This window comes from Methylobacterium jeotgali, assembly GCF_022179345.1.
GTDB lineage: Bacteria > Pseudomonadota > Alphaproteobacteria > Rhizobiales > Beijerinckiaceae > Methylobacterium > Methylobacterium jeotgali.
On the sequence record NZ_BPQR01000008.1, the window covers coordinates 1 to 51,115 of the forward strand.

Annotated in this window: 48 protein-coding genes; 20 read left to right on the forward strand and 28 right to left on the reverse strand. The window is 72.9% G+C overall.

What is annotated here, in order from left to right:
* Positions 1–21: 21 nt before the first annotated feature.
* The 10 genes from MFF04_RS02330 to ileS form a co-directional block, all read right to left on the reverse strand.
* Positions 22–1,275 (reverse strand): DNA topoisomerase IB, encoded by a 1,254-nt coding sequence (locus MFF04_RS02330; protein WP_238273883.1) that lies wholly within the window; start codon positions 1,273–1,275, stop codon positions 22–24.
* Between the two features lie 150 nt (positions 1,276–1,425).
* Positions 1,426–3,300, reverse strand: a complete 1,875-nt coding sequence (locus tag MFF04_RS02335) for a potassium transporter Kup (protein ID WP_238273922.1) — start codon at positions 3,298–3,300, stop codon at positions 1,426–1,428.
* 195 nt (positions 3,301–3,495) lie between these two features.
* Positions 3,496–4,197: a dethiobiotin synthase gene (gene bioD, locus MFF04_RS02340; protein WP_238273884.1), complete on the reverse strand. Its 702-nt coding sequence runs from the start codon at positions 4,195–4,197 to the stop codon at positions 3,496–3,498.
* A gap of 9 nt (positions 4,198–4,206) precedes the next feature.
* Positions 4,207–4,980 (reverse strand): ferredoxin--NADP reductase, encoded by a 774-nt coding sequence (locus MFF04_RS02345; protein WP_238273885.1) that lies wholly within the window; start codon positions 4,978–4,980, stop codon positions 4,207–4,209.
* A gap of 135 nt (positions 4,981–5,115) precedes the next feature.
* Positions 5,116–6,084, reverse strand: coding sequence for a ring-cleaving dioxygenase (locus MFF04_RS02350; protein ID WP_238273886.1), 969 nt, complete (start codon positions 6,082–6,084; stop codon positions 5,116–5,118).
* Positions 6,085–6,091: 7 nt separating this feature from the next.
* Positions 6,092–7,375 (reverse strand): M16 family metallopeptidase, encoded by a 1,284-nt coding sequence (locus MFF04_RS02355; protein ID WP_238273887.1) that lies wholly within the window; start codon positions 7,373–7,375, stop codon positions 6,092–6,094.
* A gap of 47 nt (positions 7,376–7,422) precedes the next feature.
* The gene (locus MFF04_RS02360; RefSeq protein ID WP_238273888.1) at positions 7,423–8,805 is read right to left on the reverse strand and encodes a M16 family metallopeptidase; all 1,383 of its coding nucleotides are present in this window, start codon (positions 8,803–8,805) and stop codon (positions 7,423–7,425) included.
* A gap of 148 nt (positions 8,806–8,953) precedes the next feature.
* On the reverse strand, positions 8,954–9,604 hold the full coding sequence (locus tag MFF04_RS02365) for a hypothetical protein (protein ID WP_238273889.1): 651 nt from the start codon (positions 9,602–9,604) through the stop codon (positions 8,954–8,956).
* A gap of 193 nt (positions 9,605–9,797) precedes the next feature.
* Entirely contained in the window at positions 9,798–10,295 is a 498-nt protein-coding gene (gene lspA / locus MFF04_RS02370; RefSeq protein WP_238273890.1) for a signal peptidase II, read from the reverse strand.
* Positions 10,292–13,270: an isoleucine--tRNA ligase gene (ileS, locus tag MFF04_RS02375; protein ID WP_238273891.1), complete on the reverse strand. Its 2,979-nt coding sequence runs from the start codon at positions 13,268–13,270 to the stop codon at positions 10,292–10,294. Before ileS ends, lspA begins: the two co-directional genes overlap by 4 nt.
* Positions 13,271–13,582: 312 nt before the next feature.
* On the opposite strand from ileS, the gene MFF04_RS02380 reads away from it, so the two are divergent.
* A complete protein-coding gene (locus MFF04_RS02380) occupies positions 13,583–14,605 on the forward strand; it encodes a right-handed parallel beta-helix repeat-containing protein (RefSeq protein ID WP_238273892.1) in 1,023 nt (340 codons plus the stop codon).
* A gap of 207 nt (positions 14,606–14,812) precedes the next feature.
* Positions 14,813–15,100, forward strand: coding sequence for a hypothetical protein (locus tag MFF04_RS02385; protein ID WP_238273893.1), 288 nt, complete (start codon positions 14,813–14,815; stop codon positions 15,098–15,100).
* Positions 15,101–15,165: 65 nt separating this feature from the next.
* Here MFF04_RS02385 and MFF04_RS02390 read toward each other — a convergent pair whose 3' ends face one another.
* The 5 genes from MFF04_RS02390 to MFF04_RS02410 all read right to left on the reverse strand — a co-directional run bounded on the left by MFF04_RS02390 (position 15,166) and on the right by MFF04_RS02410 (position 19,035).
* A complete protein-coding gene (locus MFF04_RS02390; RefSeq protein ID WP_373319940.1) occupies positions 15,166–15,798 on the reverse strand; it encodes a MarR family winged helix-turn-helix transcriptional regulator in 633 nt (210 codons plus the stop codon).
* 181 nt (positions 15,799–15,979) lie between these two features.
* Positions 15,980–16,342, reverse strand: coding sequence for a response regulator (locus MFF04_RS02395; RefSeq protein ID WP_238273924.1), 363 nt, complete (start codon positions 16,340–16,342; stop codon positions 15,980–15,982).
* A gap of 152 nt (positions 16,343–16,494) precedes the next feature.
* Positions 16,495–17,751 carry an adenosylmethionine--8-amino-7-oxononanoate transaminase gene (locus MFF04_RS02400; RefSeq protein ID WP_238273894.1) on the reverse strand — a complete coding sequence of 419 codons (1,257 nt, stop codon included), beginning with the start codon at positions 17,749–17,751 and terminating at the stop codon, positions 16,495–16,497.
* A gap of 43 nt (positions 17,752–17,794) precedes the next feature.
* Positions 17,795–18,019 (reverse strand): hypothetical protein, encoded by a 225-nt coding sequence (locus MFF04_RS02405; protein WP_238273895.1) that lies wholly within the window; start codon positions 18,017–18,019, stop codon positions 17,795–17,797.
* Between the two features lie 83 nt (positions 18,020–18,102).
* Positions 18,103–19,035, reverse strand: coding sequence for an SLAC1 family transporter (locus tag MFF04_RS02410; RefSeq protein WP_283206339.1), 933 nt, complete (start codon positions 19,033–19,035; stop codon positions 18,103–18,105).
* Between the two features lie 230 nt (positions 19,036–19,265).
* Between MFF04_RS02410 and MFF04_RS02415 the strand changes: the two genes are divergently transcribed.
* The gene (locus MFF04_RS02415) at positions 19,266–20,384 is read left to right on the forward strand and encodes an aminotransferase class I/II-fold pyridoxal phosphate-dependent enzyme (protein ID WP_238273926.1); all 1,119 of its coding nucleotides are present in this window, start codon (positions 19,266–19,268) and stop codon (positions 20,382–20,384) included.
* Between the two features lie 96 nt (positions 20,385–20,480).
* Positions 20,481–21,608, forward strand: a complete 1,128-nt coding sequence (locus MFF04_RS02420; RefSeq protein WP_373319939.1) for an asparaginase — start codon at positions 20,481–20,483, stop codon at positions 21,606–21,608.
* A gap of 279 nt (positions 21,609–21,887) precedes the next feature.
* Here the strand turns inward: MFF04_RS02420 and MFF04_RS02425 are convergent, their stop codons facing one another.
* Entirely contained in the window at positions 21,888–22,985 is a 1,098-nt protein-coding gene (locus MFF04_RS02425; protein WP_238273896.1) for an OmpA family protein, read from the reverse strand.
* Positions 22,986–23,104: 119 nt separating this feature from the next.
* The gene (locus MFF04_RS02430) at positions 23,105–26,524 is read right to left on the reverse strand and encodes an acyl-[ACP]--phospholipid O-acyltransferase (RefSeq protein ID WP_238273897.1); all 3,420 of its coding nucleotides are present in this window, start codon (positions 26,522–26,524) and stop codon (positions 23,105–23,107) included.
* Positions 26,525–26,745: 221 nt separating this feature from the next.
* Here MFF04_RS02430 and MFF04_RS02435 point away from each other — a divergent pair, with 221 nt between their 5' ends.
* Together MFF04_RS02435 and MFF04_RS02440 are read left to right on the forward strand one after the other, a co-directional pair.
* Entirely contained in the window at positions 26,746–27,390 is a 645-nt protein-coding gene (locus MFF04_RS02435) for a TetR/AcrR family transcriptional regulator (protein WP_238273898.1), read from the forward strand.
* Positions 27,391–27,410: 20 nt separating this feature from the next.
* Complete coding sequence (locus MFF04_RS02440) at positions 27,411–27,980, forward strand: pyridoxamine 5'-phosphate oxidase family protein (RefSeq protein ID WP_238273899.1); 570 nt, start codon at positions 27,411–27,413, stop codon at positions 27,978–27,980.
* Positions 27,981–27,987: 7 nt separating this feature from the next.
* On the opposite strand, the gene MFF04_RS02445 is transcribed toward MFF04_RS02440, so the two are convergent.
* Positions 27,988–29,118, reverse strand: coding sequence for a DUF2125 domain-containing protein (locus MFF04_RS02445; protein ID WP_238273900.1), 1,131 nt, complete (start codon positions 29,116–29,118; stop codon positions 27,988–27,990).
* 219 nt (positions 29,119–29,337) lie between these two features.
* Between MFF04_RS02445 and MFF04_RS02450 the strand changes: the two genes are divergently transcribed.
* Positions 29,338–29,526: a hypothetical protein gene (locus MFF04_RS02450; protein WP_238273901.1), complete on the forward strand. Its 189-nt coding sequence runs from the start codon at positions 29,338–29,340 to the stop codon at positions 29,524–29,526.
* 3 nt (positions 29,527–29,529) lie between these two features.
* Here MFF04_RS02450 and MFF04_RS02455 read toward each other — a convergent pair whose 3' ends face one another.
* Positions 29,530–31,026: an OpgD/OpgG family glucan biosynthesis protein gene (locus MFF04_RS02455; RefSeq protein WP_238273928.1), complete on the reverse strand. Its 1,497-nt coding sequence runs from the start codon at positions 31,024–31,026 to the stop codon at positions 29,530–29,532.
* A gap of 388 nt (positions 31,027–31,414) precedes the next feature.
* Here MFF04_RS02455 and mdoH point away from each other — a divergent pair, with 388 nt between their 5' ends.
* Complete coding sequence (mdoH, locus tag MFF04_RS02460) at positions 31,415–33,298, forward strand: glucans biosynthesis glucosyltransferase MdoH (RefSeq protein WP_238273902.1); 1,884 nt, start codon at positions 31,415–31,417, stop codon at positions 33,296–33,298.
* A gap of 11 nt (positions 33,299–33,309) precedes the next feature.
* On the opposite strand, the gene MFF04_RS02465 is transcribed toward mdoH, so the two are convergent.
* Together MFF04_RS02465 and MFF04_RS02470 are read right to left on the reverse strand one after the other, a co-directional pair.
* The gene (locus tag MFF04_RS02465) at positions 33,310–33,780 is read right to left on the reverse strand and encodes a hypothetical protein (RefSeq protein WP_238273903.1); all 471 of its coding nucleotides are present in this window, start codon (positions 33,778–33,780) and stop codon (positions 33,310–33,312) included.
* Positions 33,781–33,888: 108 nt separating this feature from the next.
* Positions 33,889–35,091: a trans-sulfuration enzyme family protein gene (locus MFF04_RS02470; protein WP_238273904.1), complete on the reverse strand. Its 1,203-nt coding sequence runs from the start codon at positions 35,089–35,091 to the stop codon at positions 33,889–33,891.
* A 73-nt stretch (positions 35,092–35,164) separates the two neighbouring features.
* On the opposite strand from MFF04_RS02470, the gene MFF04_RS02475 reads away from it, so the two are divergent.
* Positions 35,165–35,686, forward strand: coding sequence for a TspO/MBR family protein (locus tag MFF04_RS02475; RefSeq protein WP_238273905.1), 522 nt, complete (start codon positions 35,165–35,167; stop codon positions 35,684–35,686).
* A gap of 56 nt (positions 35,687–35,742) precedes the next feature.
* Here the strand turns inward: MFF04_RS02475 and MFF04_RS02480 are convergent, their stop codons facing one another.
* The gene (locus MFF04_RS02480; protein ID WP_238273906.1) at positions 35,743–36,300 is read right to left on the reverse strand and encodes a DUF4337 domain-containing protein; all 558 of its coding nucleotides are present in this window, start codon (positions 36,298–36,300) and stop codon (positions 35,743–35,745) included.
* 68 nt (positions 36,301–36,368) lie between these two features.
* Entirely contained in the window at positions 36,369–37,655 is a 1,287-nt protein-coding gene (gene hemA / locus MFF04_RS02485) for a 5-aminolevulinate synthase (RefSeq protein ID WP_283206340.1), read from the reverse strand.
* Between the two features lie 361 nt (positions 37,656–38,016).
* Here hemA and MFF04_RS02490 point away from each other — a divergent pair, with 361 nt between their 5' ends.
* Together MFF04_RS02490 and murA are read left to right on the forward strand one after the other, a co-directional pair.
* Positions 38,017–38,163 (forward strand): hypothetical protein, encoded by a 147-nt coding sequence (locus MFF04_RS02490; protein ID WP_238273907.1) that lies wholly within the window; start codon positions 38,017–38,019, stop codon positions 38,161–38,163.
* Positions 38,164–38,285: 122 nt separating this feature from the next.
* Positions 38,286–39,575, forward strand: a complete 1,290-nt coding sequence (gene murA, locus MFF04_RS02495) for a UDP-N-acetylglucosamine 1-carboxyvinyltransferase (protein ID WP_238273908.1) — start codon at positions 38,286–38,288, stop codon at positions 39,573–39,575.
* Between the two features lie 21 nt (positions 39,576–39,596).
* On the opposite strand, the gene MFF04_RS02500 is transcribed toward murA, so the two are convergent.
* Both MFF04_RS02500 and MFF04_RS02505 read right to left on the reverse strand, forming a co-directional pair.
* Positions 39,597–39,845 carry a hypothetical protein gene (locus MFF04_RS02500; protein ID WP_238273930.1) on the reverse strand — a complete coding sequence of 83 codons (249 nt, stop codon included), beginning with the start codon at positions 39,843–39,845 and terminating at the stop codon, positions 39,597–39,599.
* 161 nt (positions 39,846–40,006) lie between these two features.
* A complete protein-coding gene (locus MFF04_RS02505; protein ID WP_238273909.1) occupies positions 40,007–41,482 on the reverse strand; it encodes a methyl-accepting chemotaxis protein in 1,476 nt (491 codons plus the stop codon).
* Positions 41,483–41,809: 327 nt separating this feature from the next.
* Between MFF04_RS02505 and MFF04_RS02510 the strand changes: the two genes are divergently transcribed.
* From MFF04_RS02510 to MFF04_RS02525, 4 genes are read left to right on the forward strand one after another with little or no spacing between them, the layout of a single operon-like run.
* Positions 41,810–42,253 (forward strand): DUF2948 family protein, encoded by a 444-nt coding sequence (locus MFF04_RS02510; protein WP_238273910.1) that lies wholly within the window; start codon positions 41,810–41,812, stop codon positions 42,251–42,253.
* A 39-nt stretch (positions 42,254–42,292) separates the two neighbouring features.
* A complete protein-coding gene (hisD, locus tag MFF04_RS02515; protein ID WP_238273911.1) occupies positions 42,293–43,588 on the forward strand; it encodes a histidinol dehydrogenase in 1,296 nt (431 codons plus the stop codon).
* Between the two features lie 16 nt (positions 43,589–43,604).
* A complete protein-coding gene (locus tag MFF04_RS02520; RefSeq protein WP_238273912.1) occupies positions 43,605–44,120 on the forward strand; it encodes a UPF0262 family protein in 516 nt (171 codons plus the stop codon).
* A gap of 51 nt (positions 44,121–44,171) precedes the next feature.
* The gene (locus MFF04_RS02525; protein ID WP_238273913.1) at positions 44,172–44,645 is read left to right on the forward strand and encodes an arsenate-mycothiol transferase ArsC; all 474 of its coding nucleotides are present in this window, start codon (positions 44,172–44,174) and stop codon (positions 44,643–44,645) included.
* Here the strand turns inward: MFF04_RS02525 and MFF04_RS02530 are convergent.
* Entirely contained in the window at positions 44,623–45,489 is an 867-nt protein-coding gene (locus MFF04_RS02530) for a C40 family peptidase (RefSeq protein WP_238273914.1), read from the reverse strand. The genes MFF04_RS02525 and MFF04_RS02530 overlap by 23 nt on opposite strands.
* 181 nt (positions 45,490–45,670) lie before the next feature.
* On the opposite strand from MFF04_RS02530, the gene MFF04_RS02535 reads away from it, so the two are divergent.
* Entirely contained in the window at positions 45,671–46,009 is a 339-nt protein-coding gene (locus MFF04_RS02535; protein WP_238273915.1) for a hypothetical protein, read from the forward strand.
* A gap of 7 nt (positions 46,010–46,016) precedes the next feature.
* Here MFF04_RS02535 and MFF04_RS02540 read toward each other — a convergent pair whose 3' ends face one another.
* Both MFF04_RS02540 and MFF04_RS02545 read right to left on the reverse strand, forming a co-directional pair.
* Positions 46,017–46,706, reverse strand: a complete 690-nt coding sequence (locus MFF04_RS02540) for an SDR family oxidoreductase (protein WP_238273916.1) — start codon at positions 46,704–46,706, stop codon at positions 46,017–46,019.
* Positions 46,707–46,773: 67 nt separating this feature from the next.
* Positions 46,774–47,490, reverse strand: coding sequence for an MgtC/SapB family protein (locus MFF04_RS02545; protein WP_238273917.1), 717 nt, complete (start codon positions 47,488–47,490; stop codon positions 46,774–46,776).
* Between the two features lie 293 nt (positions 47,491–47,783).
* Between MFF04_RS02545 and MFF04_RS02550 the strand changes: the two genes are divergently transcribed.
* The 4 genes from MFF04_RS02550 to MFF04_RS02565 all read left to right on the forward strand — a co-directional run.
* A complete protein-coding gene (locus tag MFF04_RS02550; RefSeq protein ID WP_238273918.1) occupies positions 47,784–48,797 on the forward strand; it encodes an AAA family ATPase in 1,014 nt (337 codons plus the stop codon).
* 1 nt (position 48,798) lies between these two features.
* Complete coding sequence (locus MFF04_RS02555) at positions 48,799–49,728, forward strand: DUF58 domain-containing protein (protein ID WP_238273919.1); 930 nt, start codon at positions 48,799–48,801, stop codon at positions 49,726–49,728.
* A gap of 9 nt (positions 49,729–49,737) precedes the next feature.
* On the forward strand, positions 49,738–50,202 hold the full coding sequence (locus tag MFF04_RS02560) for a DUF4381 domain-containing protein (protein WP_238273920.1): 465 nt from the start codon (positions 49,738–49,740) through the stop codon (positions 50,200–50,202).
* The coding region (locus tag MFF04_RS02565) for a VWA domain-containing protein (protein WP_238273921.1) at positions 50,199–51,115 on the forward strand (917 nt) is incomplete at its 3' end. The genes MFF04_RS02560 and MFF04_RS02565, both read left to right, overlap by 4 nt.

Consider the following 51,115-nt stretch of genomic DNA (forward strand, 5'->3'; position numbering starts at 1 on the left):
CGCCCGCTCGGCGGCGGCCCCTCAGACGGCCGCCGCCTCCGCGTCCCGACGACGCGACGCCGCCGCGATCCCGCGCGCCGGGGCGGCCTTGCTCGTGCCTCGACCGCCCTTCTTCGCCTTGCCGGCCGTCTTCCGGCGCGGGGCGGCCTTGCGGGGCGCCGTCTCGTCGCTCGTCGCCTCGGCCCCGTCGAGGCGCTCGCGCAGCAGCGCCAGCACCGCCGCCTCCTCCGGGCGCAGCGTGCCGAGATCGGAGCGCAGCTCCGTCTCCACCGCCTCCTTCACCTGGAGGATCAGGCCGCCCTTCAGGTACAGGTCGAGCACCTGCGGGTGGACGTAGCACTTGCGGCAGATGGTCGGCGTGTTGCCGAGCCGCGAGGCGACGCTCTCGATCGCCGCGCGGACGTTCTTCTTGGCGACGGTCTGGGTGTCGAACGCCTCGAAGGCCTTCAGCGCCATGGCGGCAAGCACCGTGCCGGCCCAGGTCCGGAAATCCTTGGCAGTGAAGTCCTTGCCGGTGATCTCGCGCAGGTAGGCGTTGACGTCGCTCGAGGTCACGTCGCGGCGCGTCCCCTCCTCGTCGAGGTACTGGAACAGCTCCTGGCCCGGCAGGTCCTGGCAGGCCTTGACGATGCGCGCCACCCGCCGGTCCTTGACCGAGAGGTTCCACTCCTTGCCGCTCTTGCCCTTGAAGCGGAAGCGCATCTGCGCACCCTCGACCGTCACGTGCGGGTCGCGCAGCGTGGTAAGTCCGTAGCTGCGGTTGGTACGGGCGTAGTCGTCGTTGCCCACGCGGATCAGGGTCGTCTCGAGAAGGTGCACGACGGTGGCGAGCACCTTCTCCCGGGGCAGGCCGCGCCGGCCCATGTCGGCGTCGACCCGTGCGCGGATGCCGGGCAGCGCCTCGGCGAAGGCCATGACGTGTCCGAACTTCGCCGAGTCCCGTGCCTCGCGGAAATCCGGGTGGTAGCGGTACTGCTTGCGCCCCCGCGCGTCCCGGCCCGTCGCCTGGATGTGGCCGTTCCGGCGCGGGCAGATCCACACGTCCGTGTAGGCCGGCGGGATGGCGAGCGAGCGGATGCGGGCTAGGACCTCGCGGTCGCGCACCGGAGCGCCCTTGGCGTCGAGGTAGCGGAAGCCGGTGCCGCTCTTGCGCCGGGTGAGGCCGGGCATGCGGTCGTCCACGTAGCGCAGGCCCGCGTCCGCTGCGGCCTCGCGGGGATCGACGGCGAGGCCGTCGGAGGATTCATCGACCGGACACGCAACCTGCGGGGCCATCGCCGCCACTCCCGTCCTGAAAGCGTCGACCAACGGCATGGAAGCGCCGGCGTTCCTGCGCCGGCTCATCCGCCGCAGCGGGAGAGGTGCCGAAACCTGTCCGGGAAAGGGAAGTCCGCTTCTCCTTCGGGACCGGCGATCCGACGAACCCTAGATCTCGATCTCGGTGCCGACCTCGATCACCTGCCGGGTCGGCACGCAGAAGAAGGCCCCGGTGCGCTCGCCGTTGCGCTGCATGAAGGCGAAGAGGCCCTCGCGCCAGCTCGACATGCCGCGGCCGTCGGCCTTCGGCAGCACGGTCTCGTGGCCGACGAAGACGGTGAGGTCCCGCGTGAACGCCTCCGGCAGCAGCCCGGCGCCGACGGCGCAGGAGAGACCCTCGGGGATCGAGGCGTCCTGCATGAAGCCGTAGCGCAGGGTCACCCGGTAGAAGTCCGGGGCGATGCGCGTGACCTCGGCGCGCTTGTCCACCGGCACCGTCGGCGTCTCCTCGTAGAGGGCGGTGACGATCAGGACCCGCTCGCAGAGTGCGTGGCTGCGCTCGACGAAGCGCGAGAGGTGGATCGGGATGCCCTGCGTCGCCGCCGAGAGGAAGGCGCCGGCGCCGGGCAGGCGCACGATGTCGCCGCGATGGAGGCGGGCGAGGAAGGCCTCCTCCGGCTCGCGCAAGGCCACCCGGGCCTCCTCGATGAGCAGGTTGCCCTTGCGCCAGGTCAGCATCATCGTGGCGACGAGCCCGGCGAGCACCAGCGGAAACCAGCCGCCCTCGACGAGCTTCACGCTGTTGGCCGCCAGGAAGACGAGGTCGATGACGAGGAAGAAGCCGTTGACGAGGAGCACGGGCACGAGCCCGTAGCCCCATTTGCGGGCGATGAGCGCGGCGAGCAGAGTGGTGATCGCCATCAGGAGCGACACGGCGATGCCGTAGGCGCCGGCCAGCGCGTCCGAGGAGCCGAAGATCAGGACGGCGGAGAGCGTCGCCGCGGCGAGCAGCCAGTTCACCGCCGGCACGTAGATCTGCCCGCGCTGGTCGCTCGCCGTCTGCACGATGCGCATGATCGGCAGGAAGCCGAGCTGGATCGCCTGTTGCGTCAGGGAGAAGACGCCGGAGATGATCGCCTGCGAGGCGATGACGGTGGCGAGCGTGGCGAGCCCGATCAACGGGTAGTGCGCCCAGTCCGGCGCGAGGCGGTAGAACGGGTTCTCGATGGCGTCGGGCTCGGCGAGCAGCAGCGCGCCCTGCCCGAAATAGTTCAGCACCAGGGCCGGCAGCACCAGGGCGAACCAGGCGACGCGGATGGCGCGGGCGCCGAAATGGCCGAGATCGGCGTACATCGCCTCGCCGCCCGTCACAGCGAGGAAGGCGGCGCCCAGCATCGCGAAGCTGACGTGCCAGCCGGCATGGGTCAGGAAATCCACTGCCCGCAGGGGATTGAGGGCGGCGAGGATCTTCGGCTCGTGAAGGATGCCGCCGATGCCGAGCAAGGCGAGCACGCCGAACCACAGCAGCATCACGGGGCCGAAGATGCGGCCGATGAAGGCCACACCCCGGCTCTGCACCATGAACAGGCCCATCAGGATGACGACGGTGATCGGCACCACGAAGGGCGAAAGCGCGGGCGCGTCGACCTTCAGCCCCTCCACGGCCGAGAGCACCGAGATCGCCGGGGTGATGGCGCCGTCCCCGTAGAGGAGCGCGGCGCCGAGGAGGCCGACGACGAGGAGCAGCGCCTGGGGGCTGCGCGGCCGCGCGTGGCGGGCGCCGAGGAGCGCCAGCATCGCGACGATGCCGCCCTCGCCGCGGTTGTCGGCCCGCAGGATCAGCACCGCGTACTTGAGCGAGACGATCAGGATCAGCGCCCAGAGGATCAGCGAGACGGCGCCCGTCACGGCGAGGGGGTCGGCGGTGGCGGCCCCGCCGCTCGCCGCCTTCACAGCCTCCTTGAAGGCGTAGAGCGGGCTCGTGCCGATGTCGCCGTAGACGACGCCGAGCGCCCCGAGGAGAAGCGCCGGCTTGAGGGCCATGGGTCCGTGCGCGGTGCCCCCGGCGTCCGCCGCCCCGGCTTCGGGCGCCCTCGCGACGTTTACGGCCTGACTCACGATGGCGCTCCCCCGCGCGGGGCGCGAACGCTCCGGCAGGGAAAAGCTAGGCGGGCCGACGCGTCGGGAAAGCCGCCCTTCCCCGCCGCGACGCCCTCGAAGGCGGGCGCCGCCACGGTCTCACGGGAACGTGTTCGGGAAGGCGGCGGCCAGCAGCGTTTCGGGGCACTCCCCTTGCCGGCGAACGACCGCGACGGGAGCGGCAACCCTCCGCGCCAGCGCCTCGGCGACGGTCTCCGGCGGCACCGGCGCCGCCTCGCTCTCGCTCACCGCGATGGCGGCGAACGGCAGGCCGCGCAGGCGCAAGACCTCCGCAGCGGTGAGCGCGTGGCTGATGGCGCCGAGATAGGTGCCGGTGACGAGGAGGATCGGCAGGCCGAGGGCCTCGGCCCAGTCGAGGCCGGTCGCTTCCCGCGTCAGCGGGCTCATCAGGCCGCCGACGCCCTCGACGAGGACATGGCAGTCGGGCGGCGCGGCTTCGAGCTTGTCGCGGCACCAGCCGACGAGCTCGGCGAGGTCGAGGCTGCGGCCCTCGCGCGCCGCGGCGAGGTCGGGGCCGAGGGGGGCGAGGAAGCGCCAGGGCGAGCAGGCCTCGACGCTCTCTTGCGTGAGGGGCGTCCCGGCGGCGGCGAGCAGCCGGGACGTGTCGCTCTGCGCGAAATCCGGATCGGAGAGGAGCGGCACGCCGCTCGCCACGGGCTTGAGCGGCCGCACCAGGCGCTCCCTCGCCCGCAGAGCGCGGACCAGGCCGGCGGTGACGTAGGTCTTGCCGATCTCGGTGCCCGCACCCGCGACGAACAGGCCGGGCACGGCAAGTCCCATCGCCTGGCCCTACTTCTCGACGAAGGCCTTCTCGATGACGTAGTGGCCGGCCTCGCCGTGGTTGCCCTCGACGTAGCCGCCGTCCGTGAGGAGCTGACGGGTGTCCTTGATCATCTCAGGCGAGCCGCAGAGCATGAAGCGGTCGGCCTCGATCGACATCGGCGGCAGGCCGATATCCTCGAAGAGCTTGCCCGAGGTCATCAGGTCGGTGATCCGCCCGCGGTTGCGGAAGGGCTCGCGGGTCACGGTCGGGTAGTAGACGAGCTGCTGCGAGATCATCTCGCCGAGGAGCTCGTGCTTGGGCAGGGTCTCGGTGATGGTCTCGCCGTAGGCCAATTCCTGCACCTGACGGCAGCCGTGGACGAGCACGACCTTCTCGAAGCGGTCGTAGGTCTCCGGATCCTTGATGATCGACAGGAAGGGAGCGAGCCCGGTGCCGGTGCCGAGCAGGTAGAGGTGCCGGCCGGGCAGCAGGTTGTCGAGTACCAGCGTGCCGGTGGGCTTCTTGCCGACGATGATCGGGTCGCCGACCTTGAGGTGCTGGAGCTTGCTCGTCAGCGGGCCGTTCTGGACCTTGATCGAGAAGAACTCCAGCTCCTCCTCGTAGTTGGCCGAGACCACGGAGTAGGCCCGCAGCAGCGGACGCCCCTCGACCTCGAGGCCGATCATGGTGAACTCGCCGTTGCGGAAGCGGAACGAGGGATCCCGCGTCGTGCGGAAGGAGAACAGCGTGTCCGTCCAGTGGTGGACGGCGACCACACGCTCCTCGTTGAACTTGCTCATCGACGGCTGAATCCTCGAATCCGGTCTCAAGTCGCGCCGCGTCTTCTCGCATCTGCGGCAGGCCCGTCAAGTCACGGGCCCGTCATGGCAGATTCGCTTCGCGGTGATGGGTCGTAGTCTGGAAGTATTCTCGATCTAAGGATGCTTCTCGCGCCGCACCATCGCGATGGGGGCCAGCCCCGCCTCGATCTCCGCCCGGCGCGGCTCCAGGAAGGGCGGCAGGGCGAGGCGGTTGCCCAGTTCCGCCAGGGGCTCGTCGGCGGTGAAGCCCGGCCCCTCGGTGGCGATCTCGAACAGGATGCCGTTCGGCTCGCGGAAGTAGAGGCTGCGGAAGTAGAAGCGGTCGATGGGGCCGCTCGACGGCATCCGCAGGGCGCGCAGGCGCTCGGCCCAGGCTCCGTAGTCGGCGTCCGGCACGGAGAAGGCGACGTGATGGACGGCGCCCGCCCCCTGCCGGGAGGGGGCCGAGCGGTCGGCGAGAAGCTGAAGCTCGGCGCCCGCCCCGCCCTCGCCCATGGAAAAGACCTCGACCGGGCCGGCCTCGGTCTCGAAGCGCCGGACCGGCGCCATGCCGAGCACCTCGACGAGCACGGCCGCCGTGCGCTCGGGCTCGGCCACGGCGAGGCGGACGGGACCGAGGCCGCGGATCTGGCGCTCGGCCGGCACCGGGCTTCCCGTCCAGGGATGGGCCGGGCCGGCGCCGCCATCGTCCACGAGGCTGAGGCGCTGGCCCTCGCCATCCTCGAAGTCGAGGGTCGGGCGGCCGTCGCGCATCTCCGGCTCGGCGTGCGCGACACCGAGCGAGGCGAGGCGCTCGCGCCACCAGTCGAGCGTGCCCTCCCCCGCGACGCGAAGGCTGGTCCGCACGATGCTGTTGGTACCCCGGCGCTCCGGCGGCGCCCGCCAGTCGAAGAAGGTGACGTCGGTGCCGGGCGAGGCGATCCCGTCGGCGTAGAACAGGTGGTAGGCGGAGACGTCGTCCTGGTTGACGGTCTTCTTGACGAGGCGCAGCCCCAGCGTGCCCGTGTAGAAGGCCACGTTCTCGGCGGCCCGGGCCGTCACCGCGGTGAGATGGTGCAGGCCGCTCGGGCTGGTGATCGCCATGCCGCCCTCAGAAGCCGGTCGGACGGCCGGCCGCGACCGCGAGCATCCGCCCGTCGCCCAGGGTGCGCTCCGCGGCGCGCCGGATATCGGCCTGCGTCACCGCGCTCACCATGGCGTTGCGGCGGGTGATGTAGTCCATGCCGAGCCCCTCGAAGGCGATCTGCACGAGCTGGTGGGCGATCTTGGTCGAGGTGTCGAAGCCGAGCGCGTAGGAGCCGGTCAGGTAGTCCTTGGCCTTCTGGAGCTCCTCGTCGGAGGGGCCGTCGGCGACGAGGCGGTTCACTTCCTCGGCGATCACCGCCATGGCCTCGCCGACGCGCTCGTTCTTGGTGGCCGTGTAGCCCCAGATCATCGCCGCCGAGCGGTGGCTGACAAGCGAGGTGCCGACCGAGTAGGCGAGGCCGCGCTTCTCGCGCACCTCCTGGAACAGGCGCGAGGTGAAGGAGCCGCCGCCGAGGACGTGGTTGAGGACGTAGGCCGGGATAAAGTCCGGGTCCCGCCAGGGGATGCCAGCCATGCCGAAGCGGATCACCGATTGCGGCACGTCGAGATCGACGACCTCCCGCCGGCCGATGGCGCCAACCTCGACGCGGGGCACCGGCGTCAGCGTCCCGGCCTCGGGCAGCGCTCCGAAGGCGCGGTCGAGGGCGGCGGCCAGCGCCTCGGCCTCGATGGCGCCGACCGCGGCCACCTTCACCGCGCCGCGCCCGACGATGCGGGCGTGCATGGCCACGAGATCGTCGCGGGTGATCGCCGAGACGCTCTCGACGGTGCCGGACGAGGGCCGGCCGTAGGGGTGGCCGGAGAAGGCCTCCCGGAAGAAGCGCCGCGAGGCCATCACGCCGGGATCGTTCTGCTGGTAGCGCAGGCCCGCGACCACCTGGGCGCGCACCCGCTCGATGGCGGAGGCGTCGAAGCGGGGCTTGGCGAGCGCCAGCGCCAGCAGCTCGACGGCCTCGTCGGCGTGCTTGACGAGGGTCTTGAGCGAGCCGCCGACGGCGTCGGGGCCGGCGTGGAAGGACAGCTCGATGGCGCGCGCCGCGAGCCGCTCCTGGAAGGCGTCGGAATCGAGGTCGCCGGCGCCCTCGTCGAGGAGGCGGGCGAGCATCTGGGCGCAGCCGGCCTTGCCCTCCGGGTCCTGGGCGGCGCCGCCCTCGAAGGTGAAGGCCAGCGCCACCATCGGCACCACCGGGGAGGCGACGTGCCAGGCCTCGATGCCAGCGGCGGCGGCGACCGGCAGGGCCTGCGCGGGGGAGGCTTCGGTGCGGGTGGCGGTCTCGGCGAGGTCCATGATGCTGATCCGTGTCTGTTGCGCGCGAGGCGGCGGGAGGGGGCCGCTCAGGCGGCGGCCGTGCCCTCGGACTCGCGCGACTTGATGAGGTAGCCGGTCACCGAGCGGGCCGGCGTCAGGTAGCGCTCGGCGGCCGCCGCGAGATGCTCGCGGGTGACGGCCTCGATGTCGGAGGGCCAGCGGCGGACCTCCTCGATGCTCTCGCCGATCGAGAGCGCCGAGCCGAAGATGCGGGCGAGCGAGGTCTGGCTGTCGGAGGCGTAGACGGTCTCGGCCACGAGCCGGGTCTTGGCCCGCTCGATCGCCTCCGCGCCCAGCGCCTCGGCGGCGGCCCGGCGCAGCACCGCGTCGAGGGCCTCCTCCAGCGCCTCCAGGGAGACGCCCTCGGCCGGCACCGCGTAGACCGAGAAGCGGGTATCGTCGATCGCCGAGCCCATGTACCAGGCGCCCGCGTTCACGGCGATGCCCTGCTCCAGCACCAGCTTGCGGTAGAGGTAGGAGGTGGCGCCCCCGCCGAGCAGCTCCGCCAGCACCTCGAGGGCGTGGCAGCCGCCGTCGCGGGCGGTGATGCAGGAGGGCGTCAGGTAGAGGCGCTGGAGCGTCGGCTGCTCGACCTTCGGATCGGCCACCGCGACGCGGCGCATGGCCCGGGGATCGGGCTCGCGGGGGCGCACCCGCACCGGCCGGGCGCCCTGGGGCGTGACGCGGCCGTAGGTCTCTTCGGCCAGGCGCCGCACGCCGTCGGGCGTCACGTCGCCGGCGACGACGAGGGTCGCGTTCTCGGGCGTGTAGAAGCGCTTGTAGTAGTCGAGGGCGTGGCCCCGGTTCAGCCCCTCGATCTCGTGCATCCAGCCGATGATCGGGATGCCGTAGGGGTGATGGACGAAGAGCGAGGCGGCCATGGCCTCGGAGAGCTGCGCGGAGGGGTCGGTCTCGACCCGCATCCGGCGCTCCTCCAGCACCACGTCGCGCTCGGGCGCCACCACGGCGTCGTCGAGGACGAGGCCGGTCATGCGGTCGGCCTCGAACGCCATCATCGTGCCGAGATGGTCGCGGGCGACCCGCTGGAAGTAGGCGGTGTAATCGTAGCTCGTGAAGGCGTTCTCCTGGCCGCCGAGACCGGAGACCGCCTTCGAGAACTCGCCGACCGGGTGCGCCTCGGTGCCCTTGAACATCAGGTGCTCGAGGAAATGCGCGATGCCCGACTGGCCGAGCGGATCATCGGCAGAGCCGTTGCGGTACCAGATCATGTGGGTGACGACGGGCGCGCGCAGGTCCGGCACCACCACCACGTCGAGGCCGTTGTCGAGTGTGAAGGCAGAGACCTCGGGCCCGCCGGCCTCGGAGCGGCCGAAGGCGGCGGCGTCGCCGCGCCCGGCACCGGGATGGGCATGGAACAGGGCGGGCTCGGCCTTCCTGAAGAGGTGCATTCCTGTGTCCTTCCGCGCCGCCGCGGGGGCGGGGGCGCCGTTATGGCCAGTCCGGATCGAGACGCACGGCCCGCGGCCTCGATCGCGACAGGCAAGTTCCGGGCTCGGCGTCGCCCGGATGCCGGCCGGTGCCGGCGGGATCGTCGTCTCAGCGCGAGCGGATGTAGCGGCCGGGATCGGCCTCGTCGCGCTCGCGGCTCGGGTTGTTGATCGGGTCGCTGGTGTTGCGGGCCACGGGCTTCGGCGCCTTGCGGTAGCCGGTGGGCGGCTCGGTGAGCATCTCGCGGGAAGGCTCGGCGAGCACCGGCTCGGTCTTGGTCTCGCCGACGCCCTTCAGCAGCTCCAGAGGGTTCACCCAGAAGGAGTCGCGGTGATTGTCGCCGGGCTTGCGCTCGACCTCGGTGGTGAGGTTGGCGCCCTCGCGGCGGCCGGAGCGCATCTCGTCGATGCTGAGCGTGACGTTGTTGTCGTTGTAGCGGCCCTGGGGCTGGTTGCCCTTGGGGACGCGGGCCTCCTGCTCCGCCTTCTGGCGGGCGACGATCTCGGGCTCGCGGGGCCACTCGGGGGAGGCGTTGGCGGAGCGGGGCGGCGGCAGGGCCTTGCCGTCGAGCTTGGGCGGCATCACCAGGGGCGCGCGCTCGCGGTAGTTGATGGCCGGGCGGTCGCGCTCGATCAGGCCGAGCGTGCTGAGGGTGTCGCGCATCAGCTCGCCCTCCTTCTGCTGGGCCTGCGCGGCCCCCGTGCCGAGGAGGGCCCCGGCGAGGACGGCGGTGGCGAGGATGCGGCTTTGCCCGGTCATGCGACCCCACTGGACGGTGTTGCGGCCCGGATGCCGGACGCCGCCTCAGGCGTCCGCCGGCCGCTCTGGCGCCGGACCCGTCCGATGGGCCCGGCCTGAGCCCGGTTTCGGGCGATCGTAAGGCGCCTTGGCCGCGTTGCATTCGGGATAGGCAGCCGTAGCCCGGTGGAAAAGGCCGTCTGTGGCCGAAACATCACGCCCGCGGCGCTTCGGTTCCGGTCCGCGCCCGCGGCCACAGCGCGTCGAGGATCAGCCCGACGACGCCGGCCACGATCGCCGCGTCGGCGACGTTGAAGACGTACCAGGAGAAGGCGCCGGCATGCAGGTGCACGAAGTCGAACACCGCCCCGTAGGCGATGCGGTCGACGACGTTGCCGAGCGCCCCTCCGGCGATCAGCCCGAGGGAGACCGCGAGCAGCGGCGCGGTGGCGCGCATCAGCCAGTAGATCAGCCCGGCCGCCGCCCCGATCGAGATCGCCACCAGCAGCCAGCGGCCGAAGCCGCCCTCCTGCTGGAACAGCCCGTAGGACACGCCCCGGTTCCAGACGACCACGAAGTCGAGGAACGGGGCGAGCCGCCAGGGCTGGCTCAGCACGAGGTCGGTGCCTAAGTAGAGCCAGAGCTTCGAGCCCTGGTCGATCAGGAAGGTCGCCGCGAGCGCGGCGAGGCCGAGGCGCGCCGGACCCGTCACGCTCGGACCGCGCCCCGCTCAGGATGCGCCGCGTCCCACTCCCGCAGCGCCTGCGCGTCGCGGGGCGTCACGTCCGGGTAGTCGGGGTCGGACCCGACCTCCGGCGAGACCCGCCAGGAGCGGGCGCATTTGCGCCCTTCCGCGAGCACCGGCACCACGGCGACGCCCTTGACCTCGTCGAGGCGGAAGGCGTCCGCCGGCCCCTCGCCCGCCTCCACCCGGATGTCGGAGGTGATGCAGATCTCGGCGAGGTCGATCCCGTCGAGGGCGGCCCTCAGCTCCGGGTCGGAGACGTGGACGACCGGCGCCGCCTCCAGGCTCGCGCCGATGCGCTTGGCCGCCCGCTCGATCTCGAGCGCACCCGTCACGACGCGGCGCACCCGGCGGATCTTCTGCCAGCGGGCGGCGAGCGCCTCGTCCCGCCACGCGGCCGGCGTCTCCGGCAGGGTGTGGAGATGCACCGAGCCGTGCTCGGACGGGTAACGGTCGAGCCAGGCCTCCTCGGCGGTGAAGGCGAGCACCGGCGCCAGCCAGACCGTGACCCGTCGGAAGGTCTCGTCGATGACCTGGAGCGCGGCGCGGCGCGTCACCGACGAGATCGGATCGCAGTAGAGCGCGTCCTTGCGCACGTCGAAGTAGAAGGCCGAAAGATCGCCGGTCATGAAGCCGTTGAGGAGCGCCACGACCCGCTTGGTGTCGAAGCCCGCGTAGGCCTCGCGGATCTCGCCGTCGAGCTCGGCGAGCCGGTGCAGGATCAGCCGCTCCAGCTCCGGCATTTTTTCGGACTCGATGTCATCCCCTTGGACGCGGTGGGCCAGGGACCCGAGCATCCAGCGGAGCGAGTTGCGCAGCTTCCGGTAGGTCTCCGCGAAGGTTTTGACGATCTCCGGCCCGATCCTCAGATCGTCGGTGTAGTCCGATGCGGCGACCCACAGGCGCAGGATGTCGGCGCCCGCGTCCTTGATGACGCTCTGCGGCGCGACGACGTTGCCCCGCGACTTCGACATCTTCAGCCCCTTGGGGTCGAGGACGAAGCCGTGGGTGAGCACGATGTCGTAGGGGGCCCGGCCCCGGGTGCCGGAGGATTCGAGCAGCGAGGACTGGAACCAGCCCCGGTGCTGGTCGGAGCCCTCGAGATACATCACCGTGTCCGCGCCGCCATCGCGCCGGCGCGTCACGCCGGAGAGGCCGGGGAACGCTTCCGGGTCGTCCAGCACGAAGGCGTGGGTGGAGCCGGAATCGAACCAGACGTCGAGGACGTCGGTCACCTTCTCGTAGCGGGCGGGGTCGTGGTCGGGCGCGAGGAAGCGGGCGCCGTCGGCCTCCGTGAACCAGGCATCCGCTCCCTCCGCCTCGAAGGCGGCGACGATGCGGGCATCGACCTTCGGGTCGCGCAGCACTTGGCCGGTCTCGCGCTCCACGAAGACCGTGATCGGCACGCCCCAGGCGCGCTGGCGGGAGACTACCCAGTCGGGCCGGCCCGAGACCATGCCGGTGATGCGGTTCTTTCCCTGGGGCGGCACCCAGCGCGTCTCCTCGATGGAGCGCAGCGCGACCTCGCGGAGCGTGGCGTTGCCGAGCCCCTCCACCGGCCTGTCCATGGCGATGAACCACTGCGGCGTGTTGCGGAAGATCACCGGCTTCTTCGAGCGCCAGGAATGCGGGTACTGGTGGCGCAGCACGCCGCGGGCTACGAGCGCCCCGGCCTCGGTGAGGGCGGCGATGACCGCCTTGTTGGCGTCGCCCTTCTCGCCCTTGTGGTTAAGGACGAGTTTTCCCGTGAAACCGGGCGCGTCCCGCGTCAGGGCACCGTCGGCGTCGACCGTGTAGGGGATCGCCGTATCGATGCCCCGGAGCTGGAGGGCACGGGCGTTGCCCGTCCAGACCTCGAAATCCTCGCGGCCGTGGCCCGGCGCCGTGTGCACGAAGCCGGTGCCGGCCTCCTCGGTGACGTGCTCGCCGTCGAGCAGCGGCACGTCGAAGCCGTAGCCGAGATCCGCGAGCGGATGCGCGAGGGTGAGGCCGGCGAGCGCCTCGGGAGCCACGTCGGCGACGCGCTCGTAGCCCTCGACGCGTGCCGCCGAGAACACGCCGGCCGCCAGCGCGTCGGCGAGGAGATAGGTGTCGCCGGTCTTGGCCCAGTTGTCCTCGGGCGCCGCGGTGACGCGGTAGAGCCCATAGGCGACCCGCTTCGAGTAGGCCACCGCCCGGTTGCCGGGCAGCGTCCAGGGCGTCGTCGTCCAGATGACGACGCGCGCGCCTTCCAGGCCGGCAGGCGCGCCGGCCCGGATCGGGAACGCCACGAACACCGTGTCGCTGACGTGCTCCTCGTACTCGACCTCGGCTTCCGCCAGCGCCGTCTTCTCGACGACCGACCACATCACCGGCTTCGAGCCGCGGTAGAGCTGGCCGCTCGACGCGAACTTCAGCAACTCGCGGGCGATGGCGGCTTCCGCCCGGAAGGTCATGGTCGCGTAGGGGTGGGCCCAGTCGCCGGTGACGCCGAGGCGCTTGAACTCCTCGCGCTGCACGTCGAGCCACTGCGCCGCGAAGGCGCGGCACTCGCCGCGGAACTCGATGACGGGCACCGCGTCCTTGCTGCGGCCCTTGGCGCGGTACTGCTCCTCGATCTTCCACTCGATCGGCAGGCCGTGGCAGTCCCAGCCCGGCACGTAGTTGGCGTCGCGGCCGAGCGCGCCCTGCGAGCGCACTACCACGTCCTTGAGGATCTTGTTCAGCGCCGTGCCGATGTGGATGTTGCCGTTGGCGTAGGGCGGCCCGTCGTGGAGCACGAACTTGGGCCGGCCCTTCGCGGCGGCGCGGATGCGGCCGTAGAGGTCGATCTCCGCCCAGCGCTGCAGGAGCAGCGGCTCGCGGGTCGGGAGACCGGCGCGCATGGGAAAGTCGGTGCGGGGCAGGAACAGGGTCTGCGCGTAGTCGCGCGCAGGGGCGGCGGGCTGGGTCTGGTCGCTCATGGTCTCGGGCGGGTTCGCGCTTCGTCTCTCCGGCGGTCGCCGGGGCGGGCTCTCGTGTGGAGGGCGCCCTCACCGCCGCGCGGCGGGGGAGCGCTCGTCCCGGCCCCCGCGGAGCCCGCGCGCAAGGCCGGCTCTCAGGCGGAGGCCGGGCGGGTAATTCGGGCGGGGCGGAGGCCGTGGCGGCCGCAAGGCGCGTTCATGGGGAGCGCTTCTAGCAGCCGCTCCCCGCCCGCGCCAGCACGGCGGGGACGCCATCTGGCCCCGGTATTGAATCGATTCTAGACAAGGCGCGGGGGCGGAGGAGCTCAGCGGTTGAGGGGGACACGGACGGTCTTCGCGGCGGCGGTCGCCGCGATGCTCTCGGGCCCGGCGGCGGCGCGCGCGAGCGAGTCCGCTCCCCGGGCGCCGGCCTGCGACGGGGCGACCCGCGCCGCGATCCTGGCACCGGCGACGCCCGGCGAGGCGCCCTTCCCGCTGACCTGCAGCCTGCGCCTCTCCCCCGAGGACAAGGTCACGCGCCGGCTCCTCATCGAGGGCAACGCCGGCTCCGGCGTCGAGATCGACTGCAACGGCGCCACCATCGGCCGCCCGACCATGCTGCCGGCCTTCGGCGAGTTCGTGGTCGAGATCCGCTCGAAGCGGCGGGAGGCCGGGCCGGACGCGCCGGTGCGCTGGGAGCGGCCGACCGACGTCAGCCTCAAGCACTGCACCATCCTCGGCCACATGCGGGTCTGGGGCATGGGGCTCAACGGGCAGGGGCCGGCGCTGCGCGCCTCCTCGCGGGCGCTCGGGCACACGGAGCGGGCGCAGGCGGCGGCGCCGACGCGCATCACGATCCTCGATTCGACGCTGACCGGGCTTGGCGGCATCCCGCTCTACGTGGCGCCCGGCGTGACGGCCTTGAGCCTGCGCCACTCGCAGATCACCGGCGCCTCCCGCTCGGTCGCCGTCTATCTCGACGCCGAGAGCGCGCGAAACACCATCGAGGACAACAGCTTCGACATCGACACCGCCCGCGAGGTCGTCGCCGTCGACGGCTCGGCCGGCAACCGCATCGTCGGCAACCGCTTCGCGCTCAGGGGCGAGCGCGGCATCAACCTCTACCGGAACTGCGGCGAGGGCGGCACGATCCGCCACCAGACGCCCTCCGACAACCTCATCGCCGACAACCGCTTCCGCTACACCGGCTTCTGGCGGCCGGACCCGATCAAGGTCGGCTCGCGCGAGGGCTGGCGCCTCTACTGCGCCGAGGATTCCGGCTATCCCTTCGGCAGCAGCGCCGACAACGGCGACAACGCCACCGGCAACGTCCTCTCGGGCAACGTCACGGAATGAGGCGCCCCGTGCGCAGGCCGGCCGATCGGACGCGCGCGGCCGCCTGAGCCGCGGTTCCATCCGGCCAGGACGACGGACTCACAGGTTTTTTCGAGCCGGCTCGCCACCTTTCGCAAGCTCGGCCGTTGGAGACCTGCGGTTCCTGCGCCGGCGACGCGACGGCACGACGACGGAGGGTCGCGCAACCAAGAATCAGGAGTTCCCGCCATGAAGAAGTTCCTGCTCGCCGCGGGCCTCGCGCTCTCGGCGCTCACCGTCTCCGTGCCCGCCGACGCGCAGGGCCTCGTGGGCGGCGCCCGCCGCGGTGCGGCCGAGGGCGACCGCGTGGGCGGCCCGGTCGGCGGCGTCATCGGCGGTGCCGTCGGTGCCGGCGTCGGCACCGTCAACGGGGCGCTGGGCATCGATCCCGGCCGGCGCGCCTACCGCACCGACCTGCGTTCGCGCCGCGGCTACCACCACCGCCGGCACCATCGCCATCACCGGCACGCCCGCTGAGCGAACCGGGCGGCCGGGCCCGGCCCCGGCCGCCTCCCGAGCAGCCGCGCGCTTGCGGGCCCCGGCTAGAGCGTCTGCTCCAGGGCCGGCGCGTCGTCGGCGTCGTCGTCGCGCCCGTCGAGATCGGGCTCGGGCTCGTGGCCCTCGATGCCGGCAGCCTCGGCGAGGTTGGCGGCCGAGCGGCGAAGCAGCTTGCGCAGGCGCCGCCGCTCGCGGTTGTCGAAGCCTTCGAGAAGCTCGGCCTCGACGTCGTCCCAGATGCGCTCGATCGCCTCGGCCTTGGCGAGCCCCGTCTCGGTCAGGCGCACTCGCACGAGGCGCCCGTCCCCGGCCTCGGTGTGGCGCTCGACCATGCCGAGCGCCGAGAGGCGGGTGATGGTCTTCGAGGCGGTGGGCGGGCGCACCCGCAGGGTCGCGGCGAGGTCGCCCATGGTCATGGTGCCGGCGGCCGCCAGCGCCTGCACCACCTGCTCCTGGCCGGCGAAGAGGCCGAGCGCCCCGAGCCGGTCGCCGATGCGGGCGCGATGGAGGCGGGCGGCCTGCACCAGGGCCCAGCCGACGCTCTTCGAGCCCGGCGGGCGCAGGCGCTTGGCCTTGCTCTTCATGCCCGCGCCGTCGCGGCCCCGCTTGAGCTTGATCTGCGAGTCGCCGCCAAGTCCGCCGCTCACCACGCCGCCCCGTTCGTCACCCGCCGACAGCAGCGCCGGCTCGTTCTGCGAGGACGACATGGTGCACTCCCTGGCCGATCCCTGCCAAGCGTTCCGCACCCTTGCGATGGGGAGCGCCGAAGACCCGCCTCCGTAGGGAGGCGGGCTCGGATCGAGGGCAGTGCCGCCTTCGCGTGACGCGGCGATGACAGCCGGCAAAAATGCCCGCGCCTCAGCGGCGCATCAGCTCCCGCAGGATCTCGAGGATGTCCTCGCCGGAGCAGGGGCGGGAGACGAAGCGGGCGCCCGGCGGCATCCGCTCCGGATCGGGCGCCGCCCGGCCGGACACGATCAGGATCGGCAGCTCGGGCCGGGCCTCCGCCACGGAGTTGGCGAGCTCGAAGCCGTTGGCGCGGCCCGAGAGTTCCACGTCGGTGACGAGGCCGCAGATCTCCGGCCGCGTCTGCAGGATGCTCAGCGCCCGCTCGGCGGAGGCGCATTGCACGGTCTCGTAGCCGCCGTTCTCCAGAACGTCGCCGAGGTCCATGATCGTCAGGGCCTCGTCCTCGACGAGAAGGATGACGGGGCGGTCCATCTCGCTGGCCTGACCCTCGGTGAGGTCGGCGGCAGCGGGCGTGGTGTCGGGGCTCGTCGGCTCGCGCGTCACGTTCTTGTGTCCCCTCAGACTCTGGCGGCGTGGCTGTCGTGAGCCCAACGTCGAGAGCAAGCCCGGGTTGCAGGCGGCGTTCAGGCGCGGTTCATCGCCTCGGCGGCGGCGCGGACCGTCTCCTCGATCAGCCGCGCGAGGTCCGCCTCCGGGACGCTCAGCGCCGGCGTCAGGTAGAGGATGCGGCCGAAGGGGCGCACCCAGACGCCCCGCTCCACCAGCCGCCGCTTGAGCCCGGCGAGATCGGGCGGAGCCTCGAACTCCACCGCGCCGATGGCCCCGAGGCAGCGCACTCCGGCGATGCCGGGCCGGCCGGCGAGGGACGCGAGCCCCTCCCGCAGCCGGGCCTCGATGGCGCGGGCCTGCGCGAGCCTCGGCTCGGTCTCGAACAGGTCGAGGCTGGCGTTCGCTGCGGCGCAGGCGAGCGGGTTCGCCATGAAGGTCGGCCCATGCATCAGCGCCGCGGCGGGATCGTCGGAGAGGAAGGCTTCGAACACCTCCCGGCTCGCGACGGTCGCCGCCAGCGCCAGGGTGCCGCCGGTGAGCGCCTTCGACAGGCAGAGGATGTCGGGCACGATTCCCGCCTGCTCGCAGGCGAACAGGGTACCGGTACGCCCGAAGCCGGTGAAGATCTCGTCCAGAATCAGCGGCAGCCCGTGGCGCCGGGCGAGGCGCGCCACGGTGGCGAGCGTCTCGGGTTCGTGCATGAGCATGCCGCCCGCCCCCTGCACCAGGGGCTCGACGATCACCGCCGCGAGCTCCTCGCGGTGGCGCGCCAGCGTCGCGTCGAGAGCGTCGGTCTCCGCGGCTCTGCGTGGCAGGTCGCAGAAGACCTGGGCCGGCAGGTAGGCGCCGAAGCGGCGGTGCATGCCCTCCTCCGGGTCGCAGGCCGACATCGCGCCCATCGTGTCGCCGTGGTAGCCGCCACGGAAGGCGAGCACCCGCGTGCGGCCCGTAACGCCCCGGTTCAGCCAGAGCTGCACCGCCATCTTGAGGGCGACCTCGACGGCGACCGAGCCGGAATCCGTGAAGAACACGTGGTCGAGCGTGCCCGGCAGCAGCGCCGCCAGCCGCGCCGCCAGCCGCTCGGCCGGGGCGTGGGTGAGCCCGCCGAACATCACGTGCGGCATCGTTGCGAGCTGGCCCGAGAGGGCTTCCGCGATGTGGGGATGGTTGTAGCCGTGCACCGCCGTCCACCAGGAGGCGATGCCGTCGATCAGCTCGCGCCCGTCGGCGAGGACGATCCGCGAGCCGTGGGTCCGCACCGCCTCCAGCGGCGGGTCGGCGGTCCTCATCTGGGTGTAGGGCCGCCAGAGATGATGGGACGCGCGCGTCATCCCGGCGGGATGGGCGCAGGGCGCCCTCGAGTCAAACCGCCCGCTACCAGCGCATCGAGCGGAAGCGGCAGGTGCGTCCCTGGTCCTGATAGCCCGGCGGGCAGCGGCGGACGCAGGCGCCGGCCGCGAACTTGAGCGGCGGCCGGCAGGCCGAGCGCATCTGCCGCTCCTCGTACTGATAGGATTGCGCGGGCCCCGCGAGGGCCGGCGCCGCCGCGACGAGCGGCAGGGAGGCGAGGGCGAGGGCGGAGAGGGTTCGAAGGGGCATCGTCGGGTCCCGGAGCGCGGTCGGCGGGCAACGCGCGCCATCCGCCTTCGGTTCGCCGCCGCGGCCTCCGGGTCCCTGCGGCGTCAGCCGGAGACGAGCCGGCCCCGGACCAGAAGGGCGAGCGTCCGGAGGGCGATCCAGCCGATGATGAGATTGGCCGCCGCGAAGAGCGGCAGCGCGAGCGCCGCGCTCGGCCCGTCGAGCCCCCGCTCCGTCAGGCGAAGGGCCGCCAGCGGCAGCGCCGAGACGCCGAAGGTGTAGGCCCAGGCCCCCGGCGCGAAGGGCTGCTCGCGCAGCCAGGGCACCATCCGCAGGGTGACCAGCGCGTGGAGCAGCGCGTAGCCGAACAGGATCTGCGCGAGCCGGTCCGGCGGCCCGTCCGTGACGGCCAGATAGGCGACGCAGGCCACGGCGGGCGGCGCGAGATGCAGGCCGAGGGAGGCGCGCAGGCTCACCGGGAGCGTCCGCAGGATCAGGCGGTGGACGACGACCGATTCCATGGTCAGCCAGGACAGGAGGCCGGCTCCGAAGAACAGCAGGCCCAGGTCCTTCATGCCGAAGGCGGCGCAGGTCATCGCCGCCACGAAGCCCCCGCCGACGGTGGGCATGTAGAGGATCGGCGTCGTCGCCTCGGGCGCGCGCCCGCCCATCCAGAGGCTGCCGATCCCCCAGGCGGCGAACAGCGTGCCCCCCGCGAGGCCCGCCAGCGCCATGGCCCAGGCCGGGGCGGGCCAGTGGGGCGCCAGCGCGATGGCGGCGATCATCGTGGCGGTGGGGACGAGGGAGGCGAAGAAGGCCCCGGTCGGGTCGCGGGCCTCCGCGAGCACACGGTCGCGGTCGTGGAACCAGCGCAGGGCGTAGAAGCCGAGCCAGGCCGCCCAGACGAGCACGCTGGCGAGGGCGAGCGCTTCCCCGACGACGCCCGGCGCCAGCCCGAGCCGGGCGGCGGTGCGCCAGCCGTTGCCGAGGCCGCCGAGACCGAGCACCATGCCGAAGAAGGTGGCGGGCACCTGCATGCGCGGCCACCATCGCCGGGCGCGTCCGGATGGCAACGAGGGCGATCTGCGGCCGGGCTCGTCCGATACGCCTGACATCCCGCTGATCCCGCCCCGCTCCAAGCCGTGCCGAGGCCTGCCTCTACCGCGCGACGCGCCGCGGGCGAACGACGATTTCGCCGCCGCCGCCGGGGCCAGAGCCGCCCGGAGAGACCTTGACTCTTCCCGGCCTCGCCGCCTTCACACGGCCGATGTCCGCCTCCCTCGAACGTTTCGCGCAGGCCAAGCTCGCCGATCTCGACGCCGCCGCGCTCCGCCGCCGGCTCGCCGTCACCGTGCGGGGACCGGGGGCCGAGGCGGAGCGCGAGGGACGCGCCCTCGTCTCCTTCTCCTGCAACGACTATCTCGGGCTCGCCCGCGACCCCCGCGTCGTCGCGGCGGCTCGAGAGGCCGCCGCCCGCTACGGGGCCGGGGCCGGCGGCTCGCGGCTCGTGACGGGCAACCACCCGCTGCTGCCGGCGCTGGAGGCGCGGCTCGCCCGGCACAAGGGCAAGGAGGCGGCGCTCGTCTTCGGCAGCGGCTACCTCGCCAATCTCGGCATCACCCCGGCGCTGGTGGGGCCCCGCGACCTCGTGCTCGTCGATGCGCTGGCCCATTCCTGCCTCTGGGCGGGGGCGCGGATGTCGGCGGCGGCCGTGCTGCGCTTCCCGCACAACGACGTCGCGGCCCTGGAGGCGCTCCTCGAGCAGAACCGGACGGGCCGCGAGCGGGCGATGATCCTCACCGAGCGGGTGTTCAGCATGGACGGCGACCGCGGGTCGGTCCCCGAGATCCTGGCCCTCGCCGAGCGCTACGACGCCTGGACCCTCGTCGACGACGCCCACGGCCTCGGCGTCGTCGAGCCCGGCGAGCGGGCGCCCCTGGAGATGGGCACGCTCTCGAAGAGCCTCGGCTCCTACGGCGGCTATCTCTGCGCCAGCCGGGCGGTGATCGACCTGCTGACGAGCCGGGCACGGAGCTTCGTCTACACCACCGGCCTGCCGCCGGCCTCGGCGGCCGCCGCCCTCGAAGCGCTGACGATCCTGGAGGCCGAGCCCGAGCGCGCCGCCCGGCCGCTCCGGCTCGCCCAGCGCTTCACCGCCCGGCTCGGACTGCCGGAGGCGGAGAGCGCCGTGGTGCCGATCCTCGTCGGCACGGCGGAGGACGCGCTGGCGCTCTCCGCCGCGCTCGAGGCGCGAGGCTTCCTCGTCGTGGCGATCCGGCCGCCGACCGTGCCCGCCGGTACGGCGCGCCTGCGGGTCGCCTTCTCCGCCGCGCATGGCGAGGCGGAGGTCGACGCCCTGGCCGAGGCGATCGCGGCGCTGCGCTGAGGCTGGCCGTCCCCCGCTTTCGCCCGGCCGGGCGCCGTTCTTGCCTGCGGATCGGCGTGGCCTACGATCCGCCGCGCCGACTCCGAAAGGTCTCCGATGCAGGCACTCCTCCGCGTCCGACGCGCCGTCCTCGCCCCGATCCTCGCGATGCTCGCCCTCGGCGGCCCGGTCTTCGGCAGTCCGGTCCTCGCCCGCGAGATGCCGGAGGCCGGAGCGGTCGAGGCGCAGGTGCAGCGCAAACCGCGGGTGGTGATCCTGGCCACCGGCGGCACCATCGCCGGGGCGGGCGCGGACGCGGCCAACAGCGCCACCTACCAAGCCGCCAAGGTGCCGGTGGACAAGCTCATCGCCGCCGTGCCCGCCCTCGGCAACGTCGCCGAGGTGCGCGGCGAGCAGGTCTTCCAGATCGCCTCGGAGAGCCTCACCGACGCCGACCTCGTGACGCTGGGCAAGCGCGTCTCCGTCCTGCTCAAGCGGGACGACGTCGACGGCGTGGTCGTCACCCACGGCACCGACACCCTGGAGGAGACGGCCTTCTTCCTCGATCTCACGGTGCGCAGCGACAAGCCGATCGTGGTGGTCGGCTCCATGCGCCCCGCCACCGCCCTCTCGGCGGACGGCCCCCTGAACCTCCTCGACGCGGTCACCGTCGCCGCGAGCCGGGAGGCCGCCGGCAAGGGCGTGCTGGTGACGATGAACGACCAGATCCACGCCGGCCGCGACGTGACGAAGCGGGTCAACGTCGTGCCGAGCGCCTTCGCGAGCCAGTGGGGCCCTCTCGGCATGGTGGTGGAGGGGAAGACGTACTTCTTCCGCTCGTCGGTGAAGCGCCACGGGACCACCTCGGAGTTCGATATCGAGGCGATCGACGCTCTGCCGCTGGTGGCGATCGTCTACGGCTCCGGCACCATGTATCCCGGCGCCTACCGGGCCGCGGTCGAGGCCGGCGCCGGGGCGATCGTGCACGCGGGCACCGGCAACGGCTCGGTCGCCGGCTACCTCGTCGACACCCTGAAGGACATCCGCGCGAAGGGCACGCTGATCGTGCGCGCGTCCCGCGTCGGCGACGGCATCGTGCTGCGCAACGCCGAGCAGCCCGACGACACCTACGACTGGGTGGTCGCCCACGACCTCAACCCGCAGAAGGCCAAGATCCTGACCGCGGTCGCCCTGACGAAGACACGCGACACGCGCGAGCTGCAGCGCCTCTTCTGGGAGTACTGAGCGACGCGTGTTTCCCGGCAAGGCCCGCGTCTTCCGACCGGCCGTCCCCGAACCCTTCTCACCCCTACCCGTTGCCCTTCCGTCTCACCGGCGGGAACGGTCGGGACGGTGAGGCCGGGACCGGGTTGCTGAGAGACCGCCGATGAACCGCACGTGGCGATCATGCTGGCCTGCGGCCGCCCCTACGGGACCTTCCTGCGATGGATCAGGTCCCCGTCCGGCGTCCTGCCGGACGGATTGACAGGGCGGGCCCCGGCCTGAACCGGGGCCGAGCCTCGCCTACTGCTTGACGAGTTCCACCCGGCGGTTCTTCGCCCGTCCGTCGTCGGTCTCGTTGGTGGCGAGCGGCGAGGCCATGCCGACGCCCTGAGGCACGAGGCGCCCGGCCTGAACGCCTTGAGCGGCAAGCGCCTTCACCACCGCGTCCGCCCGGCGGCGGGAGAGGTCGATGTTATAGTCGAGCGCGCCCTGGTTGTCGGTATGGCCGACGATGAGGGCGCGCACCCCCGGCGCGCCCTTCAGGTAGCCGGCAAGCTCGGTGAGCTGGGGCTGGCTCTCCGGCTTGATCTCGGCCTTGGCCGTGTCGAACAGGATGGAGTAGAGCGCGACGCGGCCGTCCCGGTCGAGCCCTTGGGCCACGGCCGCCGCCTTGACCGTCTCCATGCGCTGCTCGCGGACCGCCATCTCCACGGTGACGACGAGGGCGACGAGCCGGCCGACCCAGGCGTGACAGTTCGAGCCGGCGCTGACGTCGCCGACGTTCCAGACCAGCACCGCCGCCTTGCCGGCGCCCTTGCCGAGATCGAGCAGGGTGTAGCGCTGACCCGAGCGGCCTTCCTGGAGGACGCATTCGGTCCAGGGCCCGGCGACCATGTCGTAGGGGTAGAGCATGTGGAGGAGACCGGTCTTGCTACCGCCGGAGCGGGCGGAGTTCACGGCCGAGCCGCCGCACTCGTCGCGGCTGCACTCGTAGAGGACGCTGCCGCCTCCCTCCTTCACGACCTGCTGGTAGCCGCGCACCACCTCGAGCGCCGAGCGCCCTTCCGGCAGCAGGTAGCTCATGCGCGTCACCCGCCCCTCGACCGTGAGCGGCGCCGGCGGCAGGTAGATGTCGTTGTTGTGGGCGTCGACCTTGTCGCCGCGCCGCTCCAGGGCCGCGTTCGGCAGCGCGATCTCGTCGAAGGCCGCCGCCTTGCTCTCGAGCAGGATGCCGTCGGCGTAGCGGGGCAGCACCGCCGCGTCCCTGGCGCCCGGCGCGTCGCCCGGCGGGATGGCGCCGGCCTTGAGCGGCGGCGGAGCCGGCGCGGGTTTCGCGGGCGCCCGCTGCTGCGCGAGCGCGGGAGACACGGCGAAGAGCGCCGCGCAGAGAAGAGCCAATCGTCTCAAGGTCCACCCCCATGGTCCGGCCGGCAAGAGCGAGTCGCCGGCCGCAGAGAGCCCTTGAATACTGCATGTCCGCAATATCCCCGTGCGGCGACGCACGGGGATATCAATCTTCAGGCCGCGGCGGGGGCCGAGGCCTCGGCCCGCTCGCGGGCGAGCTTGTTGACGGAGACCTGATCGACCTTGCCGGTGCCGAGCATCGGCAGCTTGTCGAGGACGACGACCTCGGCGGGGATGGCGATCTCGGTGGCGCCGCGCCCGCGGGCGAAGCCCTGGTAGTCGGCCCGCGTGGCGCCCTTCTTCTCCGTGAACAGGATCAGGCGCTCGCCCTTGCGGGGGTCGGGCACGGCCGCTGCGGCGCTCGGCGCGTCGGGCCAGAGATCGGCGGCGAGCGCCTCGATCGCGGCGAGCGAGACCATCTCGCCCGCGACCTTGGCGAAGCGCTTGGCCCGGCCCTTGATCGTCACGAAGCCGAGGGGATCGAGGGTGACGATGTCGCCGGTGTCGTGCCAGCCCTCCGGCGGCGGCTCCAGCACGCCGGGCTTCTCGGCGCGGAGATACCCGAGCATGACGTTCGGGCCCTTCACGGAGAGGCGCCCGCCCTCCTCGATGCCGGGGACCGGCTCCAGGCGATGCTCCAGCCCCGGCATCAGCCGGCCGACGGTACCGAAGCGGTTGAACATCGGCGTGTTGAGGGCGACCACCGGCCCGCACTCGGTGACGCCGTAGCCCTCCAAGATGCGCAGCCCGAATTTTTCCGAGAAGGCGCGGCGCGTGGATTCCTTGACCGCCTCGGCGCCGGCCAGCACGTAGCGGATCGAGCGCAGGTCGTAGGGATGCGCCGCCCGCGCGTATCCGGTGAGGAAGGTGTCGGTGCCGAACAGGATCGTCGCGTTCGAGCCGTAGATCAGCTCCGGCACGATCCGGTAGTGCAGCGGCGAGGGGTAGAGGTAGACCGGCACGCCGGAGACCAGCGGCAGCACGAGGCCGACCGTCAGCCCGAAGGCGTGGAACACGGGCAGCGCGTTGAAGACCTTGTCGGTGCGCCCGAAATCGATGCGGGCGGCCGCCTGGGCGACGTTGGCGAGGAGGTTGCGGTTGGCCAGCACCACGCCCTTCGGCGTGCCCTCCGAGCCCGACGTGAACAGGATCGCGGCCGGGTCGTCGCCCTTGCGCTCCACCAGGGGCCGGCGAGCGCCGAGGAGCCCGCGCAACTTGTCGGCGAGGGTGATCTCGGCGCGAATGTCCTCCAGGTAGACGAGCTCGACCTCGCCCTCGATCGCCTCGATGAGGGACCCGAGCCGCCCCTTCTCGATGAAGGCGCGGGAGGTGAGCACGGTCCTCACCTCTGCAGCCTTGCAGGCGGAGAGGATGTTGGCGGGCCCGGCGGAGAAATTGATCATCGCCGGCACGCGGCCCGCGGAGGCCAGCGCGAAGAAGGTTGCGGCGGCGCCGTTGGCGTTCGGCAGCATCACGCCGACGGGGCGGCCCTCGGGGGCGAAGCGCATCAGCTTGCGCCCGAGCACCGTGGCGCCCGTCACGAGGCGGGAGTAGCTCAGCGAACCCGTCACCGGGTCCTCCACGGCCGTGCGGCTCCAGCCGTGGCGGTCGCCCGCCTCGATCAGGGCGTCCATCACGCCCCGGTCGATCGGCATGGTGCGGAACACGAGGTCCGACATGATGCCGTAGAGGGCCGCACCCGCCGCCTGGCGGCGGGCCTTGCCCTTCAGGCCCGGGTCGACCTCGGGGCGGACGGGCTCGAGGATCGTCACGACCACCTTCGGCCACCAGCGGCGGCGGACCTGCCGGCGGGAGAGACGCGAGAAGGCGGTCTGCTCCAGGCCCTCGATGCGCACGGGCACCACCGGCGCGCCGGACTTGTCGGCGATGAGGCCGGCGCCGTCATAGACCTTCATGAGGCTGCCGGTGACGGTGAGCCGCCCCTCGGGGAAGATGATGAGCGTCTCGCCCGCCTTCACGGCGTTGATGAGGGTGCGGGTGGCGAGCGGCCGCGTCGGATCGAGGGGCATCGCCTTGGTGATCTTCAGGAAGGGCTTCACCCACCAGGCCTTGGCGATGGTGTGGTCGATGGCGAAGACCGGCTCCTGCTCCAGGAGCGAGAGGGCGAGCGGCGCGTCGAGGAAGGAGACGTGGTTCAAGGCCACGATGGCGTTCGGCCCGGCCTTCTCGAGGTTCTCGATGCCCCGGACCTCCAGGCGGTAGAAGGCCCGGAACAGGATCGAGAGGAAGTCGCGGAAGGGGCTCGTCGGCAGCACGGCGAGGATGATGCCCGCCGCCAGCAGGTTGAGGATCGAGATCCCGGCGATGAGCGCCGCCGTCGAGAGGCCGGCGCCCTGGAGAACGGCGAGGCTCACCGTGCCTGCGACCATGAAGGCGGCGGTGAGCACGTTGACCGCGCCGATCACCCGGGCGCGCTTGGCCTTGTCCGTCCAGGCCTGCACGGCGGCGAAGGAAGGCACGATGTAGAGGCCGCCCGCCACCGCGAGGCCGAGGAAGTCGATGGCGACGTGCAGGCCCGTGCCGCTCGCGATGAAGGCCATCGCGCCGACGGCCTCGCCGGAGGCCGGCGGCAGGCCGGCGACCACGCGGGCGAGGTCGAGGCCGAACAGGCCCATCAGCACCGCGCCGACCGGGGTCGGCAGCAGCACGATGCGTCCGCTCGACAGCCAGGAGGCCAGCCCCGAGCCGAGCGCGATGCCGACCGAGAACACCGCGAGCAGCAGCGTCACCACGGTCTCGGTGCCGTTGAGCGCGCTCTTCACCAGCACCGGCAGCAGCGACAGCACCACGACGCCGACGAGCCAGAACCAGCTCACGATCACCGAGCCGCGCCACAGCCGCGTGTCCGCCCAGATGTCGCGCAGCAGCGCGGCGGTGGAGCGGGCGACGTTCGGGTCGACCCGGAGGCCCGGATCGCCCTCGCCGGTGCGGGGGATCATCCGCGCGGAGAGCCAGCAGAGCACCGCGAAGACCATCACCAGCGCCGCGAAGGCGCCCCCGGTGCCCCCCGCCGCCGAGGCGAGGCCCGCGGTGATGGTGCCCAGCAGGATCGCGAGGAAGGTCGCGCCCTCGACCAGCGCGTTGCCGGCGGGCAGCTCCTCCCGCTTCAGGTGGTCGGGCAGGATGCCGTACTTGATCGGGCCGAACAGCGCCGCGATCACCCCGAAGAGGCCGAGCGCCACGAACAGCACCGGCACGGAATGGAGCACGAAGCCGAGCATGGCGATGCCGGCGGCGAAGATCTCCGCGAACTTCAGGCGCCGCGCGATCAGCGCCTTGTCGTAGCGGTCGGCGAGCTCTCCGCCGAGGCCGGAGAGGATGAAGAACGGGCCGATGAAGACGGCGCTCGCCAGCGTCACGAGGACGCCGGGATCGGCAGCGCCCTCCGTCGCGACCCGGTAGAGGATCAGGAAGGCGAGCGCGTTCTTCAGGAAGTTGTCGTTGAAGGCCGAGAAGAACTGGCACCAGAACAGCGGCGCGAAGCGGCGCGCGCCCATCAATGATCGGAACATCGTCGTCTCCCCGGCTGCCCCGGTCCGGTCTGGCGGGCATCACTGCCCGCCGCTCGGAAGCGCGTCAAATCGCGACCCGCGAGGGCACGCGGCGATTTGAACGTCGTGCAAATAGTTGACGGCCATCGTGCTCGCCCGCAAGACCGCTCTTGCACATCGTGCAAAACCGCGGGTTCGCCGGGTGCGGCCGCGCACCGGGTTTCAGCGGGGGAGGGCGCGGCATGACGGGAGCGGCGAGGCCGAAGGCCGACACGCGGCGCCGCGGCGCCGGACCGCGGGGCGAGCTGGACCGGGAGGCCTTCGTCGGACGGGTGGTCGCGGCGGCGGAGGCGATCGCCCGCGTCGAGGGCCTGCGGGGCCTGGGGATGCGGCGCCTCGCGGCGGCGATCGGCTACGCGCCGAACTCGATCTATCACGCGGTGGGCGATCTCGATCAGGTGGTGCTGCGGGTCAACGCCCGCACCCTCGAGCGCCTGCACGACGCGCTCTCCGCGGCGCTCGCCTTGCATCGCGACCCCCGCGAGGCGGCCCTCGCCATGGCCGAGGCCTATCTCGCCTTCGTCGCCCGCGAGCCGCGCCTGTGGGGGCTCGTGTCCGAGCACGCCCTGCCGCCCGGCGCGGCCTTCCCCGACTGGTACGAGGCGGCGCTCGCGGGGACGACGGGGCTCGTCGACGCGGCGCTCGGGCCCCTGATCCCGGATGCCGAGGAGCGCCAGCGGGCGGTCGCCGCCCTCTGGGCGAGCCTGCACGGGCTCGCCTCGCTTTCCGCCTCCGGCAAGCTCGCGGTGCTGACCCCGGAGCCGCCGGAGCGGCTCGGGCGGCTCCTCGTCGCGCGGTTCCTCGACGGGACCGGGCGGGAGGCTTAAGCCTTCGTCCGGAGGATCGGATGGCCAAGCAGTTCCCGGCGCTCGACGCGCGCCTGACCGGCATCATCGAGCGGCAGCACGTGTTCTTCGTGGCGTCCGCCGCGCCGGGTGCGCGCGTGAACCTGTCGCCCCGAGGCACGGAGGCGCTGCGCATCCTCTCGCCGAACGCCGTCGCCTATCTCGACCTGACGGGCAGCGGCAACGAGACCGCCGCGCATCTCAAGGCCGACGGGCGCCTCACCCTGATGGTCTGCGCCTTCGAGGGGGCGCCGGTGATCCTGCGGCTCTACGGGCGGGGGCAGGTGCTGGTGCGGGGCGGCGCGGCCTACGCGGCGCTGCTGGCGGAGGCCTTCGGCGGGGTCGAGCCCCGCGGCGCGAGGCAGATCGTGCGCCTCGACTTCGATCTCGTGCAGACTTCCTGCGGCTACGGGGTGCCGTTTTTCGAGTTCCGCGGTCCGCGGCCGGGGCTCGCCAACTGGGCGGCCTCGAAGACCGACGCGGAGCTCGACGCCTACCGGCGGCAGAAGAACGCGACCAGCCTGGACGGCCTGCCGACCGGCCTGTTCGAGGACGAGACGCGGGAGGCGTGAGCGCCGCTCAGTAGAGCGGCGTCAGCGCCACGTTCGGCACCACGAAGGGGCCGAGCGTCATGCGCCCTTCCGCGAACTTGAGGGGCGGCAGCGCCTTCAGCGGCGTGCCGCCCGCCTGCGGGGCGGCATCCTCCGCCGGCGCGCCGAAACTCTTGTTGCCCAGGAGCTTCCCGACGAGGCCGCCGATGAGCGCGCCCTTGTCGGCGCCGAGCTGCCGGCCGACCACCTGGGTCACCAGGGATTCGAGCCCGGCGGTGCGCAGGTCGAGCTTGCCCATCAGGCGGTGGGCCTCGTCGAGCCCGAGGCTGCCGCGGGCCTGGAGGCGGCTGTCGCCCTTCACGACGGAGAGAAGCGCCACGTCGAGGCTGCCCCCGGCCTGACGCCAGCGCTCCAGCTCCTGATCGAGGCGGCCGGTGCGCAGGCTCGCCGCGCGGTTGATCGTGGCATCGAGAGCGAGATCGGCCGGTGCGCCGCTCCCGGCGAGCGCGTCGATCAGGGGCAGCGCGACCTCCTTGGCCGAGAGGTTCACGTCCACGGCGCCGTCCGTCTCGAAGCGGCCGGGCGTCGGCCTCGCGTGGGTCTCCAGATGGCGGACGGAGAAGGTGACGGGCTCCGGCGCCGCGCCGGTGACGCTGCCGCGAGGCCTGTCGGCGACCAGAGAGACGCGGCTGAAGCCGCCCGAGGCGCCGTGGAAGCTGCCCTCGAGCTTGTCCCAGGTCGCGTCGGCGGTGAGCTCCCCCTGTTGGACCTTGAAGGGGCCGCCGATCTCGAAGATGGCGTGGCGCGGGGCGTAGACCTGCACCAGCGCCGTCACCGGCCCGAGGCTGAAGCGCCCGTCCGAGCGGGCGAAGGCGAGGCTCGCGCAGCGCAGCTCCAGGCGGAACGGGAAGCCGGTGAGCGAGCGGTCGGCGCAGGTCCATTGCCGTCCGGCCGTCGCCTCCGCGGCGAGCCAGCCGTCGATCTCCCGCTCGGCGCGGGCGCGGATCATGAACCAGGCGACCGTCCAGACCAGGGCGAGGGCGGCCAGCAGGATGTAGGGCAGGAACAGGCCTCGGCGGGAGCCGGCGGGCTTGGCGGTCGCGGCACCGGTGGCCGCGCCGGAGGCGGGGTCGTCGTTCCGTACGGGTCCCTGCGCCATTCCCGTCTCCTTCGAGGGCGTTCGAGGCGGCCCCTGTGGCAGCGCATCGCGGCCGGCGCAAGGCAGCCCAAGGGCGGGTGGCCCCGCCGCCGGTGGTCGTGACCGGGCTCGGACCTTCACGGCCAAGCTGACACCGTGCTGCCCCCGGCCGGCCCAACCGTGGCCTTGCCCGATCCCTAGCGTCGCGGGGTTCAGGAACCCACGCGCGAGGCAGACGCCATGCCGACAGCCGACGCCCACATCACTGAGGGCCATCTCCAAAGTTCCGTCGCGGCGGCGCTGCATACCATCGCGCAGGTCCGCCGGGAGCGGGAGCACGCCCCGATCCACGCCGCCCGGCTCTGCCTCGCCGAGGCCCACGGCGCCGCGCGCCTGCGCAAGCGCCTGGCGCGGGACGCGCCGGTCTGAGCGTCAGTCCGCCACCGCGTCCCAGGTCTCGCTGACGGGGCGGCGGTCGAGGACGAGATGGGCGCGCAGCACCACATCGCCCGGCGGTAAGGTCTTCGGCGGCCGCCACTCCACGTAGAGCCGCCAGCCGCCGATCTGCGGCACCACCTCGACGATGGGCTCGACCATCTGCCCGGTGCTCGCCGAGACCACTGCGGTGACCGCCGCGTCGGCGTTGCGCGGCAGGCGGGCGCCGGCGAAGTCGATTGCGTAGAAGCGCCGGTTCGGCTGCGGCGGGTGCAGGGGCCGCAGGCGCTCGGCGGAGCCTGAGCGGGCCGAGACCACGCGGGCGAGCTCGCCCGAGAGGCCCGGCGCCGGCTCCTCGCCGACCGTCGTCAGCGTGTAGTCGAGCGCCAGCCGCCGGCCCGGCTCGATCGCGTCCTTGGGCACGAAGGAGGCGACGATGTTGTCGACCCACTCCTCCCGCGACGGGATCTCCAGGAGCTGCACGGCGCCCGGCCCGAACCCGGCATTGCCGGCCCGACCCGGCACCGGCTCGACATAGAGCCCCGGCCGCGCCTCGTGGCGGGCCTGCACGTCGAGATAGGCCATGAAGTCGCGCTGGCGCTGCAGGAGGCCGAAGCCGGTGAGCGGATCGGCGGAGAAGCTCGAGACCTGCGTGGCCTTGCGCTCGTTCACAAGGGGCCGCCACAGGCGCTCTCCCGGCGTCGCCACGACGAGGCCGTCGGAATCGTGGACCTCGGGGCGGAAGTCGTCGAAGGGCTGCGCGCCGCGCACGCCGGGCCCGTTCTGGCCGTACTGGAACATGCTCGTGAGCGGCGCGAGGCCGAGGCGCTCGATGCGCTTGCGGGGAAAGAGCGCTGCCGTGACCGTGATGCGGGTGGTGTCGCCGGGCTCGACCACGAATCGGTAGGCGCCCGACAGGCTCGGCCCGTCGAGGAGCGAGAGGATCGTGAGGCTCTTCTCCGACTCGTCGGGCTCGCAGATCCAGTGGGCGGTGAAGTCCGGAAATTCTTCCGGCGCCGGGAGGCCGGTGCCGACAGCGATGCCGCGGGCCGACAGCCCGTACTCTTGCGTGCGGCCGCGGACGCGGAAGTAGGAGGCGCCGAGGAAGACCAAGAACTCCTCCTGGAAATCCGGCCGCCCCCGCTCGAAGGCGTAGTGCAGGCGAAAGCCGGCGAAGCCGAGCTCCGGCGGAAAGCTCTTGCCCTCCAGCGGCTTGCCGAGATCGAACTGCCCCGAGGCGTAGCCGAGGCGGCGCGGGGCGCCGTCGCGGGGCTGGAGGAACAGGTCGACGCGCTTCCTCTGCAGGAAGCCCCGGTGGAAGAGCTGCACAGAGTAATGCCGCCCGAGCTTCGGGGCCGCGTCCTTGCGGAAGCGGATCATCCGGTAGGCGTCGTAGTCGAGGCGGGCGAGGTCGGCGGGCAGGTCGTCCGGCGCCGGGGCGTAGGGGGCGGCCCCGAGCCCTTCCGCCAGGGAGGTCAGCGCCTCGAAGGTCATCGGACCGGCCTCGCCGCGGGCCGCGATCGCCTCGGCGGAGCCCGCGGCCATCGTTCGGGCGGCATTCAGGTCGATGGCGCTAGGCAGAAGCGTCCCCGCCGCAGCGGTGAGAGCCGTCCGCAGAACGGCGCGGCGCGAGGGAGGATCGGTCTCCGGGACCGGCCCGTGGGAGTTCAGGGGGGTGGATGCGGCGGCCGTGCTCCGGCCGTCCCGACACGTCCCGTCCCCGGTCGATCCCGTCATCCGCTCGTCTCCCCCGCCCGCGTCGGTCCTGTCGCCCACGGTTCGTACCGGTCCCGGTTCCAGGTTCCAAGTCGCGTCCCCGACGCTTTCCATGTCGCGTCCCCGACGCCTCAAGTCCCGCGTTCGCCCCGAGGCCCAAGGCTCCATGTCCAGCTCCCCGCTCCTGCCCGAGGCGCCGGCTCTCGAGATCCCGGCCGAGGCGCCGTCCACTCGTCCCTCCGGCCTCGAGGCCTGGCAGCGGGGCGGCCGCTGGGCCCTGCTCTGGCGGCGGCTGGCGCTCGCGGTGCCGACCCTCGCCACGGGCGGGCTGATCGCGGCGCTGGCCTTCTCGGCCTACGAACCGCCGCGGGGCTGGCTCGCGGGCAGCGTGCTGGCGCTGTTCTGCCTGGTGATGGCCTGGCAGTCCTTCGTCGCCTGGCAGTACGTCTACGGCCTGATCGCCACGCTCCTCGGCGACCGCGCCCTCTCGGTGCTGGAGCGCCGCTCCTCGAGCGTGCCGACCCGCGCCTCGGGCCTCAGCCGCACGGCGGCGGTGGTGGCGATCCACGCCGAGGACGCGGTGGCGGTGTTCGCGGCGCTGCGCGTCATGGCCCGCTCGCTGGCCCGCGAGGACCGGCGCGGCGACGACATCGACCTGTTCGTCCTCTCCGACACCCGCGACGGCACGATCGCCGCGGTGGAGGAGCACGAGTTCGCCCGGTTCGAGGCGTGGCGGCGCACCGCCGGCCCCGGCATCCCGCGCATCCGCTACCGCCGCCGGCAGGAGAACACCGGCCGTAAGGCCGGCAACATCGCCGAGTTCTGCGCCACCTACGGCGCCGAGTACGACTTCATGATCGTGCTCGACGCCGACAGCCTGATGACCGGCGCCGCGATGCGCCGCCTCGTGCGGCTGATGGAGGAGAGCCCCCGCGTCGGGCTGATCCAGACCGTCTCCTACGCCGCCGGCCGCGACACCCTGTTCGCCCGCATCCAGCAGTTCGCCGTGCGCCTCTACGCGCCGCTGGCGCTGCGCTGCCTGGAGACCTGGCAGGGGCCGGACGGCTCCTACTGGGGCCACAACGCCATCATCCGGGTCGATGCCTTCGCGCAGAACGCGCAGCTTCCCGTGCTGCCGGGGCGCGCCCCGCTCGGCGGCGAGATCCTCTGCCACGACATCGTCGAGGGCGCCTTCCTGCGCCGCTCCGGCTGGGAGGTGCGGCTGCTGCCAGAGATGGGCGGCACCTGGGAGGAGATGCCGACGAACCTCGTCGACCTGCTGGGCCGCGAGCGCCGCTGGTGCCAGGGCAACCTCCAGCACCTCAGGGTGCTGCCGATGGCCGGGCTCCTGCCCGCCAGCCGCTGGCATCTCCTCGTCGGCATCCTGTCGTACTGCGTGCTGCCGGCCTGGATCGCCTTCCTCGCCGCCGGCACCCTGCTCGCGGCGCGGACCGGCGAGCTCGGCCTCCTCGGCTACGGGCTCACCGGCCACGGCCCGGCCGCCCTGGCGCTCGCCGCCCTCACCGTCGCGGTGCTCGCCCTGCCGAAGCTCCTGAGCCTCGGGCACGTGCTTGTCTCGCCGGAACGGCGGGCGGCCTTCGGCGGGACCGCCTCGCTCCTGAAGAGCGCGGCGCTGGAGCAGCTCGTCTGGGTGATTCTCTGGCCGGTGATGACCTTGTTCACGGCCGGCGCCGTCATCTCGACCTTCTTCGGCCGGGTGGTGCGCTGGGACGTGCAGGTCCGCGACGATCGCCAAGTGCCCTGGCGGGAGGCGATCCGCCTCCAGGCCGACGCGCTGATCGTCGGCGCGGTGCTGGCGGTCGGCCTCGTCTTCGCGGGCGATCCTTGGCTCGCCCTGTGGATGGCGCCGCTGGCCTTCGCGCTGCTGACGAGCCCGGCCCAGAGCGTGCTCACGAGCCGGGCCGATCTCGGCCGCCGGGCCCGCGCCCACGGCCTGTTCCTCACCGCCGACGACACCGCGCAGGCTCCCGAGCTCGCCGAGCTCGCCCAGGGGCGGCTGGCTCCGGTCGCGGCGCCCCGCGCCGGCTAGGCGGACCGCGCCTACTTCTTGTCGAGCACCTCGATCGGGTTGGTGCGCTGGTTCGGCGACGGCTCCTTGGTCAGCGCACTCGGCGTGCCCTCGGTGGACTTGGACCCGTCCTTCGGGCTGCCCGGCCCCGTCGCGCCCGCGCCGGAGGGCTGGGTCGGCACGGTGCCGCTGGCGAGCTCCAGGCAGGTCACCATCTCGACGTAGGACGGGTAGCCCCCGGCCTCGAACTGCCTGGCGCACTGCGCCTTGGCGGGCGCCGTGTAGTCGCCCCAGCGCCGCTGCGCCTCGGCCCTGGCGTCCCGCTCCGAGCGCAGGCAGCCATCGCGGCTCGTCTGGTCGCTGACGCCGAGATTGGCGGCGGTGGCGCTCTTGCAGGTCTTCTCGATGTCGAGCTTCGGCGGCCCGTCCGCCCGCGCGGTCGCGGCGGAGAGGCAGAGCCCGGCGAGAGCGAGGGCGAGGGGAAGGCGTGGCGTGCCCGTCATGATCCGGCTCCGTGCTGAGCGGCCGGGACATCCGCCCGGCGAAATCTCACCGGCACAACGCGGATCGCGGCGGGAGGGCACGCCCGGCCGCGAATTTTTCGCGCGTGGTCAGCCATGCGCGCCCCGCAGCGCCGCGTCGAGATCGGAGAACAGGTCATCCACGGACTCGATGCCGGTCGAGAGCCGCAGCAGGTCCGGCGGGCAGGGCGAGCCCTCGCCCTCGATCGAGGCCCGGTGCTCGATGAGGCTCTCGACGCCCCCGAGGGAGGTCGCCCGCTTCCACAGTCGCACCCGCGCGGCGGCGGCGACGGCGCCGGCCTCGCCTCCCGTCACGCGGATCGAGAGCATGCCGCCGAAGCCGCCCTCCATCTGGCGCCTCGCGATCGCATGGCCGGGGTGGGAGGGCAGGCCGGGATAGAGCACCTCGGCGACGTGGCCGTGCCCGGAGAGCCTCTCGGCGAGCGCCAGGGCGCCGGCCGATTGCGCCGCCGCCCGCAGGTGGAGCGTGCGCAGGGAGCGCATCAGCAGGTAGGCCTCGAACGGCCCGAGGATGGCCCCGCCCCCGGCCCGGATCGCCGCGATCCGCCGCCAGAGCGCGTCGTCGCGGGCGCCGGCGACGACGCCGGCCACCACGTCCGAGTGCCCGTTCAGGATCTTGGTGGCCGAGTGCATCACGAGGTCGGCGCCGAGCGCCAGCGGCCGGGTGTGGACCGGGCTCGCCGCGGTCGAGTCGACGGCGAGCACCGCCCCCGCCGCGTGGGCGGCCTCGGCCGCGGCGGCGATGTCCGTCACCGTCCAGAGGGGGTTGCCCGGCGTCTCGATCCAGACGAGGCGGGTCCGGCCGGGGCGGATCGCCGCCGTCAGGGCCTCGAGATCGGTGGAATCGGCGAAGTCGACGCCGATCGATCGGCGCGGCAGCTCCTCCCGCAGCCAGCGCCGCAGCGCCCAGTACATGACGCGGGGCGCGACCACGTGATCGCCGGGCTCCAGCGCCCCAAAGATCGCGGTCGCCGCCGCCATGCCGGAGCCGAACAGCATGGCGCCGGCCTGCGCCCCCTCCAGCATGGCGAGGACGGCCTCCGCCTCGCGCACCGTGGCGTTGTCGGGGCGGGCGTAGGAGAAGCCCGAGCTGTAGCCGTTGTCGGGATCGCGCAGGAAGGTCGTCGAGACGTGGAGCGGCGCCACGACCGCCCGCGTCACCGGGTCGACCCCGCCCATCGCCTGCGCGGCGAGGCTGCGGGGCGAGAATCCGGTGCGCCCGGCGTCCTTCGCCGCATCCTCGGCGGTTTCCGGCGCGTTGGGGTGTGTCATGAGGCTTCGCCGCCCGCTCGTTCCAGGTGGCCCGGCCTGACATGCCGGACCGCCCCTTCGCAAGGATCCCCTCATGCAAGCGACACAGACGGATCCCGCGCGGGTGCCGGCCCTGCGCCCCCTGCCGCGCCTGCTCGTCGCCGTGCTGCCGGTCGCGGCGACGTCCTTCCTCGGCTCGATGGCGACCCGGCCCGAGATCCCGACCTGGTACGCGAGCCTGAACAAGCCCTGGTTCAACCCGCCCGACTGGGTCTTCCCCGTCGCCTGGACGGTGCTTTACGCGATGATCGCCGTCTCGCTGTGGCGGCTTCTCGGAGCGCGGCCCGCCACGGGCTCGGCCCGGCGGGGCTGGTGGCTGGCGCTCGCCGCCTTCGCCGCGCAGCTCGCCCTCAACGCCGCCTGGACGCCGGTGTTCTTCACCGCCCACGCCGTCGGCGCCGCCCTCGTCGTCGTCGCGGCGCTGCTGGTGATGGTGCTCTGGACCATCCGCCTCGCCGTCCCCTTCGACCGCCCGGCGGCCTGGCTGCTGGCGCCCTATGCCGCCTGGGTCTCCTTCGCGACGCTCCTCAACGCCACGATCCTGCGCCTGAACTGATCCGGCCGGGACGCAGGGTTAACGAAGAGTTTTCACGGGAAACGGCGACGCTTGTCTCAGTGGAACAGATGCAGGGCGTGCGGCGCGAAGAAGCCGAAGCCGAGCATGACGGCGCCCGCGATGCCGAGCAGGCCGCCCGCGAACATCAGGGCGGCGATGCCGGTGATGACCTCGGCGGACGCCAGCACGATGCCGATCTGGAAGGCGGCGGACGCCAGCTCGTAATGGTGGTAGCGCTCCAGCGAGAGGTCGCGCTTGGCCTGAGCGGCCTTCGCCTTCTCGGTCAGCTCCTTGCGGCCCTCGCCGGTGGAGGGCTCCGATTCCCAGCGGGCCATGGTCTTCGCCCACTCGGCGCGCTTGGCCGCGATCGCCTCCTGGCCCGGCCCCGGCGGCAGCAGCGCCACCGCCTCGTCGGCGGTCTTCAGCACGGTCGAGCGGATGGTACGGGCCTGGAAGTAGGCCCACTGGTTCGAGGCCTCGATGTTGGCCGAGAGCGCATCCGTCTGCGCGGCCTTGCCCAGCGTCTCGCTGAAGGCGAGGAACAGGGCCAGCACCGAGATCAGCAGCGCGACGCGCTTGTTCGAACCCTCGACCGCACCGTGACCGCCCGACATCGCCGCCTCCCCGATTCCCGGCGGGGAGGTACAGCGATCACGGCCCCGCTTGCAACGGTGTCGCTTGCCTACTCCGCCGCCTCGACGAAGATCGTGCCGGCCCGCGGCAGGTCGAGCGTGTCCCACGTCTCGGCGAGCGCCGCGGTGAGCCTCTGGATATGGGCGTCGTCGTGGAAGGGGGAGGGCGTGATCCGCAGCCGCTCGGTGCCGCGGGGCACGGTCGGGTAGTTGATCGGCTGGATGTAGATGGCGTGGTGCTCGAGCAGGTGGTCGGCGGCCGCCTTGCAGAGCTCGGCGTCGCCCACCATCACCGGCACGATGTGGGTCTCGGTGTGCAGCACCGGCAGGCCGGCGGCGTCGAGCGCCGCACGGGTGCGGGTGGCCTGGCGCTGGTGGGCGGCCCGCTCGGCGCCCGAATGCTTGAGGTAGCGCACCGAGGCGCGGGCGGCGGCGGCCACCGCCGGCGGCAGGGCGGTGGTGAAGATGAAGCCCGGCGCGAAGCTGCGCACCGCGTCGCAGAGCACCGCCGAGCCGGTGATGTAGCCGCCCACGCAGCCGAAGCCCTTGGCGAGCGTGCCCTCGATCACGTCGACCCGGTCCATGACCCCGTCGCGCTCGGCGATGCCCGCGCCCCGCTCGCCGTAGAGTCCCACCGCGTGGACCTCGTCGAGATAGGTCATCGCCCCGTAGCGGTCGGCGAGGTCGCAGATCTTCCCGATCGGCGCCACGTCGCCGTCCATCGAGTAGACCGACTCGAACACGATCAGCTTCGGCCGGTCGCCGGCCTCGATCAGCAGCTCCTCGAGATGGGCGAGGTCGTTGTGGCGGAAGATGCGCTTCTCGCAGCCGGAATGGCGCACGCCCTCGATCATCGAGTTGTGGTTGAAGGCGTCCGACAGGATCACGCAGTTCGGGATCAGCTTGGCGATCGTCGAGATGCCGGCCTGGTTCGAGACGTAGCCCGAGGTGAAGACCAGACCCGCCTCCTTGCCGTGGAGGTCGGCGAGCTCGCGCTCGAGGTCGACCAGCGGCGAGGTGTTGCCGGCGATGTTGCGGGTGCCGCCCGCCCCGACGCCGCAGCGCCTGGCGGTCTCGGTCATGGCGCCGATCACCTCCGGGTGCTGGCCCATGCCGAGATAGTCGTTGGAGCACCACACGGTGATCTCGCGGGCCGAGCCGTCCCCGCGCCGCCAGCGCGCCGTCGGGAACCGCCCCGCGATCCGCTCGATGTCCGCGAACACCCGGTAGCGCCGCTCCCCGTGCAGACGCCCCAGCGCGGAGCGGAAATGACCCTCGTAGGTCGCACGGCCCTGGCTCTCGCGCGTGCCGCCTCCGCCGCCCTCGGTTCCCGTGATCGCGGCCTTGAGATGGGGTGTCGTCGCGGACGTACGGTTCACGAGGCTGTCCTTCGTCGCGTGAGGCTGGCCGGGAGGTCCGTCGGGACCGCCGGGGCGAGATCGCGCGTGGGGCCGGCCGTCGGGTTCGGCCCCGGCACGTCGGGCGGGGGCCCGCGATGCCCGATCTCGTCGGTGAAAGGGATCGGTGGAGGGTTCTCGTCGTTTCGTCGGAGCCCACCATAGAGCTTGACTTGGAATGGGTTCAAGGTGAGCCGTGCAATCCACCTCTGCACCTTGGCGGTGCGGTGTGGGAAGATGCGCCGGCAACCGGGCGACGAAGCGTCACGCCCGGCGCGACGCGCAGGAGCGGCGGACGGGGATGACGGCAGCCGGCAAGGGTGACGCGGCGCGGGCGGAGCGGCTGAAGGCGGCGCTGCGCGAGAACCTGCGCCGGCGCAAGGCGCAGGGCCGCGCCCGCGCCGAGACCGGGGCGCCGCCACAGGCCGAGACCGAGCGCGACGGATGAACGGGAATCCCTTTTCCGCCGCAACTCCCGTATAGCCGCGAGCTTGACCGCGCGCCCGAACCGGCGCCGCGGCCGCCCCGCGCCGAGGTCGGCCCCGGGGACGGCCCAGGGGACCCGAGACGATGGACCGCATCCACATCACCGGCGGCGCGCCGCTCAACGGCGTCATCCCGATCTCGGGGGCCAAGAACGCGGCCCTGCCGCTGATGATCGCCAGCCTGATGACCGGCGAGACCCTGGAGCTCGTCAACGTGCCCCGGCTCGCCGACATCGCCGCGCTCCTGCGCATCCTCGGAAACCACGGCGTCGACCACATGGTCGTCGGCAAGCGGCCGGGCCAGACGACGGAGACCGGGCAGACGCTGCGGCTCACCGCCTCCAACGTCATCGACACCACGGCGCCCTACGAGCTTGTCTCGACCATGCGCGCGAGCTTCTGGGTGATCGCGCCGCTGCTCGCCCGCTTCGGCGAGGCGCGGGTCTCGATGCCCGGCGGCTGCGCCATCGGCACGCGGCCCGTCGACCTGCTCCTCATGGCGATGGAGCGGCTGGGCGCCAAGATCGAGATCGACGGCGGCTACGTGGTCGCCAAGACCAAGAACGGCCTGCGCGGCGGCGAGATCAGCTTCCCGAAGGTCACGGTCGGCGGCACCCATGTGGCGCTGATGGCCGCCGCGCTCGCCGACGGCAGCACGCTGATCGAGAACGCCGCCCGCGAGCCGGAGGTGGTCGACCTCGCCGACTGCCTCACCAAGATGGGCGCGCGGATCAAGGGCGCCGGCACGCCGCGGATCGAGATCGAGGGCGTCTCCCGCCTGTCAGGTGCCCGCCACACGGTGCTGCCTGACCGGATCGAGACCGGCACCTACGCCATGGCGGTGGCGATGACCGGCGGCGACGTGATCCTCGAGAACACCCGCGCCGACCTGTTGCACTCCGCTCTCGACGTGCTCGCGACCACGGGCGCCGAGATCACGTCGGTCGAGGACGGCATCCGGGTGCGCCGCAACGGGGCCGGCATCGCCGCCGTCGACGTGACGACGGACCCGTTCCCGGGCTTCCCCACCGACCTCCAGGCGCAGTTCATGGCGCTGATGACGCTCGCCAAGGGCCGCTCGAACATCCGCGAGACGATCTTCGAGAACCGCTTCATGCACGTGCAGGAGCTCGCCCGCCTCGGCGCGAAGATCCGCCTCGAGGGTGATCTCGCCGTCGTCGAGGGCGTCGAGCGCCTGAAGGGCGCGCCGGTGATGGCCACGGACCTGCGCGCCTCGGTCTCGCTGGTGATCGCGGGCCTCGCCGCGGAGGGCGAGACCCAGATCAACCGCGTCTACCACCTCGACCGCGGCTTCGAGGCGCTCGAAGCCAAGCTCGGCCGCTGCGGGGCGCAGATCGAGCGGGTCCGGGCCTGAGCCCGGCCCCGCGGGGCCGGATCAGCCGCCGATGGCGCCGCGCTTGAAGCCGAATCCCGGCACCTCGCAGCCGCAGGGGGCGTTGAACGGGGCGGGCCGCGTCATGCAGTTGCCCCGCGCCGTCACGCAGACGCTGCCGCGGCGGCCGTAGCCACGGGGACGGTCGTAGCGATCCTCGTCGTAGCGGCGGCGGCGCTCGTAGCGGTCCTCGTCGTAGCGCCGCTCGTAGCGGGGCCGGCCGTAGTCGTCGCCGTAGCCGTACTGGGCCATCGCCCCGCCGGCCCCTGCGAAAGAGCCGAGGGTGAGGGCGGCGAGGCCCGCAAGAAGGGTGCGCGTCACGTCTGAGGTCTCCGGTCGTCGGGTCCAGCCTGCAAGGTGGCGCAGGAACCCTGAACGTCCAGCAACAGCGGAGACCGTCGCGATCGGCCGTCTCAGGCGAGCGCGCGGGCCGCCTCGTTGACCTTGCGCACGGAAGCGTCGACCTGGTTGGTCGCCGCGGCGATCTCCTCCATGTGGCTGCGTACCTCGCGCACGCTCTCGGCGGCGGTCTGCATGTTCACGGACATGTCGCGGGTCACGGCGGACTGCTCGGCCACCGCCGAGGAGACGCTGAGCGAGATCTCGCTGAGGGACCGGATCGAGCGCGCGATCGCCTCGATGGCCGAGACCGCCTCGGCGGTGGCACCCTGCACGGCGTCGATCTGCGTGCCGATCTCCTCGGTCGCCCGCTGGGACTGGCCGGCGAGGGCCTTCACCTCGGAGGCCACCACCGCGAAGCCGCGGCCGGCCTCTCCGGCCCGCGCCGCCTCGATCGTCGCGTTGAGCGCGAGCAGGTTCGTCTGGTCGGCGATCGAGCGGATCAGCGTGACGGCCTCGCCGATGCGGCTGGCGGCGGCGGTAAGGCCGGAGACGATGCCGCTCGCCTCCTCGGCGCGCAGCACGGCCTCGTCGGCGCCGGTCTTGGCCTCGCTCGCGTGGCGGCTCAGCTCCTCGATGGAGGCGGCGAACTCCTCGGCGCCGGCGGCGACCGCCTGCACGTTGCCCGAGGTCTGGGCCGCGCTGTCGGTGGTGACGCGGGCCTGGCGGGCGACGTCGGACATGGCCTTGGTGATGTCGGCAATGTCGGCGTCGATGGCGCGCAGCCCCTCGGCGCGGCGGCGGCGGTCGTTGACCTCGCTGGTGACGTCGTTGGCGAACTTCACTACGGCGCAGGGCTTGCCCTCCGCATCGAGGACGGGATTGTAGGTGCCGAAGATCCAGACCTCGCCGCCCCCCTTGGCGACGCGCCGGAACTCGCCGGACTGGAACTCGCCCGAAGCCAGCGCCTTCCAGAAGGCGGCGTAGGCCGGGCTCTGGCGCTCCTCGGCGCTCACGAACAGGCTGTGGTGGCGCCCCTTGATCTCGTCGAGGCGGTAGCCGAGGGTCTTCAGGAAGTTCTCGTTGGCGTCGGTGACGGTGCCGTCGAGGGTGAAGTGGATCACGGCCTGGGAACGATTCACCGCCGCGATCTGGCCCTGATAGGCGGCATCGCGCAGCTTCTGCGCCGTGATGTCTGTGGCGAACTTGACGATCTTGATGACCTTTCCGCCGGGCCCCAGGATCGGGTTGTAGGAGGCCTGGATCCAGACGGCGCGGCCGTCCTTGGCCAAGCGCTTGAACTCCCGCGTCTGGAACTCGCCGCGCTTCAGCGCCGCCCAGAAGTCGCGGTAGGCCGCGCTCTCGCGCTCGGCCGGCGATACGAACTGGCTGTGATGGCGGCCGCGAACCTCGTCGAGGCCGTAGCCGAGCAGATCGAGGAAGCTCGCATTCGCCTGGAGGACGTTGCCCTCGGTATCGAACTCGATTCGCCCCTGCGAGCGGTCGAGCGCTTCGAGCACCGCCTTGTCCCGCGATCCGAACATCCGCATCAATCCCTCCTGCCCCACGACGGGGTTTGGCCGAAGCGAGCGGTCGACCCCACTCGTTCGATAGCGCGCGATCTATTCGATCGAGTAATGTGTAAATTAGTTAAGAAAACGAAAACCTCGATTTCTGACGAACAGGGATCGAATAAAGGCGATTCGACATTTCTTGCAACGAATACAACCTCAGATTTTGAGCAAGACAGGTTTCGCGATCTCAGGTCGGACATGCGCCGCCGCCGTTGCCGCGCCCGCCCCCGGCCGCTACCTAGCGGGCATCCCGCCGGGCCCCGCCGCCCGGTCCCGTCAGCCCCTGAGAAGCGCGCATCCTCCATGGAGCTCCTCCGGCTCGCCGCCCTCGACGCCGACGATCTGACGATCGTCTCGGCCCATCTCCAGGACGCGCTCCTGCGGACGGGCGACATCGTGTTCCTGCCTGCCGAGCGCCGCTTCGTGCTGTCCCTGCGCCGCTTCGACTGGGAGGCGCCGGCGGGCGCCCCCCCGCGGCGGCGGCTGGCGGGCGCGCATTTCGAGCGGGTGCTCGCCGCCCGCAGCCGCGGCCTGCCGGCGGACCCCGACGCGACCCTGAGCCTGCTCTCGATCACCTTCGAGCCCGGCGAGGCCCCCTCCGGCACCGCGATCCTGACCTTCGCCGGGGGGGCGGTGATCGCCCTCGACCTCGAATGCGTCGAGATGCGGCTGAAGGATCTCGGGCCGGTCTGGGAGGCGGAGAGCCGGCCGTCGCACGTTCCCGCCCCGGAGCCCGGCGCCGCCTGACCGGCGCCCCCGCACGCAATCCGCTAAGGTCCCCCCACGATGGTCCGCCTCGACAGCAGCAGCCCCGGCTTCCGGGACGACTTCGCCCGCCTCCTCACTGTCAAGCGCGAGATCGCCGAGGACGTGGACGAGACGGTCCGCGAGATCATCGCCGGCGTCGTCCGGGGCGGCGACGCGGCGCTCGTCGACTACACCCGCCGCCTCGACCGGCACGGAGCCGAACTCACCGCCGCGCGCATCCGGGTGGGCGAGGACGAGATCGAGGCCGCGATCCGGGACTGCCCGGCGGAGGCCCTCGATGCGCTCCGCTTCGCCGCCGAGCGCATCGAGAGCTTTCACGCGCAGCAGGTGCCGTCCGACCATCTCGGCACGGATGCGCTCGGCGTGACCTCCGGCTGGCGCTGGACGGCGCTCGAATCGGTCGGGCTCTACGTGCCCGGCGGCACGGCGAGCTACCCGTCCTCGGTGCTGATGAACGCGCTCCCCGCCCGGGTCGCGGGCGTGCCGCGCCTCGTCATGGCCGTACCGATGCCCGAGGGCCAGGTGAACCCGCTGGTGCTCGCCGCCGCGCGGATCTGCGGCGTCCACGAGGTCTACCGGGTCGGGGGCGCCCAGGCCGTGGCGGCGCTCGCCTACGGCACCGAGACCATCGCCCCCGTGGCCAAGATCGTCGGGCCGGGCAACGCCTGGGTGGCTGCCGCCAAGCGCCGGGTGTTCGGGCAGGTCGGCATCGACATGATCGCCGGTCCCTCCGAGGTGCTGATCCTCGCCGACGGCGAGGCCAACCCGGACTGGGTCGCCGCCGACCTCCTCGCCCAGGCCGAGCACGATGCCGCCGCCCAGGCGATCCTGATCACCGACAGCCGCGATCTCGCCGACGCCGTCGAGGCGGCGGTGGAGCGGGCGCTCGCCGTCCTGCCCCGCGCCGAGATCGCCCGGGCGAGCTGGCGCGACTACGGGGCGATCGTGGTGGTGGACGACCTCCATGGGGCGGTGCCCCTCGTCGACGCCATCGCGCCGGAGCACTTGGAGATCGAAACGGCGGACGCGGACGAACTCGCCGCCAAGGTCCGCAACGCCGGGGCGATCTTCCTCGGCGCTCATACGCCCGAGGCCATCGGCGACTATGTCGGCGGCCCCAACCACGTGCTGCCGACCGCCCGCTCCGCCCGCTTCTCCTCGGGGCTCGGCGTCATCGATTTCATGAAGCGCACCACGATCCTGCGCTGCGGGCCGGAGAGCTTGCGGGCGCTCGGCCCGGCGGCGATAACGCTCGGCCGGTCGGAGGGGCTGGAGGGGCATGCCCGCTCCGTCGCGATCCGCCTGAACCTCTAGGCCAGGGAGCATCGCGATGTCGGGGGCGGCCGAAGCGAAGAACGAGGGAAGCCCGGGCGCGAAGGGTAACGACCGCCTCGTGGCGGTGAGCCTCGACGAGGATTCGATCGGCCGCGGCAACCTCGACCAGGAGCACGAGCGCGCCATCGCGATCTTCGACATCCTGGAGGAGAACCACTTCGCGATCCCCGGCCGCGACGGCGGCCCCTACGCGCTGCGACTCGGCCTCGTGGAGAACAAGCTCTCCTTCGCGATCGCCACCCAGGCCGGCGAGCCGGTGATCACCCACCTCCTGTCGCTGACGCCGTTCCGGCGGGTGATCCGCGACTACGAGATGATCTGCGAGAGCTACTTCAACGCCATCCGCACCGCCTCGCCGACCCAGATCGAGGCGATCGACATGGGCCGGCGCGGCGTCCACAACGAGGCCGCCGAGACGCTCAAGGCCCGGCTCGAAGGCAAGATCGACGTCGACTACGACACCGCGCGGCGCCTCTTCACCCTCGTCTTCGCCCTGCACTGGAAGGGCTGAGGCCGATGCCCGCCCCCCTCCTGCCCGCTGCCGCGCGGTCGCGGGCCGGGCATGGCTGAGCCGGGCCCGCCGGGAGCGGCGCCTTCGGGCCGCCGCATCCAGTCCGTCCTGTTCATGTGCAACTTCAACGCCGTCCGTTCGCTGGCGGCGGAGGCGGTGGCGCGCCACTACTTCGGCAAGTCCGTCTACGTGCAGTCGGCGGGCGTGCGCTCGGGCGAGCCCGCCGACCCGTTCATGCTCGCCGCCCTCGACGAGATCGGCATCGACGCGAGCAAGCACCGCCCCCGCACCCTCGAGGAGCTGGAGGAGTGGGAGGGGCTGAACTTCGACCTGATCATCACCCTGGCGCCGGAGGCCCACCACGCCGCCCTGGAGGTGACGCGGACCGTCGCCGTCGACGTCGAGTACTGGCCGACCCCCGACCCGACCCTGATGGAGGAGGCCTCCCGCGAGCAGCGCCTCGACGCCTACCGGGACGTGCGCGACGGCCTGATCTTCCGCATCAAGAAGCGGCTGAAGGCGTGATCCGCCGGAACGCGGTGACGGCGCCGTAGCTCTTCTCGGCGATCCGCGCGATCGCCCCGGCCAGCGGCTCGACGGCGACCGCCATGTGGTGCCCGTTGGCGTGGATGAGGGTGCCGGCGTCGAGCATCAGCCCGACATGCCCGCGCCAGAACACGAGGTCGCCCCGCCGAAGGCCCTCGGGATCGTCGGGCAGGCGCGCGCCGAGCGCCCGCTCCTGCTGGTCGGTGTCGCGAGGGCAGGGCAGGCCGGCGAGCTCGAGGCAGAGCTGCACGAGGCCCGAGCAGTCGAGCCCGAGGCTTGTGCGCCCGCCCCAGAGATAGGGCACGCCGACGAGCCGCTCGGCGGTGCCCGCCCAGTCCGGCGCCCACCGGTCGAGGGGCTCGCAATGGGCGGCGAAGACCCAAAGCCCCTCCCCGACCCGCAGGAAGTCGCCGGACCGCTCGTGGGCGTGGACCTTCGATCCGAGCCCGAGATGCCCCCGGTTCGGCCGCTTCATGTCGGGGGCCGGGTAGACGAAGGTGCGGATCGCCGTGATCCGGTGATCCGGCTCCGGGTCGGCGGGTCCGAGGCTCTCCGAGGGCAGGTAGCCGACATAGCCGTCGCGCAGGAGCTGGACGAAGGCGAAGCCGTCCCGCTCGTCGTAGAGCGCGGCGGCCTCGCCCATCACCGCCTCGGTGTCGAGTCCGGCCTCCGGCGAGGGACGGCGGCGCAGCGGCGCGCTCTCCACCGCCACCCGCCGGGGCCGCGCCTCGACGAAGGTCTGCGCCTCGACCCGGCCCTTCAGGCGGATGTCGGCGAGATCGGGCCGGGCGGGGGTGGTGCGCGGGTCGGAGAGGTCCGTCATGGCCCCGTTCGTAGACCCGGCCGGCGCGGGGCGGCAATGCGTCCGTCATGGCCGCGACGAACGGAATGCATCCTGCATCCAGGCTCGCGCTGCATGGCAGGCGCGTGCGCCGCGCGTTTCGGTGCAGTGCACAATCGGGCGTTTCCACGCTACGTTGTCGTCGATGAGCGCGAGTCGAGCCATGAAGAAGCCGCGGGTATCGCACGCCGATCTGCCGCCGATCCGGGTGCGGCGGGAGCCGCCGACCGTCGCCGAGGCGGTCTCGGCCGCCCAGGACCTCGCCGACGAGGTCGAGCAGCAGGTCGAGATCGCCGCCGGCCTGATCGGCCTGTCCCCTGACGAGGTGCGCCCGCACGTGCTCGCGGCGGCCAAGCCCCGCGCCGACCGGCTGCCGGAGCGCTTCCTCACCGCCGCCGGCCCAAACCGGGCGCCGCGCACCGTCGTGGTCGAGCGCCGCAGCCGCCCGGCGGTGGTGGTGGTGGAGCGCCGGACCCGGCCGACCCTCGAGCCCCGGCGCTGAGGGCGCCCTACCAGGGCAGCGTCTCGCCCCGGTAGTCGAGATAGGCGAGGCCCGGCCGCCCGAGGCGTGCCTCGATCACCTCCGCGAGGCCCCGGGCACTCGTAGCCACGTCGATGTCGGCGCCCTCCCCGCCCATGTCGGTCTCGACCCAGCCCGGATGGAGCAGCAGCAGGCTCGAGCCCGGATGCCGGGCCGCGAAGCTGCGGACGAGGGTGTTGAGCGCCGCCTTGCTCGCCCGGTAGATCTCCATGCCGCCGTCCTCGTTGCGCGCGACGCTGCCGAGGATGGAGCTCATGAAGGCGAGCGTGCCGCCCTCCGCCAGCGACGGCCGGAAGGTCTCGGCGAAGCGCAGCGGGCTTACCGCGTTGGTGAGAAGGATCCGCGCCGCCTCCTCGCGGGGGATCGTGTGGGCCACATCGTCGCCCTTGTCATCGCCCTTGGCCGCGACCCCGGCGACGACGAAGATCAGCCCGAAGCGCTCCCCCGCCAGACGGTCCCGCAGGGACGCGACGGACCCGTCGTCGTCGATGTCGACGGTCTCGACGCGGAGGCTCGTGCCCAGCCCCGCCAGCCCCGGCGAGGGGCTCCGCTGCGTGGCGGTGACCCGCCAGCCCCGGTCGAGGAAGACCCGCGCGAGCCCGAGGCCGAGGCCGCGGGAGGCGCCGACGATGAGGGCGTTCCGGCTTTCGGTCGTCATGCGCGCGCTCCGTATCGGGACCTTTCCCGGCCCCGGAGATGGGCTGCGCGGGCCCGGCGGAAAGGCCTCAGTCCGCCGTCTGCACCGACCAGGTGGCGTGGCGGATGCCCGGGGCGCGGGCGAGATCGGCGGTCACGGCGTCGAGCTCGGCGGCGGCCACCGCCGTCGCGGTGAGGGTCGCGACGACCTCCACCGCGTCCTCGCCGCGCTCCACCACCTCGATGCCGCCGACGGGATAGCTCGCCCGCTCCAGCCGCTCCACGAGGAGGTCGCGCACCGGCCCGGCATTGTCCGGGCTCGTCGTCGCCTGCACCTCGTAGGTCGCCTCGGTCGCCCCCTCGTCGATCGGGGTGCGGTTGATGGCGTTGACGAGCGGCCGCAGCAGCGTGTTGCCCGAGAGCACGGCGATCGTCACGAACAGCGACTCGAGGGGCAGGTCGGCCCCGGCGAAGGCGCCGACGGCGGCCGAGCACCAGAGCGTCGCGGCGGTGTTGAGGCCGCGGACGTTCATGCCCTCCTTCATGATCACGCCGGCACCGAGGAAGCCGATGCCGGAGATCACGTAGGCGACGGTGCGGGTGGCGCCGTCGCCGCCGGTCAGCCGCATGCCGAGGTCGACGAAGGCCGCCGCCCCCACCGCCACGAGCACGTTGGTGCGCAGGCCCGCTGTGCGCTGCCGGTACTGCCGCTCGGTGCCGATCAGCGTGCCCATGACGAAGGCGACGATCAGGCTGATCGCGGAGTTCAGGGTCTCCGGCAGCGGCGCGGACAGGAATGACAGCACGAACGCGTCCTCGACGGCGGCGGCCGGCGACCGCCCGGAGGGGCTCCATGTCTCCGTCCCGTGACGAAACGGTGACGCTTCGTCGCGCCCTCGCGATCGTGGGCGACCCGGCCGGCGGGCGGGATTGACGGACCGCGCGGGCAGGGGGCACACCAGCCTGGGGAGTTTCTAAGAAGCTCCGCCGAGGCCCGCAAAGGGCCCGACAAGGGGCGCGGCAGACGCCCCCGCCCTATCCGGGAGGAGCCGAGGATGCGAGCCAGGACACCGGCCCCCGCGCGGAGCGCCGCCCGCGCATGAGCGGCGCAGCGCTGGCCGAGCGCCAGACCTCACCCTCTGCCCCGCCCATCGACGCCGCGCTCCGCGCCCGCATCCTCGCCCTGAGGGACGGGCTGGAGCAGGGGCTCATCGGCTGCACGGGCCTCGTCGAGCGCCTGCTCATCGGGCTCCTCACCGGCGGTCACCTCCTGATCGAGGGCGCGCCGGGGCTCGCCAAGACCCGCGCGGTCAAGCGCCTCGCCGAGGGGCTCGACGGCAGCTTCGCGCGCATCCAGTGCACGCCGGACCTGATGCCCGCCGATCTCACCGGCACCACGGTCTGGCGCCAGGATTCCGGCGCGTTCGAGTTCCTGCCCGGCCCCCTGTTCCACTCGCTGGTCCTCGTGGACGAGGTGAACCGGGCGCCGCCGAAGGTGCAGTCGGCGCTCCTCGAGGCCATGGCCGAGAGCCAGATCACGGTGGCCGGCACCACGCGGCCGCTGCCCGACCCGTTCATGGTCGTCGCCACCCAGAACCCGATCGAGCACGCGGGCACCTTCCCCCTGCCGGAGGCCCAGCTCGACCGCTTCCTGCTGCACGTCGTCGTCGAGATGCCCGACGAGGCCAGCGAGCGCCGCATCCTCGACCTCGTCGAGGGCGAATTGAACCACCACGCCGATGCGATGCCGGTGCGGCTCTCGATCGCGGAGGTGCGCGCGGCCCGCGAGGCGGCGCTCGCCGTCTACGTCGCGCCGGCCCTCAAGGACTACCTCGTGCGCCTCGTGGCCGCGACCCGCACCGACGCCGCCGCGCCGGACCTCCGAGCCTCGATCGAGCACCCGGCCTCGCCGCGCGGGACGCTGGCGCTGATGGTCGCGGCCAAGGCCCGCGCCTACCTGCACGGGCGCGACCACGCCCTGCCGGAGGACGTGACGGCGCTCGCCGCCGACGCGCTCAGCCACCGCATCGGCCTGACCTGGCGGGCGGCCGCCGAGGGCCGCACCGCCCGCGGCCTCGTCGGCGGCCTCGTCGAGCGGGTACGGGCGCTCTAGGATGACGGCCAGCGCGGCCCCCTCGCCGGCCGACGCCTACGACGCGCCGGGCGTCCGCCTCTCGGGCGAGGCGCTGATGGGCCTGCGCCACCTCGCCCGCCGGGGCGTCTCGCCGGCCACTCGCACGCTGGCGGGTCTTCCCGGCGGCATCGTTACAAGGCGGCGCGGGCGCGGCTCCGAGCCCGACGACGTGCGCCTCTGGTCAGAGGGCGACGACGTGCGCCACATCGACCGCAACGCCACCGCCCGCACCGGCCAGCTCCACGTGCGCACCCACCACGACGAGCGCGACCGTGCCGTGGTGCTGGTGGCCGATTTCCGCCCCTCGATGCTGTTCGGCACCCGCCGGGCCCTGCGCTCGGTGGCGGCGGCGGAAGCGCTGGTGCTGCTCGGCTGGCGGATCGTCGGCGACGGCGGCCGCGTCGGGCTCGTCGTCGCCTCGGGGGGCGAGCCCACGGTGCTGCGCCCGGCCGGCGGCGAGCGGGCGATGACGGCGCTGACCGGCGCGCTCAGCGCGGCTCACGCTGCGGCGCTCGCCAGTGAAGGCACGGAGGACCCGCCGCTCGCGCCCCTCCTCGGCGTCGCCCACGGGCTGATGCCGTCCGGCGGCCATCTCGTCCTCGCCAGCGCCCTCGACGCGCCGGGCGAGGCGTTCGACGCGCAGCTCACCCTCGTCGCCGAGCGGCTCTCGGTGCGGCTGATCCTCGTCAGCGACAGGTTCGAGCGCGCCCGCCCGCCGGGCTTCTACCCCTTCGCCCTGCCCGACGGCCGGCGCGGGGCGGCCGAGGGCCTGCGCAACTCCGGCCGCGAGGAGGCCGACGCCCGGCTTGCGACTTACGCAGGACGCGGCATCGAGGGCCTGCGCCTCGACGTCGAGGCAGGTCCCGAGGCCTACGCCCCCCTGATGGAGCGCCTCGATGCGGTGCTGTGAGGAGCGGCGTTGAACCCCGCGGCCGATCTCTCCGGCTTGCGCGGCCTGCACCTGCCCGGCGACGCGGCGGGCGCCGTGCAGGGCGAGGTCGTGGCCGCCCTGATCCTCGGCTTTGCGGCAGCACTCCTCCTCGGCCTCGCCCGCACCCTCTGGGGGCGCCGGACCCGCAGCCTGCGGCGGACGGCGCTCGCGGAGCTCGCCGCCTCCCGCGGGCTCGATCCCGACGCGCGGCTCCTGGCGCAGGCGCATCTGCTACGCCGCCTCGCCCGCACCGTCGAGGGCGAGGCCGCCTCGGGCGAACGGGGCGAGGCCTGGGCCACCCGCCTCGACCGGCTGCTCGCGACCGACTTCTTCACCAGAGGCGCCGGCCGCGCCCTCGCAGAGGGGCTCTACCGCCCCCGCGCCGCCGACCCCGCACAGCTCGACGCGGAGCTCGGCCGCCTCATCGCCGGCGCGAGGTTGAAGCCCCGATGAGCGCGCTCGCGACGGCGCTGAGCGCCTGGCTCTCGGCCTTCGATTTCGCGGCGCCCTTCGCGCTGCTGCTGCTGCCCCTGCCCCTCCTCGCCGGAACGATGCTGCCGGCGGAGCGGGCGGGCGGGGCCGGCGCCCTCGTCGTGCCGGCCTCCCTCGTCGCGCGGGGCCGAACGGCGGAGTCCGGCATCGCCCGCGGCCGGGGCCGACGCTGGCTCACCTGGGGGGTGTGGATCGGCCTCGTCGCGGCGCTGGCCGGCCCCCGCCTCGTGCTGCCGGCCCGTGCTCTGCCCGCCTCGGGGCGCGAGATCGTGCTCGCCATGGACCTCTCCGGCTCGATGGAGCGGCGCGACTTCGCCCTCGACGGCCAGACCGTCTCGCGCCTGGAGGCGGTGAAGCGGATCGGGGCCGACTTCATCCGGCGCCGCGCCGGCGACCGCATCGGCCTCGTGATCTTCGCCGACCAGGCCTACGTCGCCGCGAGCCCGAGCTTCGACACCGCCACCGTCGCCCGCGCCCTGGAGGAGGCGACGATCGGTCTCGTCGGCCGCTCGACGGGCATCGGCGACGGGCTCGGGCTGGCGCTGCGCCGCCTCGACACCGACGCCCCGGAGGAGGCGCGGACCGGCGCGGCGGCGCGCGGAAAGGTCGTGATCCTGCTCTCGGACGGAGCCAACAACGCCGGCCAGACCGCCCCGCTGGACGTGGCCGGCCTCGCCAAGGAACTCGGCATCCGGGTCCACACCATCGCGCTCGGCCCCCGCGACCTCGCCAATGCCGAGGGCGAGCAGGACGTGGTCGACACCGAGACGCTGCGCGCCATGGCCGAGACCAGCGGCGGCCGCGCCTTCCGGGTGAAGACCACGGAGGACCTCGCGGCGGTTGCCGCCTCCATCGACGCTCTGGAGGGCGGCCT

Bases quoted from the DNA above. Each gene is read 5' to 3' on its own strand.
- MFF04_RS02395 (WP_238273924.1), bottom strand. From the start codon at position 16,342: ATGGACCGCCCCGTCATCCTTCTCGTCGAGGACGAGGCCCTGACGATC.
- MFF04_RS02480 (WP_238273906.1), bottom strand. From the start codon at position 36,300: ATGTCGGGCGGTCACGGTGCGGTCGAGGGTTCGAACAAGCGCGTCGCG.
- MFF04_RS02555 (WP_238273919.1), top strand. From the start codon at position 48,799: ATGACGGCCAGCGCGGCCCCCTCGCCGGCCGACGCCTACGACGCGCCG.
- murA (WP_238273908.1), top strand. From the start codon at position 38,286: ATGGACCGCATCCACATCACCGGCGGCGCGCCGCTCAACGGCGTCATC.
- MFF04_RS02475 (WP_238273905.1), top strand. From the start codon at position 35,165: ATGCAAGCGACACAGACGGATCCCGCGCGGGTGCCGGCCCTGCGCCCC.
- MFF04_RS02345 (WP_238273885.1), bottom strand. From the start codon at position 4,980: ATGAGCAAGTTCAACGAGGAGCGTGTGGTCGCCGTCCACCACTGGACG.
- ileS (WP_238273891.1), bottom strand. From the start codon at position 13,270: ATGAGCGACCAGACCCAGCCCGCCGCCCCTGCGCGCGACTACGCGCAG.
- MFF04_RS02405 (WP_238273895.1), bottom strand. From the start codon at position 18,019: ATGCCCCTTCGAACCCTCTCCGCCCTCGCCCTCGCCTCCCTGCCGCTC.
- MFF04_RS02510 (WP_238273910.1), top strand. From the start codon at position 41,810: ATGGAGCTCCTCCGGCTCGCCGCCCTCGACGCCGACGATCTGACGATC.
- MFF04_RS02400 (WP_238273894.1), bottom strand. From the start codon at position 17,751: ATGACGCGCGCGTCCCATCATCTCTGGCGGCCCTACACCCAGATGAGG.
- MFF04_RS02410 (WP_283206339.1), bottom strand. From the start codon at position 19,035: ATGCAGGTGCCCGCCACCTTCTTCGGCATGGTGCTCGGTCTCGGCGGC.
- hisD (WP_238273911.1), top strand. From the start codon at position 42,293: ATGGTCCGCCTCGACAGCAGCAGCCCCGGCTTCCGGGACGACTTCGCC.
- MFF04_RS02330 (WP_238273883.1), bottom strand. From the start codon at position 1,275: ATGGCCCCGCAGGTTGCGTGTCCGGTCGATGAATCCTCCGACGGCCTC.
- MFF04_RS02530 (WP_238273914.1), bottom strand. From the start codon at position 45,489: ATGACGGACCTCTCCGACCCGCGCACCACCCCCGCCCGGCCCGATCTC.
- MFF04_RS02435 (WP_238273898.1), top strand. From the start codon at position 26,746: ATGACGGGAGCGGCGAGGCCGAAGGCCGACACGCGGCGCCGCGGCGCC.
- MFF04_RS02355 (WP_238273887.1), bottom strand. From the start codon at position 7,375: ATGGACCTCGCCGAGACCGCCACCCGCACCGAAGCCTCCCCCGCGCAG.
- MFF04_RS02360 (WP_238273888.1), bottom strand. From the start codon at position 8,805: ATGCACCTCTTCAGGAAGGCCGAGCCCGCCCTGTTCCATGCCCATCCC.
- MFF04_RS02445 (WP_238273900.1), bottom strand. From the start codon at position 29,118: ATGGCGCAGGGACCCGTACGGAACGACGACCCCGCCTCCGGCGCGGCC.
- MFF04_RS02450 (WP_238273901.1), top strand. From the start codon at position 29,338: ATGCCGACAGCCGACGCCCACATCACTGAGGGCCATCTCCAAAGTTCC.
- MFF04_RS02430 (WP_238273897.1), bottom strand. From the start codon at position 26,524: ATGTTCCGATCATTGATGGGCGCGCGCCGCTTCGCGCCGCTGTTCTGG.
- MFF04_RS02385 (WP_238273893.1), top strand. From the start codon at position 14,813: ATGAAGAAGTTCCTGCTCGCCGCGGGCCTCGCGCTCTCGGCGCTCACC.
- MFF04_RS02455 (WP_238273928.1), bottom strand. From the start codon at position 31,026: ATGACCTTCGAGGCGCTGACCTCCCTGGCGGAAGGGCTCGGGGCCGCC.
- bioD (WP_238273884.1), bottom strand. From the start codon at position 4,197: ATGGGACTTGCCGTGCCCGGCCTGTTCGTCGCGGGTGCGGGCACCGAG.
- mdoH (WP_238273902.1), top strand. From the start codon at position 31,415: ATGTCCAGCTCCCCGCTCCTGCCCGAGGCGCCGGCTCTCGAGATCCCG.
- MFF04_RS02535 (WP_238273915.1), top strand. From the start codon at position 45,671: ATGAAGAAGCCGCGGGTATCGCACGCCGATCTGCCGCCGATCCGGGTG.
- MFF04_RS02500 (WP_238273930.1), bottom strand. From the start codon at position 39,845: ATGGCCCAGTACGGCTACGGCGACGACTACGGCCGGCCCCGCTACGAG.
- MFF04_RS02525 (WP_238273913.1), top strand. From the start codon at position 44,172: ATGGCTGAGCCGGGCCCGCCGGGAGCGGCGCCTTCGGGCCGCCGCATC.
- MFF04_RS02550 (WP_238273918.1), top strand. From the start codon at position 47,784: ATGAGCGGCGCAGCGCTGGCCGAGCGCCAGACCTCACCCTCTGCCCCG.
- MFF04_RS02490 (WP_238273907.1), top strand. From the start codon at position 38,017: ATGACGGCAGCCGGCAAGGGTGACGCGGCGCGGGCGGAGCGGCTGAAG.
- MFF04_RS02440 (WP_238273899.1), top strand. From the start codon at position 27,411: ATGGCCAAGCAGTTCCCGGCGCTCGACGCGCGCCTGACCGGCATCATC.
- MFF04_RS02335 (WP_238273922.1), bottom strand. From the start codon at position 3,300: ATGGCCCTCAAGCCGGCGCTTCTCCTCGGGGCGCTCGGCGTCGTCTAC.
- MFF04_RS02470 (WP_238273904.1), bottom strand. From the start codon at position 35,091: ATGACACACCCCAACGCGCCGGAAACCGCCGAGGATGCGGCGAAGGAC.
- MFF04_RS02365 (WP_238273889.1), bottom strand. From the start codon at position 9,604: ATGACCGGGCAAAGCCGCATCCTCGCCACCGCCGTCCTCGCCGGGGCC.
- MFF04_RS02465 (WP_238273903.1), bottom strand. From the start codon at position 33,780: ATGACGGGCACGCCACGCCTTCCCCTCGCCCTCGCTCTCGCCGGGCTC.
- MFF04_RS02540 (WP_238273916.1), bottom strand. From the start codon at position 46,706: ATGACGACCGAAAGCCGGAACGCCCTCATCGTCGGCGCCTCCCGCGGC.
- MFF04_RS02350 (WP_238273886.1), bottom strand. From the start codon at position 6,084: ATGGCGATCACCAGCCCGAGCGGCCTGCACCATCTCACCGCGGTGACG.
- MFF04_RS02520 (WP_238273912.1), top strand. From the start codon at position 43,605: ATGTCGGGGGCGGCCGAAGCGAAGAACGAGGGAAGCCCGGGCGCGAAG.
- MFF04_RS02505 (WP_238273909.1), bottom strand. From the start codon at position 41,482: ATGCGGATGTTCGGATCGCGGGACAAGGCGGTGCTCGAAGCGCTCGAC.
- MFF04_RS02420 (WP_373319939.1), top strand. From the start codon at position 20,481: ATGCAGGCACTCCTCCGCGTCCGACGCGCCGTCCTCGCCCCGATCCTC.
- MFF04_RS02415 (WP_238273926.1), top strand. From the start codon at position 19,266: ATGTCCGCCTCCCTCGAACGTTTCGCGCAGGCCAAGCTCGCCGATCTC.